Genomic DNA, 41134 nt, shown 5'->3' on the forward strand with positions numbered 1-41134 from the left:
GCGCGTGTTCCCCGACCAGTGCGTCCAGCTGCTGGGCGGGAAGGCCCTCCGCGGCGAACTCCCCGGGAACCTCGACGGCCACCAGGTCGTCGGCCTGCAGGACCGATCCGCGCGCGACATCGCGCGCCATGGCCACGACGGCGCGATGGTCAGCGGTGGCGGAGTAGACGGCGGCCGCGGCGAGCCCACCGAGAACGACCAGCAGGACACCCAGCGCGATCAGGCGAGGGCTGCGCCGCGCCCGCAACTGCACGCCCTCAGGGCGCGAGAGTCCCGGACTCGGCGTTTCAGCCGTCGTCGGCCTCATCGGCTTGTGCATCGCGGCGCCCCTTCCGTCTGCGTGAGTGCGAGACTAATGCCGACGAGGGCGGCCGGTCGAGGGACGCCGAATACTCTGTGGATAACTTCCGCGTCGGAGGGTAGTTATGTGCCCTGCCTGCGGATGACCGTTTTGACTTCCGAGGAATCCTGAGAGATTCTTAGATTGTTTGTTCGGGCACGACGGTAGGAGACCGGGTTGCGCAAGTGGTTGATCGCCACCACGACGGCTTTCGCTGTAGGCCTCGGTACCCTCTTCGCCACATCGGCTGACGCTGCGCCGAAGGCCGCGGAGCCCGGCCCGCCGGTCGCCGGCATCGCCGAGCCGTGTGCCGTCCAGAACCCGTTCCCGAAGGACGCGAGCACCGGCGAGGTCGCCGACCAGCTCGCGGAAACCTTCGGTTTCAAGATCGCAGGCAGGCAGTGGACCACGCAGCACCGAGCCGCCATCAAGATCCTCTGGGAGACCCTCGATGCGGTCTCCTGCACGGACTACCTCGACGACCTGCAGGGCAAGGTGAGCGGCACCGTCGGCCTCAACGCCACGAACATCCGCGGCTACGCCTGGGGCGACTGGAGCCTCACCCGCAGCGGATACGTCTCCTTCGACTTCTCGAAGTTCGAGCGGGCGTTCGACGCCGGCGACGAGGGTCGTCTCAGCCGGCTCGTCATCCACGAACTGGCGCACACCCTAAACTCCGACCGCTACTCGGAGCCCAAGTATTGGCGCGACTTCAAGAAACTGGCCCGCAACGAGGACCGGTTCTCGAAGTACGCGGGCAGCTCGCTGACCGAGACATTCGCCGAGGTCGTCGGCTACTACGTCGGCCGCTGCGCACTGAACAACCCGTACGACACCGGCAAGTTCGACGCCTACTACGCCTTCGCGCGTGACCGCATCTTCGACGGCAAGGAGTTCGGTCCCGCGCCGGGCACAAAGGCCGACTGCAGCGCGCCCAAGAAGAAGGCGAAGAAGGCGAAGGCCAAGCCGGATACGTCGGCTGCCTGGCTGGAGGGCCTCGGCGGCGAGTAGCCTCTCCCTGACGCCATAGTTCAGGAGGGACGCCATGCCCGAGGTTGCCGCTTACGCCGTCGATTCGCCGACCGGCCGGTACGAGAAAACCACCATCACCAGGCGCGAGCCCGGACCCACCGAGGTCTATTTCGACATCCACTACGCCGGCATCTGCCACTCGGACATCCACACGGCGCGCGGCGAGTGGGGCCGTGTGAACTACCCGCTGGTGCCCGGTCACGAGATCGCGGGCGTGGTCAGCGCGGTCGGCTCGGACGTCACGAAGTTCCAGGTCGGCGACCGCGTCGGCGTCGGCTGTTTCGTCGACTCGTGCCGCGAGTGCGACATGTGTGAGCAGGGCGAGGAGCAGTTCTGCACGGGCAAGCCGTCGACGATCTGGACCTACAACGGCATCGGCCGCGACGGCAAGCCCACCGACGGCGGATACTCGCAAGCCATCACCGTCGAGCAGGACTACCTGATGCGCGTGCCCGACTCCATGCCGCTCGAGCAGGCCGCGCCGCTGATGTGCGCCGGCATCACCACCTATAACCCGCTCAAGCGCTGGGGCGCCGGCCCCGGCAAGCGCGTCGGCATCGTGGGCCTCGGCGGGCTCGGGCACATGGGCGTGCAGTTCGCCGCGGCCCTGGGCGCCGAGACCATCGTGCTCAGCCGCTCGCTCGCCAAGCGCGACGACGGCCTCCGCCTCGGCGCCACCGACTACGTCTCCACCGAGGACAAGGCCCGCATGCGGGAGCTCCGCGGCAGCTTCGACCTGATCCTCAGCACCGTGTCCGACGGCGTCGACCTCGACGGCATCCTCCGCCTCCTCAAGGCCCACGGCGTGCTGGTCAACGTCGGCCTGCCCGCGCACCCGACGACGTTCAGCATCGGCGGGCTCACCGGCCAGGCGCGCGTGCTTGCCGGGTCGAACATCGGCGGCATCGCCGAGACCCAGCAGATGCTCGACTTCTGCGCGGAGCACAAGCTCGCGCCCATGATCGAGATCATCCCCGCCTCGCAGATCAACGAGGCGCACGAGAACGTCGTCGCCGCCAAGGTGCGCTACCGCTACGTGATCGACGCCGCCACCATCAGCGAATAGCTCCCGATCTCGTCCTCCCCCTCCGGGCTCCCCGCCCGCCCGGATCACACTCAACACATCCGGCGACGACGGGGTTAGGCGACCCCGGTGCTAGACCGGTTTTGTGAAGTGGGACGATGAAGTTAGCAGGCCGCAGCGTCCACTGCCCTGCGAATGGACGGGTCGGCCCGAGTACTTCCGGCATCGGGCCGACCCCCGGCCTCACCCTCGTCCAAGGGCGAGATCCTCGCAGAGTGTAGCCCGCTGGGGCGGCGATTGCGTGCTGGCAAGCCAGTAGGGTGGTGCGCGGAGGAAGCGATGCACACCGCGTACGGCCGCACGGCCTGGCTCGTCTGGGCCGCAGGCATCTTCGTGTACTCGGTTGCGATGATGCATCGCGCGTCGCTCGGGGCCGCCGGTCTCGAGGCCGCCGAGCACTTCGGCACCACGCCCGGCATCGTCTCCGCCTTCGTGGTGCTGCAGCTGTCCACCTACACGCTCGCGCAGGTGCCTGCAGGCGCGATGCTCGACAGGTACGGCTCGCGGGCGATGCTCGTCGCGGGAGCGGTCGCCGTCGGTGGGGGCCAGGTCATGTTGGCGCTTGTCGACGACCTTCCGCTCGCGTTCGCGGCCCGCGTCCTCTTCGGCATCGGGGATGCCTGCATCTTCAACTCCGTCGTCAGGCTGCTCCCGAACTGGTTCGAGCCGCGGGCCGTTCCGATGCTCAGCCAGATCACGGGCATGGGTGGTGCGCTGGGTCAGGTCGGGTCGGTCTTCGTCGTGTTGCCGCTCATCGTCCACCTGGGGTGGACCAACGGGCTGCTGGCGGCGTCGGGGTTCTCGGTCTTCGCGGTCGTGCTCGCGCTCTTCGTCCGCAACGCCCCTCCGGGCGTGGAGAAGACCCTGGCCACGGGCCGGTTCCGGGACATCCCTCGACAGATCCTCCACGTGGTGAAGCACCCGGCCACGCAGCTGGGCTTCTGGATCCACTTCACCTCTGGGTTTCCGTTCATGGCCTTCATCTTCATGTGGGGCATGCCGTACCTGATCGTCGGCCAGGGGTTGCCGCGGAGCCAGGCGGCGGTGCTCATGTCGCTGTTCTCGGTGACCGCGATCGTCGTGGGTCCCGTCGTCGGCACCCTCACCGCGCGGCACCCGTTGCGACGCAGCACGCTGGCCCTCCTGCTGATCGGTGCGACGGCGCTCACCTGGGCCGTCGTCCTCGCCTGGCCGGGCCGCGCGCCGTGGCCGCTGCTGCTCGCGCTGGTCGTGGTGCTCGCCGCAGGCGGACCCGGCACCGCGATCGGCTTCGACTTCCCCCGCACCGCACTGCCCTCGCACCGCCTCGGCGCCGCGACCGGAGTCGTCATCGCGGGCGGCTTCGTCGGCGGCACCTTGCTGATCCTCGCGATGGGCCTTTTCCTCGACGCCGTGTCCGCGGGCCAGCCGTACACCGCGGCCCATCTCCGCCAGGCCTGGCTGCTGCAGGTGCCGTTCCTGGTCGTCGGACTCGTCGGAATCATCGTCAGTCGGCGGCGCCTCCGCCGCGAGATGGCCTCCCGCGGCGTCATCGTGCCCAGTTGGCGCGAGGTGATCGAGCGTCTGCGCGGCGCGTAGCCGAGGGCTTCGCGGAGCTCATGGAGTTTTGGCTCGCGGCTGCTCGGTCTGTGCTCCAGAGAGCACAGGGAGGCCAACTGTGCGTCAAAACTCCATGGAGCTCGGCTAGAACAGGCCCTCGGGCTCCGGCGGGGGCGCGTAGGACGGGTCGACGTTGTTGAAAAGGCGGCTGACGGAGCGGCCCTGATGGATGCGTGAGATCGCCTCGGCGAAAAGCCCGGCGACGCTCAGCTGGGTGAGGCCGGGGAAGCCGTCGGGGCGGGGAACGGTGTTGGTGGACACGACCTCGGTGATGTGCGGGTTCGACGTCAGCCGCTCGACGGCGTTGCCGGTGAACAGGCCGTGGGTGCAGGCGACGGAGGCCTCGACGCAGCCGAAGTCGACCAGGCGGTTCACGATCTCGACGATAGACCCGCCGGTCGCGATCTCGTCGTCGAGCACGATCGCCCGCTTGCCCCAGACGTCGCCGACGATGCTGTCGATGACGACGCGGTCGTCGCCCAGCCGCTGCTTGGAGCCCGCGGCCACAGGCAGGTTCAGGAGCCGGGCGAGCAGCGTCGCCTGCTTCGCGTTGCCGAGGTCCGGGGAGACGACGACGGTGTTGCTGAGGTCGCGGACGCGGTAGTGGTCCGCGATGACACCGAGCGCAGTCAGGTGGTCGACGGGCACGGAGAAGAAGCCGTGCACCTGGGGCGCGTGCAGCGCCATGGTGATGACGCGGTCGACGCCGGCCGTGCTGAGGAGGTCGGCGACGAGGCGGCCGCCCAGGGAGATGCGCGACGCGTCCTTCTTGTCCGAGCGCGCGTAGGCATAGTGCGGCATGACGGCGGTGATCTGCCCGGCCGACGCCCCCTTCGCGGCGTTGATCATCAACAGCAGCTCCATCAGGTGCTCCTGCGTGGGCGGCACAAGCGGCTGGATGAGGTAGACGTCGCGCTGGCGGCAGTTGGCCAGCAGCTGCGCCTGGAGGCAGTCGTTGCTGAACCGCGAGATCCTGGTACCCGACCGTTCCCGGCCCAGCTGGGCGCACACCTCGTCGGCGAACGCCGAATGCGCCGACCCGGAGAAGATGACGATGCCCTTCACGCCGTGCCTTTCCCTGAGAGTGCTCTCAGCCTAACGGGGATCGGTGTCGCGTGCGCACCGTCGACTCCTCTGGTCCCCGTGCTGACCAGAGCGCGGTGGGGCTGGTCAGCGGCGCGACCATGAGAGCGTCGACGCGTTTGCCTGCAATAATTGGGCCCATGTCATCTGATTCGGAGGGCCATAAACGCGGGCTCCGCGCGTGCCCTGATGGGGCCGCCTCGTGAGCCCAGTCGTCTCCTTACTCGTCGGCGTCGCGGTCGTCCTGATGATCACCGCCGCCACCGCCTACTTCGTCGCCCAAGAGTTCGCCTACGTCGCGGTTGACCGATCCCGGTTGGCCAGCCGGGCGGCCGACGGCGACCGTACCGCCCAGCGCACGCTCGACATCACCCGGCGCACGTCCTTCCTGCTGTCCGGCGCGCAGCTCGGCATCACCGTCACCGGCCTGCTCGTCGGCTACGTCGCGGAGCCGCTGATCGGCCAGGCGCTCGGCTCGCTGCTGTCCGGCGGCGCGCTGACCGCGACCGCGGTCGCCGTCGGCGCCTTCATCGCGCTGGCCTTCTCGACAGTCGTCCAGATGCTGCTCGGCGAGCTGTTCCCCAAGAACTTCGCCATCGCGCGCTCGGCGCAGGTTGCCGACGCGCTGGCGCCGTCGACCAAGGCCTACCTCACGGTGCTCGGGCCCGTCATCTGGGTGTTCGACAAGGCCGCTGAGCTGCTGCTGCGCGCGCTGCGCATCGAGCCGGTGCACGACGTCGAGTCCGCCGTCTCCGCGACGGACCTGGAGCGCGTCGTCGCCGACTCCCGCGCCTCCGGCACGCTCCCGGACGACATCGGCACCGTCATCGACCGCATCCTCGACTTCCCTCGCCGCGACGTCGAGCACGCCATGGTGCCGCGCGTCCGCGTCGGGTTCGTGACCCACACCACCACCGTCGCCGAGGTGCGCGCCAAGATGGCCACCGGTCACACACGCTACCCCGTGCTCGACAACACCGACAACGTGCTGGGCATCGTCCAGCTCGTCGACGTCCTCGACGAGCCCGCGGGGTCCTCACGCCCCGTCACCGAGATCGCTCGCGACGCCCTCTTCCTCCCCACCTTCATGCCCCTGCCCGACGCGCAGCAGCAGCTCCGCGAGTACGGCCAGGACCTTGCGTGTGTGCTCGACGAGTACGGCACGTTCGTCGGCATCGTGACGCTGGAGGACCTGGTCGAGGAGATCGTCGGCGAGCTGGTCGACGAGCACGACGCCTTGGAGGCGCCCGCCGAGGACCGCTGGGTCATGCCGGGCGACACCCCCGTCGACGAGGTCGAGCGGCGGATCAACCACAAGCTGCCCGACGGCGACTTCGAGACGCTCTCCGGGCTCCTGATCCACGAGGTGGGCGACCTGCCCAGCGAGGGCGACGTCATCGAGTTGACCCTTGAGCCGACGGCGGGGGAGCGCGTCCTGCACGCCGAGGGCCGCGTCGTGCGGTTCGAGATCCTCGCGATCGAGCGTCACGTGCCCTCCCGCGTCCGCATCCAGTTCGACGAGGAGGCGGACGCGTGATCCTTCTCGAGACAAACGGCTGGGCGACGGCAGGTTGGACAGTGCTGATCATCGTGCTCAGCGCCTACTTCGTCGCCGCCGAGTTCGCCCTCATGGCAGCCAAGCCCCACCGCCTCGAAGAGGCCGCGGGGACGGCAGCTGGGCGCGCGGCAGTCAAGAACTCTCACGAGTTGACCCTCGTGCTCGCCGGCTCGCAGCTCGGCATCACGGTCTGCACGCTGGCGCTCGGCGCCATAACCAAGCCCGCCGTGCACCACGCGCTGGTGCCCCTGCTGGAGCGCGGCCTCCCGCCGGTGGCCGCCGACGCCGTGGCCTTCGTCCTCGCGCTGATCCTCGTCACGTTCCTGCACCTGGTGGTCGGCGAGATGGCGCCCAAGTCGTGGGCCATCGCGCACCCGGAGCAGAGCTCGCTGCTCCTCGCGCTCCCGCTGCGGGCCTACATGTGGGTGACGCGCCCCGTCCTCCGCGCCATGAACTCCGCCGCCAACTGGCTGGTGCGACGCGCCGGGGCCGAGCCGAGGGACGAACTGACCCAGGGTCAGGACGCGGCGGGGTTGCGGCATCTCGTGGAGCACTCCGCCAACGTCGGCGCGTTGGAGGCCGCCTATCGCGGCTCGCTCGCGTCGTTCCTGACGCTGCGCGAGACCTCGGTCGCCGAGCTCCTCCCCGCCGATCAGCGATTGGCGGCGGTGCCCCTCAACGCCACCATGTACGACGTGCAGGAGGTCACCCGCGGCAGCAGACACCTGCGTGTGCTCGTCCGCGACGGCGCCCGCACCGTCGGCATCGTCCACGTGCGCGACACGCTGCTCGAACCGGACCTCGCTCGTCCAGCCCTCGACATCGCCCGGGAGCCTGTTCGGCTTCCCGCCGACACGGGTGTCGCGGCCGCGATGGCCACCATCCGCCGCGAGCGCACCCAGCTGGCGATCGTCGTCGCCGGCGATCGCGAGCTCGGCGTGCTGACCTTCGAGGACGTCCTCCCGGGCCTGATGCCGTCGGCTTTGCTTCGCGACGAAGGGGTCTCGTCCTGATCTAACGGATAAGTGCGGCGGGATAGACATTCCGAGCCCCTGGGGGCGGTTCTGTCCATCCCGCCGCACTTATCCGTCAGCGAGGCCCGGTCACGACAGTGAACCGTCCTGTCAGGGAGCGGGAGAGCGGCTCAGGGAACGTCGTCGGAGGATCGAGAGGCCGGCGGCGTCGCCCAGCGGTGACGACCAGCGCAGCGCGCGCACCAGGCCCGCACCCTCCGGGGTGCCGGTGTAGACGGCACGCCCAGGCCCGACGTGCTCGCGCCAGTGGGAGAGGAAGGCGTCTGCGGCGGCGCGGCTGGAGCCGAAGACCGTCGGCACCTGGTGCCAGACTTCCCGGTCCGGCCTGGGGGAGCGGACACCGTCGAAGATCGTCGTCGGGCGGGGTGTCCACGCGGGCCGCGACACGAGGTAGCGCGGGCGTTCGATGGGCTCGAGCAACTCGGCGAGGGCATCCGCGAACAGACCGGACACGACTTCCGATACCCTGTCCAGCCGTACGCGGGCCTCGCCGTCGAGGGTGACGTCGATGGCGATCGCCTCAGCGCCGACGGGGGACCGCCCGTCCGCACGCAACGCGTCGGCCACCGCGCTCGCGTACCGGGTCAGCGACGGTTCGGCCCTGCGCGTCTCAGCGTAGGCGCGCTGCCGATCGAGCCAGAACCAGCCGCCGACCACCGCTGCGACGATGAGCACGATCCAGCCGAGTTCGGGCAGCACCTGCATCGCTAGCAGCGACCCGGCGAACAGCGCGGACGGGATGCCCAGCGTCGTCACCGGCGACAGGACCGACGGCGCGGGCGTCACCGCCGCGGGGAGCCGCTCGCCGCGCAGCCGCAGGGTGGCCGCGGGCTCGATCCGGCGCGGATCGACGCGCGACCAGGCCTCGCGCACGGCATCGAGGTCGGACGAACGGATCAGCGCCCGCGCGTTGAGGCCGGCCAGCTCAGTCACCGGGGGTGGCGCGCCGGGGGACAGCCTCGCGTCGAGGTGCGCCACGCCGTCAACGACCTCGCCCTCGCCGTCGACCGCGAACCAGCCCGCGTGCTTGGCGACGAGACGCAGGTAGTCGGCGTTGCCGCGTGGCCCGTCCGCCACGGAGGTCACGGTCCAGTTGACCGCCACTTTCTCCGGCCGGGCGGGGTCGGTGCGCAGCGCGCGGCCCCGCGTCTGGACGATTGCGGTGGACGTGGTCGCCGTCGTGAGGTCGACGACGCACGTGACCTGAGGGCAGTCCCACCCCTCGCCAAGCAAGGCCCGGGTACCGACGAGCACACGGATCTCGCCGGCGGCGAGTGCCCGCGTCGCCTCGGCGATGAAGGCGCGGTCGTTCGCGCCGGTGACGACAGTGGGGCAGGCCCAGGCGACGCGCTCGTCGGCCCGCAGCGCGGCGTGCACCCAGTGCGCGGAGCCGGAGGCCGGGTCGAGGACACCGTCGAGGTCCGCGGGCAGCGCGGTCGCGACGGCGTGCTCGGTGAGGATCAGCAGGCGTGCGTCGGGGTCGTCGGCGAGGTGGTGCGCGGCGATCTCCACGGCGGCCTGCGCCTTCGCTGAACTCCGCGCGAGGATCCGATCCACCAGGTCCTGGCCGGGGCGGATGCCGGTGCGCCCGCGGCGATAGCCGACGGTGGGGAGCAGCCTGGTCAGGCGGGCGGCAGTCGCGCGGTCCGCGTCGTCGCCGTCACGCTCCAGGGCGTCCAGCCAGCCGTCGGCGACCGCCAGCCAGTCGGCCAGGTCGGGGGGCCGACGATGTCGTTCCGCGACGTGCGCGCCGTCGGGCATCTCCAGCCGCCCGTGGAGAGCGAGCCGGACGACGGCGTCCGCGACGGCCTCGCCGATGTCGGCAAGCGGCAGCAGCGCTGCCCAGGTCAGCAAAGGCGTGGAGGCCGTCCCCGGCCGTGTCAGCTCTGAGATCAGCTCGGCTGCGCGGCGGGCGTGCGCCGCCAACCACTCCTGTTCCCGCGCCGTCGGCGTCGTGAACCAGGACAGCTCGGCGAAGGGCACGAGGTCGCCCTCCGCGACGAGCGCGGGGATGGTCGCCTGGTAGGTCACCGGACCGAAGAGGCGGTTCACAAGGTCGGCTTCGGTGGGCGTCAGCAGTTCGGGCGGGGTTGCGGTGAGGGCGAGCACGACGGCGTCGTCGAGTTCGGCGAGCACCTCGTCGAGCAGCTGCCCCCACGCCTGGAGAAGGTGGTGGCACTCGTCGAGGATCACGGTGAGTGGCCCCGCGTCGTGCAGACGCCGGATCAGCGCCTCGCCGTTGGGGTGGAGCCGGGACCGGGGCGGGCCTCCGTCGGCCTCGCCGTCGAACACCGCAAGCGACTGGTACGTCAGCGCGGTGAAGCGTGCCCCCAGGGACCTGTCCGACGACGCGGCCTCGCCCGTGAGTCGTTCCCATTCGCGTCCCCACTGCATCGCGATGGCGGCGTTCGGGCCGAACGCGACGACGGGTCGACCCCAGCGCTCCGCCGCCGCGACGCCCAGCAGCGTCTTTCCGCCGCCCGGGGGCAGCACCACCCAGTGCCGGTCGTCGTGCGCCGCGATAGCGTCCAGCGCTTCGCGCTGGTGCCGGCGCCAGCGGATCTCGTGCGTCACGCAAGCACCGCTACGCGACGCGGCTCGGGTCCTTGACGAACAGCGCGACGATCAGGCCGATCAGCAGTACGGCGACGACACCGAGAATGCCCCAGTGCTGCGCCGAGGCGCCGGTGACGGTCGCGCCCAGCGCGATCGTCAGGCCGAACAGCGTCGGGGAGAGGAAGCTCACGGCGCGGCCTGTCGTGGCGTAGAGGCCGAAGAGCTCACCGCTCATGCCGTCCGGGATGAGCCGGGCGAGGAACGAGCGGCTTGCCGACTGCGCGGGGCCGACGAACAGGCACATGGCCAGGCCGAGCGTCCAGAACGCCGCCTTGCCGCCGTCGTGGAAGAGGAAGACGCAGGAGCCAAGGACCACCAGGCAGGTCAGCGAGACGACGATGACGGCCTTGGGTCCGAGCCGATCGTCCATCAGCCCGAAGAGCATCGTGGCGACGCCCGCGACGATGTTGGCCGCGACGCCGAAGATGACGACCTCGCCGAACGTGAAGCCGAACGTGCCCTGAGCGAGCACGCCGCCGAACGCGAAAACGCCGGCGAGGCCGTCGCGGAAGAGCGCGGACGCGATGAGGAAGAAGAGCGTGTTCGGGGAGGTCCGGGCGATGCGGGCGACGGAGCGGAACAGCTCCCGGTAGGAGCCGACGACGCCCAGCGACGGTGCGACGACCTCCGGCCTCCTGTCCTTCAGCGCGAGGAACAGAGGGATGGTGAACACCAGCGTCCACGCGCCGCACAGGATCATCGACAGGCGCACCTGGTCGGCGTCGAATCCCGTTCCCATGAGCGCGATGATGACGAGCAGGATGGTGATGCCGCCGAGGTAGCCGAGCCCCCATCCGAGCCCACTGACCCGGCCGACGTTGCTCGGCGTCGAGACCTGGTCGAGAGCGGCGTAGTAGTTGACGTTGGCGATCTCGGCGACGACGTTGCCCGCCCCCAGCAGCAGCGCACCCAGGATGAAGTACTCGGGGGCAGGCGCGACGAAGTACATGGCCGCGCAGATCGCCGCGAGCAGCCAGGTCTGCCAGCGCAGATGGAACATCCGGCGGCCGGTACGGTCCGAGCCTTGGCCGAGCACGGGAGCGAGCAGCGCGATGAACAGCCCGGCGAGGCCCGTCGCCCACGCCAGCTTCATCGTGACTTCGTCCTTCTCGCCGAACGCGGAACTGGTCAGGTAGACAGCGAAGACGAACGTGGTGATCACCGTCTGGAACGGCTGGGTTCCCCAGTCCCAGAATGCCCAGGCGAGGACCTTGCGGGTGGGGGCCTTTGTGGCGGCGAGCGCGCCGTCGGCAGCGGGAGTCGTGGTCACGCGTCGAACCTAGCTGTCCGCGGGCACGCCGTCGACCCCCGATCCGGCCCTCGTGCGCGTCGGCCGCGCTTGCCAGCGCACCCGTCTGGTGCCGCTCGCTACGGCGGCCACCGGTGGATCGAGGCTAAGCCCCTCCGGCCACGACCCGCAGGTAGTGCGCGACGGTGTCGGCGACCTGGTCCCTGGCCGGCGCGAGGTACTTGCGCGGGTCGACGACGGCCGGCTCCTCCAGGCGGGAGCGGACGCCGGCGGTGAAGGCCACGTTCAGCGCAGTCCCGATGTTCACCTTCCAGATCCCGGCCCGGGTCGCGGCCGCGATCGATGCGTCAGGAACCCCGGAGGAGCCATGGAGGACGAGCGGAATGGGCACGGCGTCGCGCAGCCGCACGATGAGGGCGAGGTCGAGCTCGGCGGTCTGCGAGGTCATCGCGTGCGAGAAACCGACGGCGACCGCGAGCGAGTTGACGCCGGTGTCTGCCACGAAGGTCGCCGCCTCGGCGGGGTCCGTTCTGACGCCAGGAGCGTGCGCTCCGTCCTTGCCACCGACCTCGCCCAGCTCGGCCTCCACCCAGATGCCCTCGCTGCGGCCCCACTCGCACACCTCACGGGTGCTCCGGACATTCCCATCGAAATCCAACGTGGACCCGTCGTACATGACGGAGCTGAACCCTAGCTCGCGCGCCCTCATGGCGAGCGCGGGGTCGGTGATGTGGTCGAGGTGCAAGACGACGGGGACCTCCGCGGCCGCGCCGACGGCAACCATGGCCGCCGCGATGGCCTCTGGGTGCCGGTGGAAGCGAATGGCGTTCTCGGACAGCTGAAGGATGACGCTGAGGCCGGCGCGCTCCGCGCCTGCGACGATGGCTTCCGCGTGCTCGAGCGTGATGACGTTGAAGGCGGCTACCGGGGAGTCCGTCAGGGCGGGCGAGGAAATGAGTGGCATGCTTGATCTTGACATGAACCCCAATCAAATGCAACGATTCCACGTAATCCCAAGGGTGTGGTTGAAAGCGGAGGTGGGAACATGGTCGAACTGGCACAGCCGTTCAGGCCCGAGCGCCTGAGAAGGCTCAGGGAGATGATCCAGACGAACGGGCGGCTGACGGTCGCCGAGGCCGCGGCAGAACTGCGGACGTCGACGGAGACCATCCGGAAGGACCTCGTCGCGCTCGAGGGCCAGGGGGTGCTGCGTCGGGTCCACGGCGGAGCCCTTCACCTCGAGTCGATGACGCACGAGCCCGAGGTCGCGACGCGCGGCACCAACGTCGAGGAGAAGCGGCGCATCGCCGAGGCCGCCCTCGCCTACCTCCCGCAGACCGGCGCGATCTTCATCGATGCGGGCTCGACGACGGAGGAGCTCGTCCGGCTGTTCCCCAACCGGCGGCTGACCGTCTTCACCAACACGCTCACCGTGGCCAGCGCGCTCGCCGCGCTCTCCGAGGTGAGGGTGCACACCCTTGGCGGGCGCGTGCGCGCCGAGACCCTCGCCGAGGTCGGGGCGCAGGCCCTGACGACGATCAGCACCCTCAGCTTCGACCTCGCCTACGTCGGCACGAACGCCATCTCGGTCGAGCGCGGCCTATCGACACCCGACGTCGAGGAGGCCTCGGTCAAGGCCGCCATGATCCGCAATGCCGAGCGCGCCTGCCTGCTTGCCGACCACACGAAGTTCGCACGGACCTCCCTCGTCAGGTACGCGGGGGTCGAGGAGCTGGACCTCATCGTGACCGGCCGCGAGCTCGACGCCCAGCACCGCTCCGCGCTGAAGGGACTCGACGTGGAGGTGGCCTACGCATGATCGTGACGGTGACGCCCGCGCCGGCGATCGACTGGACGGTCAAGGTGGACGCCTTCGACTGGGACGCCGTCAACCGCGTGGTGCAGAGCACGCGGGAGCCATCCGGCAAGGGCCTGAACGTCTCCTGGGCGCTCCACAGGGCAGGTATTCCCACCACCGCCGTGTTCCCGGCCGGGGGTGAAACGGGTTCCTACATGCGCGACTCCCTCGCCCGGGAGGGCCTCCCGCACGTCGTGATCGACACGGGCCGGGAGGTGCGCACCAACATCACGCTCGTGGCGCCCCCAGACCACTCGACGAAGCTCAACGAGGCGGGAACCCCGCTCAGCGCTGCCCAAGTCGTCGACCTCCATGACGCCATCCTCACCACCGGCAGGGGGGCGCGCATGGCACTGCTGTGCGGGAGCCTCCCGAAGGGGGTGGAGCCCGAGTTCCTGGCCCGCGTCGTGCGGGACCTCGCGGCGATCGGCACGCCGACGACGGTGGACACCTCGGGAGCCGCGCTCGCGACCGTCCTTGCCGCCAAGCCTGTCCTCGTCAAGCCGAACGTACACGAACTGGCGGACCTCGTCGGGATCGCGATCGAGACGTTCGGCGACGTCGAGGCCGCGGCCCGGGAGACCATTCGGCGGGGTGCGGCGGCCGTGCTGGCGTCGCTCGGGGCCGACGGATCCATGCTGGTGACCGGCGACCAGGCCCTCTACGGGCGTGCGCGGGGCATCCCGTTCGTGAACTCGGTCGGCGCTGGGGACGCGCTGCTGTCGGGATACGTGGCGGAGACCTCCGACGATCTCGGCGACCGCCTCCGTAACGCCATCCTCTGGGCGTCGTCGGCCGTCAGCCATCCCACGACCCTGTTCCCCATCAGGAACGATTTCGCCGAGCGGGTGGAGGTGACGCACGCCTTCGATCGCGGGACTCGTCTCTCGGAGCCTTCGCTCGAGCTCGTCGCGGGATAGGTGGAAGACGACGGTGGACATGGATCGAGAGGGGGTGCGGACTGAGTGACGCAAGGGTGCATCGCCCTCACTGACGGACCGAGCAGCGTCCCACCTATTACCGCTCATTTGAGTAACTCGGCGCACCGCGACGCCGGTACGGCCTCACGGCCAGCAAGCATTAGGCACCTCAGGAGGGTCTCATCCTGCCTGGACGCCACGAAACGTGTCCCATGACAACGCGGTCGCCATGGACAACGAAAGGGAAATTGCCACATGAGCAATAGTCAGAGCATCCTCATCAGGATCAAGGATGCCGTCAAGCGATACGGCGAAAACACGATCATCCCGGGCCTGTCCGTCGACATCCAGCCCGGCGAGTTCTTCACCCTGCTCGGCCCCTCGGGCTGCGGCAAGACGACTCTGCTCCGCATGATCGCGGGCTTCAACTCGATCGAGGAGGGGCAGTTCTACTTCAACGACACGCTCATCAACGACATGGAGCCGTCCAAGCGGCGGATCGGCATGGTCTTCCAGAACTACGCGATCTTCCCGCACATGTCTGTGCGTAAGAACGTCGAGTTCGGCCTCAGGAACATGGACTTCCCGAAGCGGGACATCCCGGCCAAGAGCTCCGAGTACATCGACCTGGTGCAGATCACGAAGTGGGCCGACGTGATGCCCGATCGGCTCTCCGGCGGCCAGCAGCAGCGCGTGGCGCTCGCTCGCGCGCTGGTGACGTCGCCTGACGTCCTGCTGATGGACGAGCCGCTCTCCAACCTCGACGCCAAGCTCCGCGTCGAGATGCGCGAGGTGATCCGCGAGATCCAGCAGCGGGTGGGAACGACGACGGTCTACGTCACGCACGACCAGGAGGAGGCCATGGCGGTCTCGGACCGGATCGCGGTGATGAAGGACGGCGTCATCCAGCAGCTCGGCGCCCCGCACGAGCTGTACCACCGGCCGTCGAACCTGTTCGTCGCGACCTTCATCGCCGCTCGAACCTGATCCCGGGGACGCTCGCCGGGACCACGCTCACGCTGGCCGGCGTGGACTTCGACGTCGACCCGCTGCCCGGCGCCGACGGCAAGGTCATGGTCGGCGTGCGGCCGGAGCAGTTCATCATGGATACCGATCCGTCGACCGAGGGCATCCAGGCGACGGTGCAGCACGGCGTCTTCCTCGGCCTGAACACGCAGTACTTCCTCGAGCTCGCCGACGGCACGCAGATCGAGGCCGTGCAAGAGTCGGAGATGAACCGCCTCCTCGATCCGGGCACGAAGGTGCGGCTGCGGATCAAGGCGCACAAGATCAACATCTTCGACGAGTCGGGTGAGAAGAACCTGTCCGCCCAGGCGGTGTCGCGATGAGCATCCTCGCCTCGACATCGGCGCAGAAGCGCACGAAGTTCTTCCGCTTCGACGTGTGGACGCTGATCTCGCTCGCCATCCTCGCGATCTTCCTCCTCTTCCTCGTCTATCCGCTGTGGGGCGTGCTGAAGGAGTCGGTCGTCGACGGCGAGGGCCAGTTCACGCTGTCCTACTTCCAGCAGTTCTTCGCCAAGAACTACTACTTCGGAACGATCATCAACTCGGTCTACCTCAGCGTGGCCGTCACGGTGTTCTGCCTCCTCGTCGGAGTGCCGTTCTCGTACTTCTACACCTTCTACCGGCTGCGTGGCGCGAGGGCGCTGTTCGTCGGGGCGGTGCTTTCGGTCATGTCGGCTCCGTTCATCGGGGCGTACGCGTGGATCCTCCTGCTCGGGCGCAACGGCATCGGCACGAGGGCGATCGAGTTCCTGTTCCCTTGGGGCGCGGGCAGCGTCAACATCTACGGCTTCGCCGGCGTGGTCTTCGTCCTGACCCTCAAGATGTTCCCGCTCGTCTCCGTCTACATGAACGGCGCCTTCCGGAGCATCGACGCGTCGCTGCTCGAGGCCGCTGAGCAGATGGGGAGCACCGGCATCAGGCGGATCTGGGACGTGATCGTGAAGCTCACGATCCCGACGCTGCTCGCGGCGTCGCTCCTGGTCTTCATGCGCGCGTTCGCCGACTTCGGCACGCCGCTGCTGATCGGCGAGGGGTTCCGCACCTTCACCGTCGAGATCTACAAGCAGTACCTCGGCGAGACGGGACAGAATCACAACTTCGCCGCGGCCATCGGCGTGATCGGCGTCGTCGTCACGGCGGCCATCTTCCTGATCCAGAAGTATGCGGCGACGAAGTTCAGCTTCTCCATCAAGCCGGGTCGCATCCCGGAGAAGCGCACGCCAAAGGGTATCTCGGGCGTCCTGATCTACGTCTATATGTACGGGCTGACGGCGTTCGCGTTCCTGCCACAGCTCTACGTCGTGTACCTGTCGTTCAAGAACAGCACCGGCTCGCGCTTCCTGCCTGGGTTCTCGCTGGACAGCTACAAGGCCGCCGCAGGCAAGCTGCTCGGCCGTTCCATCTGGAACACGCTCTCGTTCGGGTTCATCTCGTTGGCGATCATCATCGTCCTCGCCGTGTTGATCGCGTACCTGGTGGTGCGCCGCTCCAACGTTGTGAACAGCAGCATCGACACCCTTTCGATGATCCCCTACATCATGCCGGGTGCGGTGCTGGGCATCGGGCTCGTCATCACGTTCAATCAGGCGCCGCTCGCACTGACCGGGACCGCGGCGATCATGATCATCGCCCTGGTGGTCCGGCGCATGCCCTACACCATCCGGTCCGCGACGGCGACCCTCATGCACATCCCGATGTCCATGGAGGAGGCTGCGCGCAGCCTCGGCGCCTCGAAGATCAAGACGTTCGTCAAGATCACCACCCCCATGATGTCCGCGGGCATCGCCTCGGGGGCGATCCTCAGCTTCGTCGCCATCGTCACCGAGATGTCGGCGGCGATCATCCTCTACAACAACCGGACCATCACCCTGACGATGTCCGCCTACGTGGCGATCTCCCGTGGCAGCTACGGCATCGCCACCGCGTTCTCCGCGATCCTCACCGTCCTCACCGCGGTGATCCTGCTCGTGTACCTCCGGTTCACGCAGGAAGACAACATCAAGCTCTGACGCCACCCCGGCGCCAGCGCATCCGTTCCACTCCACCTAAGGAAGAACCATGGACCTCAAGAAGATCATCGCAGGCGCGTCCGCGAGCCTGCTCGCGCTCGGACTCGCCGCGTGCGGCGGCAGCACCGAGCCGGGAGGTGGCAGCACCGAGACAGGTGGCGCCCCCGCGAACAACCACCTCATCTTCTACTCCACCATGACCGAGAACGACCTGAGCGTGATGACCGGCCTCCTCGAGGAGCAGTTCCCGGACATCGAGATCGAGATCGTCAACGGCAACGCCGGCGAGCTGACCACCCGTATCCGCTCCGAGGCAGGCAACCCTCAGGGCGACATGATGTGGGGCGGCCTCGACACGATGGACGGAGACACGTACTCTGACGTCTTCGAGCACTGGCTGTCCGATTACGAGGACACCGTGCTGCCGCAGTACAAGTCGCCCAACGGCTTCTACAACGTCGATCATCTCTCGACGGTCGCCTTCGCGGTCAACACCGACATCGAAAAGGAGCTCGGCATCACCGTCAACGGCTACGCCGACCTGCTCAACCCCGCACTGAAGGGTAAGATCCTCATGGCCGACCCGACGTCTTCGTCGTCGGCGTGGAACAACCTGAGCAACATCCTGACCGTCTTCGGCAAGGACACCGACGCGCCGTGGGACTACGTCGGCAACCTCTTGAAGAACGACCTCGTCATCGCTTCGTCGTCGTCGGCAGCGTTCAACTCCGTCGCGGACGGCGAGTACGCCGTCGGCCTGACCTACGAGGACGGGATCTCGGTGCTGCTCAAGAACGGCGTCGACAACATCAAGATGGTCTACCCGGCCGAGGGCACCAGCGCGTCCGCCTTCGCGACGGCGGTCATCAAGGGCGGGCCGAACCCCGAGCTGGCCAAGAAGGTCGTCAACTACATCATGAGCCCCGAGGGCCAGGTCGCCTTCGGTGAGGGTGTGGGCACCGTGCGCATGACGACCTCGGAGACGGTGAACTCCCAGTGGCTGCCGCCGCGCGAGGAGATCACGTGGGTCGACCTTGACGTGGCGTGGCTGACGGAGAACCGTCCCGCCGCCATCGAGCGCTGGACCGAGATCTACACGGAGCTTCGTGGCTCCTGATCGAGTGGAGGACGCCGGTGGCTCGCATGCGGGCCACCGGCACCTTCCGTCCGCCGGGCGGCCGCGTGAACTGGAGCGCAACCCGTCGGGGCACCGCCGGCTCCTGATGCGGGTCAGCACCGTCTACTACGTCCACGGCCGGTCCCGGGTCGAGATCGCCGACGACCTGGGCATCTCCCGGTTCAAGGTGGCGCGCGCCCTCGAAGAGGCGCGCGACATGGGGATCGTGTCCATCACCGTGCACAGCGGCGCCCCGATGCCCGAGCTGTCGGCCCGATTGGCGGCTCATCTGCGGCTTCGGCGCGCGAGCGTCGTCGAGGTGTACGGCGACGACCCCAGCCTGCGCGCCGTCGTGGGCCGTGAGGCGGGAGCTGTGCTCGGCCAGCAGCTCGAAGACAGCGAGGTGCTGGGCATCGGGTGGGGACGGACGCTCAACACGATGTTCGACGACATCGACTACCTCCCGCAGGTCGAGATCGTGCAGCTGTCGGGCAGGTTCGGGGGCGACATCGAGAACTCGGCCGCCCAACTGACCCGCCGGACGGCCGCCTTGGCGGGCGCCTCGACCGCGCGCGTCATCCGCGCTCCCTTCTTCATCGACGACGCCCGGCAGGCCAACGCCGCTCGCCGCCACCCCACGATCGCGGCCGTCGTCGCCGACTTCGCCCGCATCACCACCGCCGTCGTCGGGATCGGGGCCATGGCGCCTGTCCCGATGTCCGTTGCCGTCGCGTCCGTGCCGCCGCGGGTCGCGGAGCGACTTCTGAACTCCGGCGCCGTCGGGGAGATCCAGGGCTCCCTCTTCGCCGCCGACGGCCATGTCGTGGCGGGAAACCTCTGGCGCCACACCATGAGCATCACGCCCGCAGCTCTGGCGCGCATCCCTCGCGTGATTGCCGCGGCTGCCGGCGTCGGCAAGACGCAGGCCGTGCACGCCGTGTGCTCGTCCGGCGTGCCTACGGACCTGGTCGTCGATATCGAGCTCGCCAACGCCCTGCTCGCAATGCCGCCCATCGACGAGGTCTTCCATCACGAGCGCGCCGATAGCGCTCAGATGTGTATCTAGGCGACGCCTCCGGCGGCACAATCCGTCGCCCGCCCTACCGTAGGGAAGCACTGATCAATCGGGCGCCGGCTGCGGCGCACCAGGCCGCGCCCCATCGCGCTGAAGGAGACCGCATGACGCCCCCCGCACCGCAGCCGACCACTGTCCCGCGCCTCGTCGCGCTCGACATGGATGGCACGCTGACCCAGCACAAGACCCCGCTCGGGGCCACCAACCGCGCGGCCCTTGACGAGCTGAGGAGGCACTTCAGACTCGTGCTTGTCGGCGCGGGCTCCTGCCTGCGGATCCACAACCAGCTCGGCGGGTATCCGGCCGATGTCGTCGGCTGCTACGGCATGGAGCGTGCCGAGTGGGACGAGGAGGTGCCCCAACTGCGCGTCGTCGAGACCTCGCCGGCGAGTCCCTTGGACGTTGAGGCCCGCGCCGCCGCGCTCGCCGCCGTCGCGCGGATCCGCGACCGGCACGGCTACACCTCGTTCGACGGCGACAGCGTCGAGTTCCACCCCTCCGGCATGTTGACGTTTGCCCTCCTCGGCACCGCCGCGCCGATCGAGGCCAAGCTGGCCTTCGATCCGGACCGCAGCCGGCGCCGCGTCTTCTACGACGAGGTGTGCGAGGCCTTTCCCGCGTACACGGTGTTCGTGGGCGGTTCGAGCTCGTTCGACATCGTGCCCCGGCCCTACGACAAGCTCCACGCGCTGCGGCGGTACTGCGCCGCCCACGGCATCGGCGCCGAGGAGGTCGTCTTCATCGGCGACGACTACGGACCGGGCGGAAACGACGAGCAGGTCTACCGCTCGGAGATCGATTTTCTCACCATCGACGACTACCGGCACTTTCCACAGGTGGCCGCGTCCCTGGTGAACCGTGCGGCGAATACCATTGCCTCACCGCCGGACGGCCCCCTCCCGAGCAACGTGAAGGAACACGCCTCATGTCACTGATTCAGCACGCGTTGGAGTCCGCGGACGAGACCCGGGCCATCGAGTTCGGCCACGACGCCCTCGGCAGGACAGGAAGCCTCTTCCGGGGCCTCTTCCCCGACGCGACCGCGTTGGTCGTCGCCGACGAGAACACCTTCGCCGCGGCCGGCGCCGAGGTGCTGGCATCGTTGCGCGATGCAGGAGTCGCGCTGGCCGCGGAGCCGTTCATTCTTCCCGGAACACCGACCCTGTACGCCGACTACGTCAACACGACGCTCGTGCGCGAGCGTCTCGCCGAGCTCCCCGGCGCGGTGGCGTGCTCGATCGCGGCCGGCACCCTGAACGACGTGACGAAGCTCGCCTCCGGGGAGTTGGGGCGGCCCTACCTGAACGTCTGCACCGCCGCCTCGGTGGACGGGTTCAGCTCGTACGGCGCGTCGATCTCGGTCGACGGTTTCAAGATCACCCGGGACTGTCCTGCCCCCGCGGGGCTGGTCGCCGACCTGGCCGTCATGGCCGCGGCCCCCGTGCGGCTGACGTCGACCGGATACGGCGACCTGATCGAGAAGATTCCCGCCGGTGCCGACTGGATCCTCGCCGACGAGCTCGGCGTCGAGCGCATCGACGCCCCCGTCTGGGACCTCGTCCAAGGGCCGGGCCGCGAAGGGGGCGGGGGGGGGGGGGGGGGGGGGGGGGGGGGGGGGGGGGGGGGGGGGGGGGGGGGGGGGGGGGGGGGGGGGGGGGGGGGGGGGCGGGGGGGGCCGCGGGGGGGGGGGGGGGGGGGGGCGGCCGGGGGGCGGGGGGCGCGCGGGGGGGGGGGGGGGGGGGGGGGGGGGGGGGGGGGCGGCGCCGCGGGGGGGCCGCGCGCGGCCCGGGGGGGCGGGGGGGGGGGGGGGGGGGGGGGGGGGGGGGGGGGGGGGGGGGGGGGGGGGGGGGGGGGGGTGGGGGGGGGGGCGGGGGGGGGGGGGGCGCCGGGGGGGGGGGGGGCGGGGGGGGGGGGGGGGGGGGGGGGGGGGGGGGGGGGGGGGGGGGGGGGGGGGGGGGGGGGGGGGGGGGGGGGCCCGGGGGGGGGGGGGGGGGGGGCGGGGGGGGGGGGGGGGGGCGGGGGGGGGGGGGGGGGGGCGGGGGGGGGGGGGGGGGGGGGGGGGGGTGGGGGGGGGGGGGGGGGGGGGGGGGGGGGGGGGGGGGGGGGGGGGGGGGGGGGGGGGGGGGGGGGGGGGGGGGGGGGGGGGGGGGGGGGGGGGGGGGGGGGCGGGGTGGGGGGGGGGGGGGGGGGGGGGGGGGGGGGGTTTTGGGGGGGGGGGGGGGGGGGGGGGGGGGGGGGGGGGGGGGGGGGGGGGGGGGGGGGGGGGGGGGGGGGGGGGGGGGGGGGGGGGTTTGGGGGGGGGTTTGGGGGGGGGGGGGGGGGGGGGGGGGGGGGGGGGGGGGGGGGGGGGGGGGGGGGGGGGGGGGGGGGGGGGGGGGGGGGGGGGGGGGGGGGGGGGGGGGGGGGGGGGGGGGGGGGGGGGGTGGGGGGGGGGGGGGGGGGGGGCGGGGGGGCCCGCCTTCGCCACGCGCTGGGCCGCCCGGACGAGTTGGTCGCGGGCGACGAGGACGCTGTGGCCGCGCTCGCCGAGGGCAACCTGCTGTCGGGCCTGGCGATGCAGGCGGTGAAGTCGTCGCGCCCGGCCTCCGGCGCAGGCCACCAGTTCTCGCACACCTGGGAGATGGAGGGCCACGGCCTGAACTGGGAGCCGCCGCTCAGTCACGGATTCAAGGTCGGCGTCGGCACCGTCGCCTCGCTCGCCCTGTGGGAGGAGGCGCTGCGGCTCGACCTCGCGGCTCTCGACGTCGACCGGATCGTCGCCGAGGCGCCGACGAAGGACGACGTCGTCGCCCGCATCGAGGCGGCGCTGCCGGAGAAGATCCGGGAGGAGTCCATCAAGGTCTCCCTCGCCAAGCACGTAGAGGGGGAGGCGCTCCGTGACCGGCTCCTGCTGATCGGGAACCGCTGGGACGCTATCCGGGCCCGCGTCGCGGACCAGCTCGTCGCGCCCAGCGAGGCCGCCGAGATGCTGCGTCGGGCGGGGGCGCCGAATCATCCGGGGCTGATCGGGATCGGCTGGGACCGGTTCAGGGAGACCCATCACAAGGCACACATGATTCGCAGCCGGTACACGGTCCTTGAGCTGCTCTGGGAGACCGGAACCTTCGACATCGTGCTGGACCGGCTTTTCGCGCCGTCGGGATTCTGGGGGCGGCATCGGGACGCCGAAAGCCTCGGCGGGACCCCTGTCCAGGGCCTAGTGGCTCGTCGCGCCTAAATGCGCGGGTAAGCGACTCCATGCGGGCGATTGACGTCGTTGTCGTCGGTCGACGTAGTGCCCCGCCATGACTCCCTCCTCCGCCTTATCACTCATCCCACCTGACGCCGCGTCCTATCCGCACCTTTAGGTGCGACAGACCACCAGTGTCGCGTGTCGGAAGTAGGTTGATGGATTCTGGTGTTCCAGTGGATGGATCGCAAGGCCGACGAGCGAAGGAGCACTTGGTTGTTCGTCGAGTGAGGAGAACGCAGCGAGGCGCCGCTGGGGCGCCAGAAGCCGCAAGCTACTTCGGACACGCGGCACTCGGGAAGCACTGATCAATCGGGCACCGTCGGAGAGGAAGCGCCCGGTGGTCCTGCGGAGAGACGGCGCCGCGCAATGCGATCGTCCGGATTGTGAGTACCAAACAAGAATGTACCGTGCCGCCTGTGCGGGTTGTATGGTGGGGGTCCGCAACCGACCTGTGAATGATTCTGCCGGTGCCCACGACGGCCGCCGGAACCAACGAAAGGTGAACGCATGACCGACAGCGGAGTCCTCAAGTACGGGGGCCACGAGCTCGAGCTCCCCGTCGTCAAGGCCACCCAGGGCAACGACGGACTCGACATCGGGAAGCTGCTGGCGACCACCAAGGTCACGACGCTCGACTCGGGTTTCGTCAATACGGCCTCCTGCACGTCCGAGATCACGTTCATCGACGGTGACGAGGGAGTGCTGCAGTACCGCGGCTACCCCATCGAGCAGCTGGCCGAGCAGGCGACGTTCATCGAGGTCGCCTACCTGTTGATCTACGGGGAGCTGCCGACGGCGGACCAGTTGGAGGACTTCAACACGAAGATCGCGCGCCGCATGATGCTCGACGAGCGCATGCGCGAGCTCTTCCGCGCTTTCCCGCGTGGCGCGCACCCCATGCAGGTGCTCGCTTCCGGCGTGATCGCGCTGGGCGCGTTCAACCGCGACACCCTCGATGTCCATGACACCGATCAGGTCGAGGAGGCCAGCCTTCGCCTGCTCGGCTCGATGCCGACACTCGCCGCCTACGCGTACAAATCGTCGATCGGTGCGCCGTTCCTGTACCCGCAGACCAAGCTGGGCTACGTCGAGAACTACCTGCGGCTGTCATTCGGCACCCCGCAGGAGGAGTACGAGATCGACCCGGCCGTCGTGCGCGCGTTCGAGACGCTGTTCATCCTGCACGCCGACCACGAGCAGAACGCTTCGACGTCGACGGTACGCCTCGTGGGTTCGGCCGACGCCAGCATCTACGCGTCGATCTGCTCGGGCGTCAACGCCCTTGCGGGTCCGCTGCACGGCGGCGCCAACCAGGCCGTGCTGGAGATGCTGCGTCAGATCTCGCAGGAGGGCCTGAACATCAAGGACTTTGTTGGCCAGGTCAAGGACAAGAAGTCCGGCGTCAAGCTGATGGGCTTCGGCCATCGCGTCTACAAGAACTACGATCCGCGCGCGAAGATCATCAAGGGTCACGCCGACGAGCTGCTGCGTAAGTCCGGCGGCAACAACCAGCTGCTTGAGATGGCGCTCGAGCTGGAGGCGACGGCGCTGAACGACGAGTACTTCATCTCCCGCAAGCTGTACCCGAACGTCGACTTCTACACGGGCCTGATCTACGAGGCGATGGGCTTCCCCGCGCAGCACTTCACCGCGCTGTTCGCGCTGGGTCGCCTCCCCGGCTGGATCGCGCAGTGGCGCGAGCAGCACGCCGACCCGGGCCGCAAGATCGGCCGCCCGCGCCAGATCTACGTCGGCCCCGATCGCCGCGACTACGTTCCCATCGACCAGCGCTGACGTAGTCATCCACGAAAAAGCGGGGCCCGGACGCCATGTCCGGGCCCCGCTTTTCCGTCGCCTACGGGCTGTTACGGAAGCAGTGGCCGTAGGAGGCCATCTCCCGCTTCGTGGCAGGCCCTAGTTGTCGATCGGCTGGGGCGCATCCTCGGTGGCGTGTGCGCTGATCATCGGCGCGTCGTCGAAGTTCGTCACCTGGATTTTGCGGGGCTTCGCCTTCTCGCTCATCGGGATGGTCACGCTCAGCACGCCGTTGTTGTACGCGGCGGTGATGCGCTCGGTGTCCACGCCCTGGCCAAGGTTCAGCTGGCGCAGGAAGCTCGCGGCCTCGCGCTCGCGGGTGATCCACTGGACGCCCTCGTGTTCGGCGAGGGTCCGCTCGGCACGGATCGTGAGGAGCTGACCATCAACGTCGATGTCGACGGAGCCGGGATCGATGCCCGGAAGGTCCGCGCTCAGCACGTAGGTGTCGCCCTCTCGGTAGAGATCCATGGGCATGCGGCGGGGGCCGCGGCGCACGTCCAGGAAGCTCGAGGCGATGCGATCGAGCTCGCGGAACGGATCGTAGGTTGCCATTGCTGTGTCCTCCTGTCAGACGAAATGTCAAGGTTGAGCATGGGCCGCTCAACTACTACCAGGTTAGCACTCTCGTCAAGAGAGTGCTAACGGCAATCCGTGGGGGGGTGAGGCCGGAGACGTGCCGCCTGACCCCGCGGCGCGCGAGGGATCCGGGCGGTGGGTTTCGGGTGACCAGCGGGCTATAGTGCCAAGTCGCAAAGGAGAACCATGCGCAGCCTTTACCGGATCATCACGACCGCTCGTGAGCTCTGGCCCCTCTACCTCGGAATCATCCTCGGCGCCATCGCCACCGCGGCGACCGCGCTGCTGATGCCGTTCGCCATCGCCCGCGCGACGGACACCGTCGTCGCGATGGTTGCCGGCACCGGCGGCTCGGCCGTGACCCTCGTGTGGCTGGCCACCGCGCTGCTGGCGCTGAGCCTCGCCAACTCCGCGATCAGTAACCTCACCGGCTACTGGGGCGACGTCATGGCGACGCGGCTGCGCGCCATCCTCTCGCGCCGCTACTTCGAGAAGCTGCTGCGGCTGCCGCAGCGGTACTTCGACAACGAGCTCACCGGCACGATCATCTCCAGGCTGCACAGGTCGATCACGTCGATCACCGACTTCCTGAACATGTTCGCCAACAGTTTCTTCCCGACGCTGATCACGCTGGGCGCTGTGCTTGTTATCGCGCTGACCTACTCGCCGTGGCTTGCGTTGCTGCTCGTGATCATCTACCCGACGTTCATCTGGCTGACCGCGCTGACGTCGAAGAAGTGGCAGGTGTGGGAGCACAAGAAGAACGAGCACTACGACATCGCGGGGGGACGCTTCGCGGAGGTCGTCGGCCAGATGCGTGTCGTGAAGTCGTTCGTGACCGAGCGCCGCGAGCTGAGGTCCTTCGGCACCCACTTCGACGACGCCGTCGGCCTCACTGCGCAGCAGTCGGCCTACTGGCACCGGATGGACCTGGCCCGCCGCGCCGTGCTCGACGTCGTGTTCTTCGGCGTCTACCTGATCATCTTCCTGCAGACTGCGCGCGGCGACTACACCGTCGGCACCATGGTGATGCTGCTGCAGCTGGTCAACATGGCGAAGATGCCCGTCACGTCGATGAGTTGGTATCTGGACACCGCGCAGCGCGCCATCGCAGGCAGCCGTGAGTACTTCTCCGCGATGAACCAGATCGAGGAACCCCACAATCCTCTGGATGTCCCGCTCGTAGAGCGGGGTCCCACCCTTGCCTGGTCGAACGACGATCCGGTGATCGACTTCGATCACGTCAGCTTCGGCTACGGCGACACGACCGATGTCGTGCTGAAGAACGTGACGCTGGCGATCGACCGCGGCGAGCGGGTCGCGTTCGTCGGAGAGTCCGGTGGCGGCAAGACGACGCTGGTCAACCTGATCATGAAGCTGTACTCGGTGACCGACGGCGTGCTGCGCGTGCACGGGCAGTCGGTGGAGGAGGTGCCGACGGAGGCGCTGCGCCGCGAGGTCGGTGTCGTGTTCCAGGATGCGAGCCTCTTCAGCGGGACGATCCGGGAGAACCTCGCCTACGGCCTGACCGAGGTGACCGACGAGCAGCTTCGGGCAGCGGCCACGCGAGCCAACGCGATGGGCTTCATCGATAAGCTGAAGGACGGCTTCGACACGCAGATCGGCGAGCGCGGCATCAAGCTGTCCGGCGGCCAGAAGCAGCGGCTGGCGGTGGCGCGCGCGCTGCTGAAGGACGCGCCGATCCTCATCCTCGACGAGGCGACTAGTTCGCTGGACACCAAGTCCGAGCGCGCTGTGCAGGCCGGTCTCGATGAGCTGATGGAGGGCCGCACGACGCTGATCGTCGCGCACCGCCTTTCCACGATCTCATCGGTGGATCGGATCGTCACGCTGCGCGACGGCCGAATCGACGAGGTCGGCGCTCCCGAGGAGTTGGCCACGACCGGCGGCATCTATGCCGAGTTGCTGGCGCTTCAGGGATCGACGGCGAAGGCCGACAAGGCCAAGCTGCTCCGCTACGACATCGTCCGCTGACGCGATGCTGCGCATACGCCGAGCACTGTGTCATAGCGCCAGTGCTCGGCGTATGCGCAGCAGAATGCGGGGGACAGTAGCGTGGCCCGTCCGAAAGGGGCGGTAGGACCACGGTGCTACCTTGGTGACTCTGACAAGGAGAAACGATGACAGACGTACGTGCGGTCATGCTCGACGTCGGCAGGAAGCGGTTCGACGCCGCGTGGATCGCCCGGCTGCTCGAGTCGATGGGCGAGCTGGGGCTGAACACGCTGCAGCTCCACCTGTCCGACGCCGTCGGGCTCGGCGTCGAGCTACCCGGGTTCGAACGGCTCGCCGCCCCCGGCGCACTGACGCCTGACGACGTCGCCCTCATCCGTGCACGGGCGGACGCCTGCGGCGTGCGGCTGATCCCGGAGCTGGACACCCCTTCGCATGCCACGCCGTTGCTCGTCGGCCGGGAGGAGTTTCGCCTGAGGGACTGCTCGGGGATGGTCGAGCCGGACAAGATCGACCTGTCGAACCCCGCTGCTCGGCGCTACATCGGCGAGCTGTGGGACGCGGTGATCGGGTTGTTCGAGCCCGAGGTGGTGCATCTGGGCGGCGACGAGTTCCTTGCCGCCCCGTGGGAGGACGACGAGGCGCGCCGGCCGGACCGCTACCCGGTTCTGCTTGACTGGGCGCGGGCCGAGGCCGGCCCGGGGGCGACCGCGGAGGACGCCTACGCGCTGTACGTGACCGAGCTTGCCGACCACGTACGCCGTCGGGGCTGCTCCGCGTGGCTGTGGAACGATCACGTGGTCCCGGCGGACGCCCGGCCGCTCGTTCCGGTGCCGCATGACCTCGTCGTCGACGTCTGGGTCCGCTGGCGCGAGTGGACGCCCAGCGTCCTCGACTATCTGGCCTCCGGCTACGACGTGATGAACTCCAACGGCGACCTGCTCTACTTCGTCCTCTCCTCCGACGGTGTGCCGGCGCTGACCGGACGCAAGTCCGGCGAGGACATCGCCGCGACCTTCCGTCGTACGCGGTTCATGGGTCTCGCAGGCGAGCGGACATGGATCGACGTCGCCGCCGACGACCCGCGCGTCCTGGGAGCCAAGCTGGCGGTCTGGTGCGACGCCCCGGACGCCCTGACCCCGGAGGAAACCTGGACCCGCCTCCAGACCTGGCTCGCGCCGTTCGCCGCCTCCTTCGCGGAGGACACAGATCGGCCAGCTCCGTCAGGCAGGTGATGCGCCCCGGCGCGCGTTGAGGCGCCAGCCACGCGTGGTGGTCGTGAGTGGGGTGAAGCCCACGGCGGTGGCGAAGGCCATCCCCGTCGCGTCGTCAGTTCCGACATAGTTCAGAAGCCGGTCCGCGTGACCGAGACGAAGCCAAGCTGCGGCCTGCCCCTACCAACCAGCGGCCGACGCCGTTGCGCCGATGGGATGGGGAGACCCACAGGTTGCCGATGTCGGCCAGCCCGGAGTGACTGCCGACGAGGCCTGTGTCGCCGGTGCGGATATCCACCTCGATGTAGCCGATGACCTCTGGACCGAGGTGAGCCGCGAAGCGTGTGCCCGCCGCCCCCAGCGTCCTCGCGACGGTGAGGCCGGAGAGTGGGGCCGGGGTAACCTCGAGGCCAGCCAGATCGGCGAGGAGGACTGTCTCGTCGGGTCCCTCCGGTGCAAAGCCCTTGTCGCGGAGGAGCGCGCGAATGTGAGGCCACTGCTCCGGGATCCCGTAGATCCCGGGCGCGGGCAGGACGCCGTCCGCCGCGATCCGCGTTGCGCCCGCCTCGCGCAGCACCTGGACCGCCGCGCGGAGGAGCAGGTCGCCCGCTTCGGTGGCGTCGGGCCAGTACGGCGCGTTCGGCCAGCACAGCAGCCACCGGATCTCACCGAGGCCTCGGTACGTTGGCCCTACCTCCGCGTGATCCCGGTAGATCAGGAGATGAGCCGCCGCGCTCACTCTGCCGCGCTGCTCGGCGACCAACGTGTGGCGCGCCTCGACCCAGGGATCGACGATGAACTCACCCGGCTCTCGTTCAAGTTGTCCGAGGAGACGATTGGTCGAGATGGTGACGCCGGGGACGACCGCGGATACGTGGGCGTTGGCCAGCTCGGTGAGCTGGTCGCGATCGGTGCGACGGAAAGGGCGGATCTGAACGGACATGGCGGGCCTCCGGCCTGAGTGAGAGGAGTGGAGCCGCCACCGATGCGGTACTCCGCCAGGCTAGCACGGGGGAGCGGTGGCGCTGACGGCGTCGAGGATCGCCTGGGAGTCGTCGTCGCGCGCGTCCAGCACGATATCCACCCATCGGACCCTAACGCGCTCGTGGAGTTTCACTCCGAGATGCGCGAGGACCCGATCGAGCTCGTCCTGCCTGAGCGTGACTACGCAGCCCCCCGTGTGGTGTTCTGATGGCGGTGGCGCTCGACACCAACGTCATCTCGGCGCTGGCGAAGCCTGATTGCGACGAGCGCGTGCTTCGGTGGGCTCGCCAGTTTTCCTCCGACGAACTCCTCCTCCCTGCGCCGTGCTGGGCCGAGCTTCGTCGAGGGGTTGAACTGTTGCCCGCAGGGCGGCGCCGTGACGCGCTGAGTGCGCGCCTCACCTCGATGGTCGACGCGTTGGGCGCGGTGCTGCCCTTCGGGCGCGCGGAGGCGGACGTGTATGGCGAGTTGATGGCTGAGCTGGCCGCCCGCGGCCCACGGTGGACGCCGTGATCGCCGCGATCTGCCGGACCAACGACGTCCCGCTCGCCACGCGGAACGCCCGTGACTTCGACGGCTCCGGGATTGAGCTGATCGACCCCTGGGCTTAGGCCGAACGCCCATTCAGAGGGCGGCGTGGTGCAGACTCGACCGTCGCGGCGCGGACCGACCGGACGCTCAGGAGTCCTTGTGTGGGATGTCCTCCTGAGCCTGGGAGGGGAAGAGCTGAGCTTCGAAGAGGCGCTGGAACGCCTCGTCGGCTCGCGCGACGTCCGGCGGGGCATCGAGCAAGACCTGCCCGTCCTCGATGAGGACGACCTGGTCACCGCGGACAGCCGTAGACACGCGGTGCGTCACGATCACGACGATCCGGTCGCGAGAGGCCGAGCGGAGCGCACCCATGATCTGGAGCTCTCCGTCCGGGTCGAGAGCACTCGACGGCTCGTCCAGGATCCACACGGGCTCCGGTGAGAGCATGAGCCGGAGCACGGCGAGCCGCTGCCACTGGCCACCGGAGACGGCGAAGCCGTCGCGGAACTCGCGCCCGATGCGACGGCCGAGCATCTCAGGGGTCAGGAAGTCGATGCCCAGCTCCGCAGCCTCGGCGAAGATCGCGTCGTCGGCGATCGGTTGATCGCCGAGGAGGTACTCGCGGAGCACGATCGGCGGCTGGGGGAGGCCCTGCAACACGGAGGCGCTCAGATCGGCCAGCGCGGCGTCGACGTCGTCGCCGAGGGGCCCGAGGGTTCCCTCCGTCGGCTCGTAGATGCCAGCCAGGAGCTTGAGCAGCGTCGACTTGCCAGACCCGTTGCGGCCGACGACGCACGTGATCTGACCGCTGCGGAACGTGGCGTTCACGGAGGTGAGTGCGGGCTTGGACGCGGCGGGTAGGTGAATCCGAGTTCCGCCGTCGCGATCGCCCGGAGTCCGGGACTCGACCGGCGCGGTTCCTCCGGCTCGGGCTGACGCTCGACGGCGCCGATCCGGTCGAGGAACCGGCCGACGAAGAGGGAGTCTCTGATGAGGTCGCCGGCCGAGAAGACGACGTTGATCAGCACGCCCATGACCGTCACCGAGGCGATCACCACGGCCACCCCGGAGGCGGTGAGCGTGCCCGCCTGGAACATGGTGAGGAGGCCGGCGACGACGCACGCGGCCGTGGCGAGCGCCGACCAGAGGAGGACCTTCGTCTCCACGTTGATCGCATGGAGGTGCTGGTCCTGAGACTGCCGGACGAAGGACCTGTGGGTGCGCCGCAGCACCGGCTGGTAGTGGGCGGCCGTCGCGTCGGTGAACCCGTCAGGGCTCACCGTGAAGGTGCCGAGGGCGACCGTCACCCGGTCGAGGGCGGCGGTCTCCTCGAAGGCGCGGCTGTAGGCCCTGAACATCGCGGGAACCGCGATCACCGGCGGCAGGACCGCTGCGATGATGAACACGGTGCCCAGCACGGAGAACTGCATCAAGACGATGATCGTGCCGACCACCGTGACGATCTGCCCCATCCAGGTGAACAACGTCATCATCAGCGGGCCGACCCTGCTGCGGGCCGTCTCCCAGTCCGCCTCGAGCGCGTCGCGTTGCTGCGGGTCCTCGATCGTCGCGGGTGACTGCTGCGTCGCGCTGCGCAGCAGCCGGTCCTGGGCCCAGGCTGACACCGCGAACTCCAGCCGCTTGGTCGCCGCGTTCTGCAGGCTGTTCACGCCGGCCATCACACCGAGCAGGATGCCGATGGCGACGACGGGCGCGACGAGACGGGAGAGACCCGCCCCAGAAGCGACCTCCGCGACGAGTAGCCCGACCAGCCATAGCTGAATCGGGGGCAGCGCGCCCATGACGAGTACCACAGCCAGACTGAGCACAAGGCTGCCGGGAGCCGCGACCCAGGCCGCCCCGAGCGAGGCGCGCAGGCCGCGGCCGGTCGACAGTCCCGTTTCTTTCACGGTCATCTCTCTCTCATGGGGCATCGACGATGTTTTCTACATCAATGCAATGTGCACTTTAGTCCCTGAAGGATCTCCTGGGTGTCGGATCCACATGATGCCGGCCGCCTCGTCGTGACTCCACGACTGGGCGATGGTGCCGTCGAGCAGCACCTCGCGCGGACGGCCCGCCAGGCGCACGGCCGTGACGACGTCGATCCTCGTCGGAGCCTCGACGTCGAACTGGAGCCCCGCTCGACGAAACGGACCTCGTCGATGCGGCCGGCCGACGCGAGAACGGCCCCTTCCTCGGGCTCGTAGGTGAGGTCACGCAGCAAGGCGACGCCGCTCGGCGGCACAGTGGCTGTCTGCACGACCGGGAGAGCCGGGTCGAGGAGATCGATGAAGCTGCCGCGAACGGTCGTGGCCTCCGTTGCCTCCGGACAGCGTGGCTCCGATCACGTACGGGCCGCGCTGGACTGACAGCCAGTCGCCGTCGCGCCACTGGCTGCCTCTGGCATCGGCGAGACCACGGAGAAGACCGACGAGCTCGGCCGCGGCCTCTTCCGACGTCGAGAAGTGCACGGGGTCAGCCTGCACGAACTGCACGAAGCCGTTTCCGAACCGGTGGATCTCCTCGTCAGCGATGTCCGCTGTGAAGGCCTCTGCGAGGTGGTGCGCAGGAGTCGGGTACCTTCCGGTCCACCATGCGCGGGTCTCGTGATAGGGGTCCGCCCCATCTCCCACATAGAGGAGCGTGCCGCCCGCACCGACCCACGCCGCGAGCGCGTAGTGGACGGCCGGCGACAGGGGCTTCTGGAACTCGTAGCTCAAGACCAGGATGTCGTAGTCGTCCAGGATCGAGGTGTTGTCGAGGACCGCGTCGAGCTGAACCGGGACCACGAACTGGCCGGCGAACAGCGGCGGAAGGGCCAGGCCGTAGAACGCGGAGAAGTCGAGCAGCGCGCGCGACTCGCCGTCCTTGAGGCCGTCTTCGTGGGGCCTGTCCTGCTCATCCTCGGAGGGGAACCAGCGCTGGAACATGGCGCTGTCGACGAGGAAGACGCCGATCCGCAGAGGAGAGGCCGCGGGCTCGATCACCGGCTGGTCCATGTCGCGCAGCGTGTTCATGACGACGAGATAGGTCGTTGCGTACTCCGGAGGAACGAGCGACTTTTGGTTGCTCCCTTCGCGGCGGCGGTACTCCCTGTTGAAGATCCGCCACGGCCACGGGGCCACCTCGTAGCGGCTGATGGCTGGATGCAGGAGCGAGGCAACGACGGTCCGACGGTAGTTGTCGAAGTAGTCGTCCCAGGTCCGCCCAGAGTGGTCCTCGATCGGATCGTGGAGGAACCACAGCGTCCTGCCGGTTCCGCGCGTGAGGTCCTGAGCGATGCCGTACTCGAGGAAGGCGGTCTCTAGCGTCCGCTCCGCCCGGCGCCCCGCGTAGACGTTTGCCGTCCGGGAGGTCCCCGTCCATACCTGGGCGATGGCACCCTGAACCCCGGGAAGCGTGCGAAGGCGCGACTCGGGGCTCACGATCTGCCACTGGGTGTAGTTCAGCAGGCTGTGTGTCGGGATGTAGAACCGGACCTCTCTTCCGCGCTGAATGCTCTCGTCGCGGAGCCTGGTGGCGATGCGCTCCAGGGCGCGGGAGAAGAGGTGCTGCATCAGCCGGCCCGAACGGAAGAACGCGTCAGGGCTCGAGTGCGGCGGGAGCCACGGCTCGCCGTAGAACGCCCGCCATTCCCGCCGGAACGCGTCGGAGTATTCGCCACGCGCCCAGAACTCGGGCTCTTCGAGGTGGATCGCGTCCACTTCGAGGTCGAGGAGGGCCGCAGTTTGGCGAACAGATACTCGGTGAAGTCGATGGTGGGGACCATGTAGGGCACGCCGGGGCCATGCAGGATCGTCTCGCCGTGGCGGTTGGTCTGGGCGTCGCCCCAGTGCTCGACCCCGTTCCAGCGGCCATCGAGGTAGTCCTCGTAGTGCCCCCAGGAGATGCCGGTCATGATGTGCACGCGGTAGCCCGCCGATCGCCAGTCGGCAACGCGCTGCACCGTCGTATCGTCCATGCCGTACGCCATCACCACGTCGGTGCGAAGGTCGATGGAGCGGTCGTAGCCGGCCCTCTCCTGGAAGGCGGTGATCTCGGCTCTTCGGGTGGTCATTCCTGGGCTCCTCGTGGGGCGGCGTGTTGGTGGAGACGGATGCGTGGCTCGGACGTGCGCACAAGCAAATCGGTGGCCCTGTCTGTGCGACAGGGCCACCGATTGTGCTCAGAGCTCTACGCCAACTCAGGCCTTGCTCGGCGCGAAGTCGCGCACCGTGCGCACCATGTTGTTGTAGCCACCGACCCGCGGGAAGTAGTCGATGTCCGCGGCTGCCTTCAGCCCGCTCCACTTCTTGGTGGAGTACATGCCGCCGGTGCCGTTGTTCTGCACCGGGATGTACGGCGCATCGTTCGCGACCGCCGTCTGAAGCACCTGGCAGTACTCGGTGATCTTGTCGGTCTGGTCGGCCGGTGTGCGGGTGATGCCCATGATCGCGTCGTTGGCCTCGTCAGGCATCTTCCAACGGCCGTAGTTGCCGTCAGCCTTGTCGTTGCCGATGTCGTAGATCTTGGTGTGCATGTACATCGTGAAGGCCTGGAACGCGCCGCCGGCGGCGTTGGTGGTCCACAGGGACAGCATGCACTCGCCCTTGGCCTGCATCGGTCCGAAGACCTCCTTGGGCAGCGGCGTGAAGAGGATGTCGACGCCCAGGTTCTTCTTCCACTGATCCACCACGATCGGCATGGTCGACATCTCGATGGGGTTGTCGTTCTGGATGTGGAGCATCAGCGGGTACTCCTTGCCATCCTTGGTCAGGTTGCCGTTCTGCACGGTCCAGCCCGCGTCCTCGAGCGCCTTCTTCGCAGCCTCGATGTTGGGCTGCAGCGCATCCTTGTACTCGGGCTTGAGCATGGAGGCGTAGATGATCGGGTCAAGACCGGTCACCGACGGCACGGTGTAGCCCACGCGGCCGGCCGTGGCGACGATCCCCATGTCGACGGAGTCACGCAGCGCGGTGCGCACCGCGAGGTCCGACGTCGGCAGGGCGTGCGTAGCCATGATGATGCCGCGGGTCGAGCCGTCCGGGAAGAATGCGTAGCCGTTGTGGTCGTCCATCTTGACGAAGTCGGTGACAACGCCCGGCGCGCCGCCCTCGGACCAGTCGACCTTGCCCTGGGTGAGCTGCGACTCGATGTTGCCCGCGGTGCCCGAGGGAACGATCTGAACCTGCTTGACGCCGGCGGGCTTATCGCCCCAGTAGTCGTCGCGGATGTCGATGGTGATGAGCTGGCCCGCGAACGCCTTCAGCTTGCCGGGGCCGGTGCCCACCGGCTCCTTGTCCAGGTAGTTCGGCCGGTCGACCTGCGAGTAGATGTGCTCGGGGTAGATCGGGAAGTACAGCGAAAGCGGCAGGTCCTCGACGAACTGGGGCTCGTTGTAGGTGATGATGACCGTGTGCTCGTCAGGGGCCTCGATCGCCTTGGCCAGCCAGGCGTACGTGCCGTCCTCCCGGGGCTCCGGGTTCGGCTCTTCGAAGATGAAGCCGTAGGTGAAGGCCACGTCCTTGGAGGTGAACGGCTTGCCGTCGTTCCAGGTGACGCCCTGGCGTAGGGTGTAAGTGGCGACCTTGCCGTCTTCCGAGTACACGACCGACTCGGCGAGGTTGGGCACCAGTTCGGAGCCGTTCTGGGACGAGGATCCGGAAGAGGGTCTCCCAGAACAGCGCGTTGCCGGGTGCGGAGTCGCCGCCGCCGAACACGTTGAAGTTCTGCGGGAAGACGTTCGACGTGGCGACAGCTGCGCCGATGGTGAGCACGCCGTCGTTGTCGATCGTACCGGCGGTGTTCACCGGCGCGGCACCGGTCGTCGGGCCGCCAGAGGGTCCGCCGGACTGGTTGTTGTTGTTCCCGCAGGCGGCCAGCGCCGCGGTGGCGGTCACGAGGCCCGCTCCGGTCAGCAGGGTCCGCCGCCCGAAGGTGGTCTGAATTCTGTGTTGGGTCATGCGTCTCTCCTTGGAAGGTCGTGCAGCGGGCGAGTCCTCGCTGCGGAAGGGTGGGGTCTGTGGATGAAGAAGGTGTCTGCTGCGGTCAGGTCTCATAGGCTCGTCCTAGCCGCGCTTCGCGTTCAGGCTGGCGGCGGGGTCGGGTAGGTCGACACGGCGGAACCCGGGCACTTCCTCGGCCGCCCAGCACTGCGCCAGACGCAGGCCGTCGGCGTCGGCGAACGTCGGCAGCGCCTGGCTGGTGCAACGCGCGGTCGCGATGGGACAGCGTGGCGCGAAGCGGCAGCCGACGACCTCCTGAGAGGTGTCGACGGGCCGGGCGTCGGTGATCGGCTCATGGGTCGGCTTGCCCGAACCCTTGTACCGCGCCGGGTCGGGAGCCGCGTTGAGCAGCAGTTTGGTGTAGGGATGTACCGGGTGCTCGATGATGTCCTCGGTGGGACCCGACTCGACGATCTTGCCGCCGTACATCACGCTGATCCTGTCCGACAGGTATCGGGCGCTGGCGATGTCGTGGGTGATATACAGCACCGACACGTTCTCGTCCGTGCGCAGGTCCTGAAGAGGTTCAGCACGTCGAGTCGGATCGAGGCATCCAGCATCGACGTCGGCTCGTCCGCGAGCAGCACGCCGGGGTTGACCGCGAGGCTGCGGGCGATCGCGATTCTCTGCCGCTGACCGCCGGACATGTCGGTCGGATAGCGGTCGAGGTATCGGCTCGTCGGGGTCATGTTCACCCTCGTGAGCAGCTCCTCGGTGCGCTCGGCGTTCTGGCGCATGGACAGCCGCGGGAAGTGGATCTTCACCACGCGCCCGATGATGGTCCTGATCTTCTTCAGCCCGTTCAGCGAGGCAAACGGGTCCTGGTAGACGAGCTGGACATCGCGGTAGTAGGCGCGCGTCGCGCGAGGCCACGCACGCGGATCGGCTTGCCGTCGTGCAGCAACTCGCCACTGGTCGCCTTGTAGATCAGCGCGAACAGCCGTGCGATGGTTGTCTTGCCCGGAGCCGGACTCGCCGACCAACGCCTGGATCTGGCCGCGATACAGCTTCAGGTTCACCCCGTCCAGCGCCCGAATGGTGACGGGATGCCCGTCGTTGTCGGTGCCGTTGAAGTAGAGGCACACGTTGCGGTGCCTCTAGCACGGGTACCTGGTCGGTCTGCTCCGGTCGCATCGCGACTCCGTCTCACTGCTGTTCGACATCGGTGATCTCCTTGGCTTCGAGCAGTTCGGCAGGGAGCTCGCCGTTGGTCAGGAAACAGGCGCTCCGACCCCCGGGAATGTCGCGCAGTTCGGGAACGCGCTCGTGGCAGACCTTCATCGCCACTTCGCAGCGCGGTGAGAATGCACAACCCGGCGGCAGGCTCAGCAGGTCAGGCGGCGAGCCGGGGATACCGTCAGGCGCCGCACGGGCTCGGTGAGCGGCGGGAAGGAGCGACGCAGGGCACGCGTATACGGGTGCTTCGCGTCGTGATGCAACCGCGTCGCGGTGCCCAACTCGACGATCTTGCCGCCATACATGATCGCGATCCGGTCCGAGATCTCAAGGAGCAGGGACAGGTCGTGGGTGACGAACACGATCGCGAAGCCGAGCTTCGCTTGAGCCGCGGCACGTGGTCCAGGATCTGGCGCTGCATCACGACGTCCACTGCGGTGGTCGGCTCGTCCATCAGGACCAAGTCTGGATCGCAGACCAGCGACAACGCGATCAGCGCTCGCTGCCATGCCGCCGGAGAGCTGGAAAGGGAAGGCCGTCAGCCGGTCGGCCGCGATGCCCACCATCTCGAGGAGGGTGGCTGCCCGGTCGCGTGCATCGGACTCACTCACCTCGGGGAGTGCGCCTGGATGACGTCGATGAACTGCTCGCCGAGCCGGATCCGCCGGGTTGAGCGAAGCCATCGCCGACTGCATCACGATCGAGATGTCGGTCCAGCGGTAAAGGGATCAGCTCCTCTTCTTCCAGCGTGGCCAGATCGACGGCGGGACGCCCATCGCTGGCGTGAAACCAGATCTCGCCGTCAGCCGTGGCCGCGGGCATCCGCCTGCAGCCGCCCCAGCGCGTTGAGGAGGGTCGACTTTCCGCTCGCGGACTCGCCGGCGACGCCCGAGGATCTCGCCCCGCTTCAGCACCAGGTTGATGTCGTCGCAAGCACGGATGTTGCCGCCTTCGGTGACGTAGTCGACGCAGAGGCCACGCACGTCAGGAGGACAGGAGAGGTTTCGAGCCGGCGTAGGATGTCCTGTTCGGTCTCGATCGTCGCGGGGGTCGCGCTCATCAGGCACTCACCCCTTCCGCGGCGGCTTCACGGCGCGCCTGGTCGCGAACCTTCTTCTCCTTGAGGAACTTGTTCATCAGCTGCCATCCGCTTGGTAGACAGCGTCGGGTTGGTGATCTCGTCGAGACCAAAGTTGATCATGGTGGTTGCGAAACCGATAAGGGCCAGGGCGAGGCCGGGCGGCTACCAACCACCACCACTGGCCACGGAACAGGGCGTTCTGGGTCATCGCCCAGTTGATCATCCAGACCCCACGAGGGCTCTGACGGGTTGCCGATGCCCAGGAAGGCGAGCGCGGCCTGCATGTTCACGCCAGCGGCGATCAGGCCGAGGGAACATCGGGGAGATGACGCCGAGCAGGTGAGGCATCGCCTCGGACAGGATGATCCTGGCGTTCGATTCACCCACGGTTCGCAGTGCCGTGGTGAAGTCGCGTCCGCGCAAGCTCATCGCCTGGGCGCGGATCTGGCGTGCGCCACCGGCCCATTCCACGCAGCCGATGACGACGGCGACGATCAGCCAGTTCGCGTTCTGGAAGGCCGCGGCGATGATGAACAGCAGTGCGAACACCGGGAAGTTGCTGAACACCAGGATGAAGCCGTTCAGGAAACGGTCCATCCGGCCGCCGGAGAATCCGGCCCACGCGCCGATCACGACGGTGAGGACTGTGCCGATGATGGCTGAGGCGAAACCGACAAGGATCGACGTACGGGTGCCGTACATCATCCAGGCGAAGACGTCCTGGCCTTTGGCTGGTTGTGCCCAGCCAGTGAGTGGAGTCCGGCGGAGTGCCGCCGATCGCAGCGTAGTCCACGTCCTGCGGGGACATGCCCAGCACGGAGTCGGTGAACCATTGGCCGAAGATCGCCACCAGGATGAAGACCGCCATGATGGCGAGACCGACCTGCACCTTGCCAAGGAGAGGAATCGCTTGAGCATGTCAGTGCACCTCCCTCGTTCGCGGATCGAGCACGACGTACAGAGTCGGCGATGAAGTTGAACAGCAGCACCATGAAGATGACGATCATCATGATGCCCTGCATGACAGGGTAGTCCCGGGCGCTCTGCGCGCCGGGAGAGCAGCGAGCCGACGCCGGGGTGATGGAGACGGTCTCGGCCAGGATCACGGCGGTCAGTGAGCCACCGATGCGCTGTGCCAGGCCGGTGAAGTTCGGCAGCAGCGCGTTGGCGCGGCGTACCGGTTGCGGACGCGGCTTTGGCTCAGGCCCTTGGCGCGGGCGAGATGCACGTAGTCCTCGTTGACCGTGGTGATCATCATGTTGCGCATCGAGAACAGCCAGCCGGCAGGAAGCCGACCAGGACCAGCGTTTGAAGAACGGCAGCACCGGTGCAGCACAACCGACCACAGGAAGGCCGGGTCGAGCAGGTTCGATCTCCAGCGCGTTGTCGTAGGCGCCCTGGTTGGGGAACCATCATCCCTTGGCGTAGGCGAAGTACCAGACGAGGGAGGCCCAGCCAGAAGGCGGGGATCGGGGAGAAGAACATCGACAGCGGTGTGACGATGGAGTCGAGTCGTGCGACCCGGCCTCAGCCGAGGCGCGCCGAGATAGGTGCCGATGATCCATCCAGGATCGTTGAGCCGACGGCCGGTAGAGCGTCCAGGGAAGCGCCTGTCCGATCAGCTCAGTGACCGGGATCGGGAAGTACTCTTGCCGAGCGTCCCAGATCGCCTTGCAGCAACTGCTTGCTGTAGTCGATGAACTGCAGGATCAGTGAGCGATCAGGATCGCCGTACCAGGCCTTGATCAGCTGCATCTGGAACTCGCTGGGCGGCGCACCGTCTTGTTGGTGATGTCGCGGATCAGCTGGGTGGCGGGGTCGCCGGGCATGAAGCGCGGTAGTGCGAAGTTGAGGATCACGCTGATGATGCCGACGATGATGTACGTCGTGTAGCATTGCCGAGGATCAAGCTTCCTCGGGCGGCTCGGCGGCGTTTCACGGCGGCAGGTGGTGGGGTTTCTACTTCCGTCCCTCAACCAGTACGGCACCCGATGCAGGTGGCTCCGGGTGGCGCAGCGCTACTCATGGTCTACTCCGGTAGCTGTCATGGGGCCTTCTTTCGTCCAGCCAGCCCGCGGCGTGCTCGTCGCGGGCAGACGAACCCCAGCTCTGGGGCTCGAATGGTGCTTCCGACCGGCACTTACCGGTTAAGTAGAAACGCCCTGTGAAGGGTTTGCAGAAAGCCCAATATCACGTTTTGCTAACGGCGTCCGGGCTGGGGTCGGCGTGGCGTTCAGGCGCCCCGTATCAAGTATTTATACAACGAGTTCTTTGTCAAAATATGGTGGCGAACGGGGTCGTGTGTGAGGTAGAACAGTGCATGAATCCCATGCCTTTGACAGTGATGTCGGCGAACCTCTGGAACCTGAACGAGCCGCTGCGGGACCGCATGGGCGTGTTCTCCGGCATGGTTGCGGAGCTGCGCCCAGACGTGATCGCGATGCAGGAGGTCCGGCCTTTTCCGGGGTCCGCGGCCCGGCTGCAGCTGGAGCTGGTCGACGCACTGGCCGACTACCACGTCCACTACAGCGTCGGCAGCGCGGACGACGCGACGACGGAGGGCTTGGCTATCGCCACCCGCCAGCCCGTCGCCGAGGCCCGCACCTACCGCCTCCCGGGCGGCGGCACCGAGCCCGACCGTGTTGTGCAGTACGATGTCCGGGTCCCGACCGGCGACGGCTGGGTTGGCGTCCTCAATGCCCACCCGCTTACCAGGATGACAGCGACGTGCGCCACGTGTCGCGCAGGCCGAGTTCATCGGCGACGTCGGCAGCCGCCGAGTTCAGGCCCCACGACGGATTCGCCGTCTGCGGGGACCTGAACGCGACGCCCGACTCCGCTACATCGTCGCCCGCCTGCAGAGCGCGGCGGCCTGGCCAACCCCTGACGGAGATCCGCGCAGCGCCCCAGCTTCGCCGCCGCCAAACCAAAAAGCACGTGGCGACTGGGGCGACGTCGA

The 41134-nt window shown here is 68.5% G+C and carries 34 protein-coding genes and 6 pseudogenes (1 of these 40 cut by a window edge); 21 read left to right on the forward strand and 19 right to left on the reverse strand.

From position 1 onward, the window contains the following. Positions 1–319: the beginning of an SAF domain-containing protein gene (locus IPJ61_RS14035; protein WP_297108691.1), read on the reverse strand. 326 nt of this gene lie to the left of the window's left edge; 319 of the gene's 645 nt are visible here — the first part of the coding sequence; the start codon lies at positions 317–319; its stop codon lies beyond the left edge, outside the window. 198 nt (positions 320–517) lie between these two features. Between IPJ61_RS14035 and IPJ61_RS14040 the strand changes: the two genes are divergently transcribed. The 3 genes from IPJ61_RS14040 to IPJ61_RS14050 all read left to right on the forward strand — a co-directional run bounded on the left by IPJ61_RS14040 (position 518) and on the right by IPJ61_RS14050 (position 4034). Continuing rightward, positions 518–1351: a zinc-binding metallopeptidase gene (locus IPJ61_RS14040; protein ID WP_297108694.1), complete on the forward strand. Its 834-nt coding sequence runs from the start codon at positions 518–520 to the stop codon at positions 1349–1351. A gap of 34 nt (positions 1352–1385) precedes the next feature. Continuing rightward, complete coding sequence (locus IPJ61_RS14045; RefSeq protein WP_297108697.1) at positions 1386–2438, forward strand: NAD(P)-dependent alcohol dehydrogenase; 1053 nt, start codon at positions 1386–1388, stop codon at positions 2436–2438. A gap of 297 nt (positions 2439–2735) precedes the next feature. Beyond that, the gene (locus IPJ61_RS14050) at positions 2736–4034 is read left to right on the forward strand and encodes an MFS transporter (RefSeq protein WP_297108700.1); all 1299 of its coding nucleotides are present in this window, start codon (positions 2736–2738) and stop codon (positions 4032–4034) included. A 105-nt stretch (positions 4035–4139) separates the two neighbouring features. Here the strand turns inward: IPJ61_RS14050 and IPJ61_RS14055 are convergent, their stop codons facing one another. Beyond that, on the reverse strand, positions 4140–5120 hold the full coding sequence (locus IPJ61_RS14055) for a ribose-phosphate diphosphokinase (RefSeq protein ID WP_297108703.1): 981 nt from the start codon (positions 5118–5120) through the stop codon (positions 4140–4142). A gap of 220 nt (positions 5121–5340) precedes the next feature. Between IPJ61_RS14055 and IPJ61_RS14060 the strand changes: the two genes are divergently transcribed. Next, entirely contained in the window at positions 5341–6675 is a 1335-nt protein-coding gene (locus IPJ61_RS14060) for a hemolysin family protein (RefSeq protein ID WP_297108706.1), read from the forward strand. Then, positions 6672–7709 (forward strand): CNNM domain-containing protein, encoded by a 1038-nt coding sequence (locus IPJ61_RS14065; protein WP_297108709.1) that lies wholly within the window; start codon positions 6672–6674, stop codon positions 7707–7709. The genes IPJ61_RS14060 and IPJ61_RS14065 overlap by 4 nt, the downstream gene beginning before the upstream one ends. A gap of 111 nt (positions 7710–7820) precedes the next feature. Here IPJ61_RS14065 and IPJ61_RS14070 read toward each other — a convergent pair whose 3' ends face one another. The 3 genes from IPJ61_RS14070 to IPJ61_RS14080 all read right to left on the reverse strand — a co-directional run bounded on the left by IPJ61_RS14070 (position 7821) and on the right by IPJ61_RS14080 (position 12559). Then, positions 7821–10304, reverse strand: a complete 2484-nt coding sequence (locus IPJ61_RS14070) for a DEAD/DEAH box helicase family protein (protein ID WP_297108711.1) — start codon at positions 10302–10304, stop codon at positions 7821–7823. A 10-nt stretch (positions 10305–10314) separates the two neighbouring features. Further along, positions 10315–11616 (reverse strand): MFS transporter, encoded by a 1302-nt coding sequence (locus IPJ61_RS14075; protein WP_297108714.1) that lies wholly within the window; start codon positions 11614–11616, stop codon positions 10315–10317. Between the two features lie 124 nt (positions 11617–11740). Continuing rightward, on the reverse strand, positions 11741–12559 hold the full coding sequence (locus IPJ61_RS14080; protein ID WP_297108717.1) for a class II fructose-bisphosphate aldolase: 819 nt from the start codon (positions 12557–12559) through the stop codon (positions 11741–11743). Between the two features lie 81 nt (positions 12560–12640). Here IPJ61_RS14080 and IPJ61_RS14085 point away from each other — a divergent pair, with 81 nt between their 5' ends. The 9 genes and pseudogenes from IPJ61_RS14085 to IPJ61_RS14125 all read left to right on the forward strand — a co-directional run. Beyond that, the gene (locus tag IPJ61_RS14085) at positions 12641–13414 is read left to right on the forward strand and encodes a DeoR/GlpR family DNA-binding transcription regulator (protein WP_297108720.1); all 774 of its coding nucleotides are present in this window, start codon (positions 12641–12643) and stop codon (positions 13412–13414) included. Continuing rightward, complete coding sequence (locus IPJ61_RS14090; RefSeq protein WP_297108723.1) at positions 13411–14373, forward strand: 1-phosphofructokinase family hexose kinase; 963 nt, start codon at positions 13411–13413, stop codon at positions 14371–14373. Before IPJ61_RS14085 ends, IPJ61_RS14090 begins: the two co-directional genes overlap by 4 nt. Positions 14374–14628: 255 nt before the next feature. Continuing rightward, complete coding sequence (locus tag IPJ61_RS14095) at positions 14629–15360, forward strand: ABC transporter ATP-binding protein (protein WP_297108726.1); 732 nt, start codon at positions 14629–14631, stop codon at positions 15358–15360. A 41-nt stretch (positions 15361–15401) separates the two neighbouring features. After that, entirely contained in the window at positions 15402–15722 is a 321-nt protein-coding gene (locus tag IPJ61_RS14100) for a TOBE domain-containing protein (protein WP_297108728.1), read from the forward strand. Next, positions 15719–17410: an ABC transporter permease gene (locus tag IPJ61_RS14105; RefSeq protein ID WP_297108731.1), complete on the forward strand. Its 1692-nt coding sequence runs from the start codon at positions 15719–15721 to the stop codon at positions 17408–17410. The genes IPJ61_RS14100 and IPJ61_RS14105 overlap by 4 nt, the downstream gene beginning before the upstream one ends. A gap of 49 nt (positions 17411–17459) precedes the next feature. Beyond that, a complete protein-coding gene (locus IPJ61_RS14110; RefSeq protein WP_297108734.1) occupies positions 17460–18527 on the forward strand; it encodes an extracellular solute-binding protein in 1068 nt (355 codons plus the stop codon). Further along, positions 18517–19593: a sugar-binding transcriptional regulator gene (locus tag IPJ61_RS14115; RefSeq protein ID WP_297108737.1), complete on the forward strand. Its 1077-nt coding sequence runs from the start codon at positions 18517–18519 to the stop codon at positions 19591–19593. The genes IPJ61_RS14110 and IPJ61_RS14115 overlap by 11 nt, the downstream gene beginning before the upstream one ends. A 113-nt stretch (positions 19594–19706) precedes the next feature. Further along, positions 19707–20537, forward strand: a complete 831-nt coding sequence (locus tag IPJ61_RS14120; RefSeq protein WP_297108740.1) for an HAD hydrolase family protein — start codon at positions 19707–19709, stop codon at positions 20535–20537. Beyond that, positions 20528–20983: pseudogene (locus IPJ61_RS14125) on the forward strand (iron-containing alcohol dehydrogenase); the annotation flags it as partial. The gene IPJ61_RS14120 and the pseudogene IPJ61_RS14125, both read left to right, overlap by 10 nt. Here the strand turns inward: IPJ61_RS14125 and IPJ61_RS22555 are convergent. Next, complete coding sequence (locus tag IPJ61_RS22555) at positions 20899–21138, reverse strand: hypothetical protein (protein WP_459251303.1); 240 nt, start codon at positions 21136–21138, stop codon at positions 20899–20901. The pseudogene IPJ61_RS14125 and the gene IPJ61_RS22555 sit on opposite strands and share 85 nt — an antisense overlap. Before the next feature lie 976 nt (positions 21139–22114). Here IPJ61_RS22555 and IPJ61_RS14130 point away from each other — a divergent pair. After that, on the forward strand, positions 22115–22819 hold the full coding sequence (locus tag IPJ61_RS14130; protein WP_297108804.1) for a dehydroquinate synthase/iron-containing alcohol dehydrogenase family protein: 705 nt from the start codon (positions 22115–22117) through the stop codon (positions 22817–22819). A gap of 522 nt (positions 22820–23341) precedes the next feature. After that, positions 23342–24628, forward strand: a complete 1287-nt coding sequence (locus tag IPJ61_RS14135; RefSeq protein ID WP_297108743.1) for a citrate synthase — start codon at positions 23342–23344, stop codon at positions 24626–24628. Between the two features lie 120 nt (positions 24629–24748). On the opposite strand, the gene IPJ61_RS14140 is transcribed toward IPJ61_RS14135, so the two are convergent. After that, on the reverse strand, positions 24749–25204 hold the full coding sequence (locus IPJ61_RS14140; protein WP_297108746.1) for an Hsp20/alpha crystallin family protein: 456 nt from the start codon (positions 25202–25204) through the stop codon (positions 24749–24751). Between the two features lie 210 nt (positions 25205–25414). Here IPJ61_RS14140 and IPJ61_RS14145 point away from each other — a divergent pair, with 210 nt between their 5' ends. Continuing rightward, entirely contained in the window at positions 25415–27223 is a 1809-nt protein-coding gene (locus IPJ61_RS14145; RefSeq protein ID WP_297108748.1) for an ABC transporter ATP-binding protein, read from the forward strand. Positions 27224–27369: 146 nt separating this feature from the next. Further along, positions 27370–28437, forward strand: coding sequence for a family 20 glycosylhydrolase (locus IPJ61_RS14150; RefSeq protein ID WP_297108751.1), 1068 nt, complete (start codon positions 27370–27372; stop codon positions 28435–28437). Positions 28438–28531: 94 nt separating this feature from the next. On the opposite strand, the gene IPJ61_RS14155 is transcribed toward IPJ61_RS14150, so the two are convergent. Further along, positions 28532–29359, reverse strand: coding sequence for a GNAT family N-acetyltransferase (locus IPJ61_RS14155; RefSeq protein WP_297108754.1), 828 nt, complete (start codon positions 29357–29359; stop codon positions 28532–28534). 248 nt (positions 29360–29607) lie between these two features. Here IPJ61_RS14155 and IPJ61_RS14160 point away from each other — a divergent pair, with 248 nt between their 5' ends. Beyond that, the gene (locus IPJ61_RS14160; RefSeq protein WP_297108757.1) at positions 29608–29913 is read left to right on the forward strand and encodes a PIN domain-containing protein; all 306 of its coding nucleotides are present in this window, start codon (positions 29608–29610) and stop codon (positions 29911–29913) included. Between the two features lie 165 nt (positions 29914–30078). Here the strand turns inward: IPJ61_RS14160 and IPJ61_RS14165 are convergent, their stop codons facing one another. Both IPJ61_RS14165 and IPJ61_RS14170 read right to left on the reverse strand, forming a co-directional pair. Continuing rightward, entirely contained in the window at positions 30079–30759 is a 681-nt protein-coding gene (locus tag IPJ61_RS14165) for an ABC transporter ATP-binding protein (protein ID WP_297108760.1), read from the reverse strand. Then, positions 30756–31847, reverse strand: coding sequence for a hypothetical protein (locus tag IPJ61_RS14170; RefSeq protein ID WP_297108763.1), 1092 nt, complete (start codon positions 31845–31847; stop codon positions 30756–30758). The genes IPJ61_RS14165 and IPJ61_RS14170 overlap by 4 nt, the downstream gene beginning before the upstream one ends. Positions 31848–31922: 75 nt before the next feature. Between IPJ61_RS14170 and IPJ61_RS14175 the strand changes: the two genes are divergently transcribed. Beyond that, positions 31923–32141, forward strand: a complete 219-nt coding sequence (locus tag IPJ61_RS14175; RefSeq protein WP_297108766.1) for a hypothetical protein — start codon at positions 31923–31925, stop codon at positions 32139–32141. A gap of 6 nt (positions 32142–32147) precedes the next feature. Here IPJ61_RS14175 and IPJ61_RS14180 read toward each other — a convergent pair whose 3' ends face one another. From IPJ61_RS14180 to IPJ61_RS22560, 9 genes and pseudogenes are all read right to left on the reverse strand, one after another. Beyond that, complete coding sequence (locus tag IPJ61_RS14180) at positions 32148–33491, reverse strand: hypothetical protein (RefSeq protein WP_297108769.1); 1344 nt, start codon at positions 33489–33491, stop codon at positions 32148–32150. Further along, positions 33491–33991 carry a hypothetical protein gene (locus tag IPJ61_RS14185; protein WP_297108772.1) on the reverse strand — a complete coding sequence of 167 codons (501 nt, stop codon included), beginning with the start codon at positions 33989–33991 and terminating at the stop codon, positions 33491–33493. Before IPJ61_RS14185 ends, IPJ61_RS14180 begins: the two co-directional genes overlap by 1 nt. Before the next feature lie 126 nt (positions 33992–34117). Next, positions 34118–35876: pseudogene (locus IPJ61_RS14190) on the reverse strand (ABC transporter substrate-binding protein). Positions 35877–35981: 105 nt separating this feature from the next. Continuing rightward, the gene (locus IPJ61_RS14195; protein WP_297108775.1) at positions 35982–36347 is read right to left on the reverse strand and encodes an oligopeptide/dipeptide ABC transporter ATP-binding protein; all 366 of its coding nucleotides are present in this window, start codon (positions 36345–36347) and stop codon (positions 35982–35984) included. Next, positions 36347–37003 (reverse strand): ATP-binding cassette domain-containing protein, encoded by a 657-nt coding sequence (locus tag IPJ61_RS14200; RefSeq protein WP_297108778.1) that lies wholly within the window; start codon positions 37001–37003, stop codon positions 36347–36349. Before IPJ61_RS14200 ends, IPJ61_RS14195 begins: the two co-directional genes overlap by 1 nt. A 61-nt stretch (positions 37004–37064) precedes the next feature. Beyond that, positions 37065–38077, reverse strand: a pseudogene (locus IPJ61_RS14205) (ABC transporter ATP-binding protein). Positions 38078–38153: 76 nt separating this feature from the next. Then, positions 38154–39093: pseudogene (locus IPJ61_RS14210) on the reverse strand (ABC transporter permease). Positions 39094–39185: 92 nt separating this feature from the next. Then, a pseudogene (locus IPJ61_RS22275) lies at positions 39186–39521 on the reverse strand (hypothetical protein); the annotation flags it as partial. 66 nt (positions 39522–39587) lie between these two features. Continuing rightward, positions 39588–40061, reverse strand: a pseudogene (locus IPJ61_RS22560) (ABC transporter permease family protein); the annotation flags it as partial. Positions 40062–40495: 434 nt separating this feature from the next. On the opposite strand from IPJ61_RS22560, the gene IPJ61_RS14225 reads away from it, so the two are divergent. Continuing rightward, positions 40496–40996 (forward strand): endonuclease/exonuclease/phosphatase family protein, encoded by a 501-nt coding sequence (locus IPJ61_RS14225; protein WP_297108783.1) that lies wholly within the window; start codon positions 40496–40498, stop codon positions 40994–40996. Positions 40997–41134: the final 138 nt, after the last annotated feature.

Origin of the sequence: Tessaracoccus sp. (assembly GCF_016714275.1) — a bacterium.
Classification (GTDB): Bacteria; Actinomycetota; Actinomycetes; order Propionibacteriales; family Propionibacteriaceae; genus Arachnia.

Excerpts from the sequence above, each read along its gene's own strand:
- IPJ61_RS14140 (WP_297108746.1), bottom strand. The coding sequence starts at position 25,204 with ATGGCAACCTACGATCCGTTCCGCGAGCTCGATCGCATCGCCTCGAGC.
- IPJ61_RS14110 (WP_297108734.1), top strand. The coding sequence starts at position 17,460 with ATGGACCTCAAGAAGATCATCGCAGGCGCGTCCGCGAGCCTGCTCGCG.
- IPJ61_RS22555 (WP_459251303.1), bottom strand. The coding sequence starts at position 21,138 with ATGCGCTCGACGCCGAGCTCGTCGGCGAGGATCCAGTCGGCACCGGCG.
- IPJ61_RS14170 (WP_297108763.1), bottom strand. The coding sequence starts at position 31,847 with ATGACCGTGAAAGAAACGGGACTGTCGACCGGCCGCGGCCTGCGCGCC.
- IPJ61_RS14135 (WP_297108743.1), top strand. The coding sequence starts at position 23,342 with ATGACCGACAGCGGAGTCCTCAAGTACGGGGGCCACGAGCTCGAGCTC.
- IPJ61_RS14085 (WP_297108720.1), top strand. The coding sequence starts at position 12,641 with ATGGTCGAACTGGCACAGCCGTTCAGGCCCGAGCGCCTGAGAAGGCTC.
- IPJ61_RS14095 (WP_297108726.1), top strand. The coding sequence starts at position 14,629 with ATGAGCAATAGTCAGAGCATCCTCATCAGGATCAAGGATGCCGTCAAG.
- IPJ61_RS14120 (WP_297108740.1), top strand. The coding sequence starts at position 19,707 with ATGACGCCCCCCGCACCGCAGCCGACCACTGTCCCGCGCCTCGTCGCG.
- IPJ61_RS14185 (WP_297108772.1), bottom strand. The coding sequence starts at position 33,991 with ATGACCACCCGAAGAGCCGAGATCACCGCCTTCCAGGAGAGGGCCGGC.
- IPJ61_RS14225 (WP_297108783.1), top strand. The coding sequence starts at position 40,496 with ATGAATCCCATGCCTTTGACAGTGATGTCGGCGAACCTCTGGAACCTG.
- IPJ61_RS14155 (WP_297108754.1), bottom strand. The coding sequence starts at position 29,359 with ATGTCCGTTCAGATCCGCCCTTTCCGTCGCACCGATCGCGACCAGCTC.
- IPJ61_RS14045 (WP_297108697.1), top strand. The coding sequence starts at position 1,386 with ATGCCCGAGGTTGCCGCTTACGCCGTCGATTCGCCGACCGGCCGGTAC.
- IPJ61_RS14080 (WP_297108717.1), bottom strand. The coding sequence starts at position 12,559 with ATGCCACTCATTTCCTCGCCCGCCCTGACGGACTCCCCGGTAGCCGCC.
- IPJ61_RS14105 (WP_297108731.1), top strand. The coding sequence starts at position 15,719 with ATGAGCATCCTCGCCTCGACATCGGCGCAGAAGCGCACGAAGTTCTTC.
- IPJ61_RS14160 (WP_297108757.1), top strand. The coding sequence starts at position 29,608 with ATGGCGGTGGCGCTCGACACCAACGTCATCTCGGCGCTGGCGAAGCCT.
- IPJ61_RS14180 (WP_297108769.1), bottom strand. The coding sequence starts at position 33,491 with ATGCAGCACCTCTTCTCCCGCGCCCTGGAGCGCATCGCCACCAGGCTC.
- IPJ61_RS14195 (WP_297108775.1), bottom strand. The coding sequence starts at position 36,347 with ATGTACGGCGGCAAGATCGTCGAGTCGGGTCCCACCGAGGACATCATC.
- IPJ61_RS14050 (WP_297108700.1), top strand. The coding sequence starts at position 2,736 with ATGCACACCGCGTACGGCCGCACGGCCTGGCTCGTCTGGGCCGCAGGC.
- IPJ61_RS14145 (WP_297108748.1), top strand. The coding sequence starts at position 25,415 with ATGCGCAGCCTTTACCGGATCATCACGACCGCTCGTGAGCTCTGGCCC.
- IPJ61_RS14090 (WP_297108723.1), top strand. The coding sequence starts at position 13,411 with ATGATCGTGACGGTGACGCCCGCGCCGGCGATCGACTGGACGGTCAAG.
- IPJ61_RS14150 (WP_297108751.1), top strand. The coding sequence starts at position 27,370 with ATGACAGACGTACGTGCGGTCATGCTCGACGTCGGCAGGAAGCGGTTC.